Genomic DNA, 57,508 nt, shown 5'->3' with positions numbered 1-57,508 from the left:
GGCCCATGGCGGTTTCCAGGCCGGCGTCGTAGCGGCGCTGGGTCAGCGTCAGTGTGGTCTCGCGCAATTCCAGCGTGCTGCGGGTCAGCCGCTGCTGCTCGGCCAGCGAACGCTCGTTGAAATAGGCCGTGGCGGTTTCGGCCACCAGCGACAGCGCGGCGGCGCGGTGCGCCTCGGCGCTGGCCAGGTAGCGCTCCAGCGCCGCGTCGGTGAGGCTCTTGACCCGGCCGAAGAAGTCCAGCTCGAAGGCGGTGATGCCGACGCCGGCGCGGTACTGCTGGCTGATCGCATCGCGTGACGGGCCGGGATCGGACGCGCGGCTGCGGCTGTAGCCGGCCGTGCCGTCCACGGACGGCAGCCGGTCGGCGCGCTGCACGCCGTACAGCGCGCGCGCTTCCTCGATGCGCAGGGCCGCCACGCGCAGGTCGCGGTTGTTGGCCAGCGCGGCGGCGATCCAGGCCCGCAGCGCCGGGTCGTTGAAATAGTCCTTCCAGTCCTGCGGCATCTCGGCCTGGCCGGACTGGGCCGGGGTGTCATAGGCGGCCGGCACGGGCGCGGCGGGGCGCTCGTAGGTCGGCGCCATCGAGCAGCCCGTAAACGCCAGGGCCAACAGGGTCAGGGCCACGGGTTTCATGGCGTGTTCTCCAGCGGTTCGCGGTGCGGGGCCGGCTGCTTGCGGCGGGCGCCCATGCCCGTCAGCCTGCCCACGGCCAGGAAAAAGAGCGGCACCAGGAAAATGGCGAGCACGGTGGCGGTGATGATGCCGCCCAGCACGCCGGTGCCGATGGCGATCTGCGCGCCGGAGGCCGCGCCGCCGGCCAGAGCCAGGGGCAGCACGCCAACGCCGAAGGCCAGCGAGGTCATGATGATGGGGCGCAGCCGCAGCCGCGCCGCTTCCAGCGTGGCCGACATCAGGCCCTGGCCGTCGCGCACCAGGTCCTTGGCGACTTCCACGATCAGGATCGCGTTCTTGGCCGACAGGCCGATGGTGGCGATCAGGCCGACCTTGAAGTAGATGTCGTTGGGCATGCCGCGCAGCGTCACCCCCAGCAGCGCGCCGATCACGCCCAGCGGCACCACCAGGATCACCGCCAGCGGGATGGCCCAGCTTTCATACAGCGCGGCCAGCGCCAGGAACACCACCAGGATGGATAGCGCGAACAGCACGTTGGCCTGGTTGCCGGACAGCTTTTCCTCGTAGGACTGGCCGGACCAGGCGAAGCCGATGCCGCGCGGCAGTTCCGAAGCCAGCTGTTCCATGGCGCGCATGGCCTCGCCGCTGCTGTGGCCGGGCGCGGCCGAGCCGTTGATCTTGAACGCGGGGAAGCCGTTGTAGCGGTTCAGCTGCGGCGGCCCCATGGCCCAGTCCAGCGTGGCGAAGGCCGACATGGGCACCATCTGGCCTTGCGCGTTGCGCACGTGCAGGCGCGACACGTCCTCCACGTCGACGCGGTTCTTGCCGTCAGCCTGCACCGTCACGCGGCGCACCTGGCCGTTGTGCATGAAGTCGCCGATGTAGTCCGAGCCGAACATCACCGCCAGCGCGGTATTGATTTCCTCCATCGACACGCGCATGGCCTGGGCCTTGTCGCGGTCGATGCGCAGCTGCAGCTGGGGAGCTTCGCCCTGGCCGGCGTGGGTGACCTCGGCTAGCGCCGGATGCTCGGCGGCGGCCGCCAGCAGCTGCTGGCGGGCCTGCGTCAGGGCCTGGTAGCCCAGGCCGCCGCGGTCCTGCAGCCGGAAGTCGAAGCCCGAGGTCGAGCCCAGCTCCGGCAGCGGCGGCGCGTTCAGCGCCAGCACCATGACGTTCTTGTGGTCCGCGAAGGCTTTATTGATGCGCGCGACCACGGCATCCACGTGCATGTCCGCGCCGTGGCGTTCCTTCCAGTCCTTCAGCGTGACGAAGAACATGGCCGAGTTCGGGCCGCTGCCGTATTCGCTGAAGCCGCTGACGGAATAGACGAACTGCACGGGCTCGTGCTTCATCATGTAATTCTCGACTTCCAGCACCAGCTTGCGGGTGTCGGCCTGGGTCGCGCCCTGCGGCAGGATGACCATGGCGTTGAAGCTGCCCTGGTCTTCTTCCGGCAGGAAGGAAGAGGGCAGGCGCACGAACAGCAGCGCCACCGCCGCGATCACGGCGGCGTAGGCCAGGCTGAAGCGCACCGGGCGCGACAGCACGCCGGACACGCGCGCGGTGTAGCCGGCGGTCAGGCGGACGAAGGCGCGGTTGAACCAGCCGAAGAAGCCGCGCTTCTCGTGGTGGCCGGCCGGGACGGGCCGCAGCATGGTGGCGCACAGCGCCGGCGTGAGCGACAGCGCCAGGAAGGCCGAGAAGGCGATCGACACCGCCAGCGTGACCGAGAACTGGCGGTAGATATTGCCCACCGCGCCGTCGAAGAAGGCCATCGGCACGAACACCGACACCAGTACCACCGTGATGCCGATGATGGCGCCGCTGATCTGGCCCATGGCCTTGACCGTGGCGTCATGCGGCGACAGGCCTTCCTCGGCCATGATGCGCTCGACGTTCTCGACCACCACGATGGCGTCGTCCACCAGGATGCCGATGGCCAGCACCATGCCGAACATGGTCAGCACGTTGATCGAATAGCCCAGGCCCAGCATCACGCCCAGCGTGCCCAGCAGCGCCACCGGCACCACCAGCGTGGGGATCAGCGTGGCGCGGAAGTTCTGCATGAACAGGTACATCACGCAGAACACCAGGGCGATGGCTTCCAGCAGCGTGGTCACCACCTTCTTGATCGAGATCTCCACGAAGGTGGAGGTCTCGTAGGGGATGTCCCAGGTCACGCCCGCCGGGAAATACTGGGCCAGCTCCGTCATCGTCTGGCGGATCTTGCGGGTGGTATCCACGGCGTTCGAGCCGGGCGCCAGTTTGATGCCCAGGCCCGTGGCCGTCTGGCCGTTGACGCGCGACAGGTACATATAGTCGGTGCCGCCCAGCTCAACCCGCGCCACGTCCTTCAGGCGCAGCGTGGCGCCGTCAGGCTGCGCGCGCAGCGGAATGTTGGCGAACTGCTCGGGCGTCTGCAGCGTTTCGGTGGCGACGATGCTGGCGTTCAGCGGCGCGCTGGCCGGCACGGCCTGGCTGCCCAGGTCGCCGATGGTGACGCGGGCGTTGTGCGCGCGCAGCGCATTGGCGATGTCTCCGGGCGTGAGCGACAGCGCCGTCAGCTTGGCCGGGTCGGGCCAGATGCGCATGGCGGCTTCCGCGCCCCACAGCTGCACCTTGCCCACGCCGTCGACGCGGCGCAGGGCCTGCAGCACGTTGGACGCCGCCAGCTCGCCGAGCTGCATGTCGTCCAGGCGGCCGTCGGACTTCAGCGACACCACCAGCTGGATGTTGTCGGCGGCCTTCTCCACGCGCACGCCGTCGCGGCGCACGGCCTCGGGCAGGCGCGGTTCGACGGCCTTGAGCCGGTTCTGCACTTCGACGGCGGCCAGATCGGGGTTGGTGCCCTGCTTGAACACCAGGTTGATGCTGGCCCAGCCGGTGGAGTCGCTGCTGGCCGTGGTGTAGAGCAGGCCGGGAGCGCCGTTCATCTCGCGTTCGATGATGGCGGTGACGGCTTCCTCGACCACCTTGGCCGAAGCGCCGGGATAGCTGGCGCCCACGTTGACGACGGGCGGGGCGATGTCCGGATACTGCGCCACGGGCAGGGCCCGCAGGGACAGCACGCCGGCCAGCACGATGAGCAGCTAGATCACCCAGGCGAAGACGGGGCGATCGATGAAAAAACGCGCCATGGCGGTTTAACCTTTGTTGGAGTTTCCTTCGGCGGGAGCCTGCGCCTTGGGCGCGGCCCGCTCCACCGGTTTGATCTTCTGGCCGGGCGCCAGCTGCGAGACGTTCTCGACCACGACGCGCTCGCCGCCCTTCAGGCCATCGGTGACGACCCAGTTCGGCCCCTGTATGTTGCGTGCCGTCACGGCGACGGCCTGCAATTCACCGTCCTTGCCGGCCACAAGCACATGCGCGCCGGAGGCGTCGCGCAGCAGCGCGTCGCGCGGCACCAGGTAGGCGTCGCGGTTGATGGCCTGTTCCAGGCGCACGCGCACGTACATGCCGGGTAGCAGGTCGCGCCGCGGGTTGTCGAACAGGGCGCGCATGGTCACGTTGTCGGTGCCGGGGTCCACCGCCAGGTCGGCGAAGGACAGCGCGCCGGTGCGGGCGTACTCGGTGCCGTCGGGCAGCAGCAGGCGCACGCGCAGCTTGTCGGGTTCGATGCCCTGCAGCTGGCCGTCGCGGATCTGCTTCTGCAGGCGCAGCACCTCGGCGGCCGGCTGGGCGAAGTTGACGTAGATCGGATCGATCTGCTGCACCACGGTCAGCGGCGTGGCCTGGCCTTCGCCCACCAGCGCGCCCTCGGTCACCAGCGCGCGCCGGGCGCGGCCGTCGATGGGCGAGGTGACGCGCGCATAGTCCAGCTTCAGCTTGGCGCTTTGCAGGTTGGCGCGCGCCAGCGCCACCTGGGCGCGGGCCTGGCGTTCGTCGGCGGCGGCCTCGGCGTGGTCGCGTTCGCTGATGGCGCGGTCGCCGACCAGGTCGGCATAGCGGCGCAGCTTGTCGGCCGCGGCGGACAGGCTGGCCTGGGCGCGCGCCAGGTTGGCGGCCTCGGAATCGTAGGCGGCCTGCAGCGGCGCCGGGTCGATCTGGAACAGCGCGTCGCCGCGCTTGACGTCCTGGCCTTCCTCATAGAGGCGCGAGGTGACGATGCCGGCCACCCGCGCGCGCACTTCGGCTTCGCGGTAGGGCTCCATCCGGCCGGGCAGTTCGGTGGCGACGGCGGTGGGGGTGGCGCGGGCGATGACGATCCCGACCTCGGCGGGCGCCTTGGCTTCGTCCTGGGGCTCGGATTTGGAACAAGCCGTAATAAGAATTAATACTGACAAGGATGCGAGCGTGCGGCGGAGGACTCGTTGCTTCATTTTTTAGAAATTGTTGTAGGCGCCCGGGGCGGGCCAGATGAGGGAAAGTGCGCACTTTTCCCGGTGGGGATCGCAGTCTATCATTTAATCCGTCATGCTTGATTAAATGTTTTGTTCGAAAGTATGCTCCCGTTCGCACAATTGTTAACAGTGCGGATCGGCGGCGTTCGCATAGCGGGCGCCGCTTTTTTTTGAAGGGGCCCGCGCCGCGCAGGCGCCGCCCCGTGTCCCTTTTCCCTCAACCTTTCATTTCAAGGAGATATCCGAATGGCCCGCAAGACGAAAGAAGAATCCCAACGCACCCGCGACCGCATCCTGGATGCGGCCGAGCACGTGTTCATGTCCAAGGGGGTGGCCAACACCACCATGGGCGACATCGCCGACCACGCCGGCGTGTCCAGGGGTGCCGTCTACGGCCATTACAAGAACAAGATCGATGTCTGCGTCGCCATGAGCGACTGTGCGCTGGCCGCGGCCGTGGCGCTGACCCGGGTCCGCGCCGACGGCAAGGCGCTGGAGTCCCTGTACGCGTCGATGCTGCAATACGTGCGCATCTACTCGGAAGAGGGGTCGATGCAGCGTGTGCTGGAAATCCTCTACGACAAGTGCGAGCAGAGCGACGAGAATGCGCCGCTGCTGCGACGACGGGACATCTGGGAACGCCATGCCCTGCGCAATTCCGAAAAACTGCTGCGCGCCGCGGTGCGCAACGAAGACCTGCCCGGCGCGCTGGACGTGCGCCTGTCCAACGTCTACCTGCACTCCCTGATCGAGGGGGTGTTCGGCAGCATCTGTTGGTCCGATCGCCTGAAGGGCGATATCTGGCCGCGCGTCGAGCGCATGCTCCGCGCCGCCATCGACACATTGCGGTTCTCGCCGCACCTGCGCCTGGCGCAAGCGGCCTAGCAGCCGCCGTCAGGCCCGGCCCGAGCCTACAATCCGGCCATGACGCTCAAGCAACTCGAAGCCTTCTACTGGGCGGCCACCTGCGCCAGTTTCGCCGTGGCCGCCGAGCGCCTGCACCTGTCGGTATCGTCGCTGTCCAAGCGCATCGCCGAACTGGAGGAGGCGCTGGGCCAGCCGCTGTTCGACCGCAGCGGGCACAAGGCCGCGCTGACGGAGGCCGGCCAGCGCCTGTTGCCCCAGGCCGGCGACATGCTGGCGTCGGCCGAGCGGATCCGTGCGTCCGTGGCGCAAAGCGCCGGCCTCGTCGGGCGCTGCCGCTTCGGCGTGGGTGAACTGACCGCGCTGACCTGGCTGCCGCGCCTGATCGGCGTGGTGCGCGCCGCCCATCCCGGACTGGTGCTGGAACCTTATGTCGACATCGGCCAGGTGCTGGAGCAGCGCGTGGCCGACGGTGAACTGGATTTCGCCGTGATCGCGGGCCGTTCGTCGCGCGTCGGCATCGCGTCCGCGCCCATCGGGCAGGCGGCCTTTTCCTGGGTCGCGGCGCCTGCGGCGCTGCAAGGCGAAACCCGCATGAGTCCCGCGCTGCTGGCCCGGCTGCCGCTGGTGACGCTGCCGGAGGGCGCGGGCACCACCCGCATCATCGACGACTGGCTGGCCGGGCGCGAGGCGCCGGGCGAGCGGCTTTGCTGCAATAACTGGGGCGCCATCGCCGGCTTGCTGATCGAGGGCACCGGCGTGGGCCTGCTGCCCAGCCACTGGGCCGCCGCGCTCGAGGCCGAGGGCAGCCTGCGCGTGCTTGAAGGCGAGCCGGCCCTGGCCGCGCTGCCGTATTCCTTCCAATTCCGCCGCGATGACGCTCGCGCGCTGATCACGCAGATGCGCGATGCCGTCCTGCGCGCGGCGGACTTCTCCGCGCCCTGCCGCCTGCCCTGAGCCCGGCGCGCGGCAGTGTCCGCGCCCAGGCCATTCGCGCTCGCCACGCTATACAAGCCCCGCGCCCATGGCGCAGAATCCGCCATGCGCGTGCGCGACGGGGGGATGGGCCTGGCGTCGCGGCGTCGCTTCGGGCTGCCTGCACAGGCTGGACCGGAATGCCGGAACCCGCCGGCGGGTGGCCCGTATAAGAAACAACGGAGATTCTTGATGCGTAAACTTTGCTTCGTGGCGGCCCTGGCGGCCATGATGTCCACCGGATTGGCGCAAGCCCAGTCCACCCTTCGTATCGGCCTGCAGGACGATCCCGATGTGCTCGACCCGGTGCGCGCGCGCACTTTCGTCGGCCGCATCGTCTTCGCGTCGCTGTGCGACAAGCTGGTCGACATCACCCCGGACCTGAAGATCGTGCCGCAGCTGGCGCAATCGTGGACCACCAGCGACGACAACAAGACGCTGACCTTCAAGCTGCGCAAGGACGCGGTGTTCCATGACGGCGCGCCGGTGGACGCGGCCGCGGTCAAGGCCAATCTGGAACGCGCGCGCACGCTGCCCGACAGCAACCGCAAGAGCGAGCTGGCCACGGTCGCCAGCGTCGAGGCGCCGGATGCCGAGACCGTGGTGCTGCGCCTGTCCGAGCCCGATGCCTCGCTGCTGTCGCAGCTGTCCGACCGCGCCGGCATGATGATGTCGCCGGCCGCCTTCGACAAGGATCCCGGCGGCAAGCCTGTGTGCTCGGGTCCCTACCAGTTCAAGGAGCGGGTGCAGAACGATCGCATCGTGCTCGAGAAATTTCCCAAGTATTGGGACGCAGCCAGCTACCACTTCGATCGCCTGGTCTTCATCCCGATTCCCGACAACACGGTGCGCCTGAACAATCTGCGCGCCGGCGACCTGGACATCATCGAGCGCGTGGCGCCGAGCGACGCCAAGGCGGTCAAGGATGACGCCAGCCTGCGGCTGGCGCCGGTGACGGGCCTGGGCTTCCAGGCCATCTCGGTCAATCTGGCCAACGGCGCGCGCGCAGACAACCCGCTGGCCAAGGACAAGCGCGTGCGTCAGGCGCTGGACCTGGCCATCGACCGCGACGTGCTGAACCAGGTGATCGGCGAAGGCATGTTCCAGCCCGCCCACCAGCCGTTCCCGCCCGCCAGCTTCGCCTTCAACAAGGCGGTCGAACACACCGGGCGCGATCCCAAGAAAGCGCAGGCGCTGCTGAAGGAAGCCGGGCTGGATCGCGTCAGGTTCGAGATCACCTTCGGCAACAACACCACCATGCAGCAGGTGTTCGAGCTGATCCAGGCGATGGGCGCCGAGGCCGGCTTCGACATCACGCTGCGGCCGGTGGAGTTCGCCTCGTTGCAGTCGTCGCTGGCGCGCGGCGACTTCGTGGTCGGCCAGAGCGGCTGGTCGGGCCGAGTCGATCCCAGCGGCAACATCCACCAGTACCTGAGCTGCAAGGGCAACCTGAACGACGGCAAGTTCTGCGACCCCGCCGTCGACAAGCTGCTGAACGACGCCCGGGCCGAGGCCGATCCGGTCAAGCGCCGCGCCATGTACGACCAGGTGCTGGCCGTGCTGGAAGAGCAGCGCCCCATCATCTATCTCTTCTACCTGCCCTGGACCTTCGGCGTGCAGAAGAAGGTGGAAGGCTTCGTGCCCTATCCTGACGGGCTGATCCGCCTGAAGGGCGTGTCCGTCGCCGGCAAATAAGCGCAGCCGCCACGGCGGAACCCGGATCCGGGTTCCGCCTTTTTTCTTTCTTCGATGCCATCATGATGTTCACGACTCGTCCTGAAATCCTCGGCACCTTCGGTGTCGTGACCTCGACCCACTGGCTGGCCAGCGCCGCCGGCATGTCCCTGCTGGAGCGCGGCGGCAACGCCTTCGACGCCTGCGTCGCCAGCGCCTTCGTGCTGCAGGTGGTCGAGCCCCACCTGGTCGGTCCCGCCGGCGAGACGCCGGCCGTGTTCTATTCGGCCCGCACGGGCAAGGTGGAAGTGCTGTGCGGCCAGGGTTGCACGCCCGCCGGCGCCACGCTGGAACGCTACCGCGCCGAAGGCCTGTCGCTGATTCCCGGCAACGGCCTGCTGGCCACGGTGATCCCGGGCGCGTTCGACGCCTGGATGCTGTTGCTGCGCGACCATGGCACCATGCGATTGCGCGACGTGCTGGAGCCCGCCATCTACTACGCGGAGCACGGCCATGCGCTGATGCCGCGCATCTCCAACACCATCGCGGGGCTCAAGGATTTCTTCCAGACCCATTGGCCGTCCACCGCCGAGATCTACCTGCCCGGCGGCGCGGTGCCCGAGGCGCGCAAGCTGTTCCGCAATCCGGCGCTGGCGCGCACCTGGACGCGGCTGCTGACGGAAGCGGAAAGCGCGGGCGCGGACCGCGAGCGCCAGATCGAAGCCGCGCGCGACGTGTTCTACCGGGGCTTCGTGGCCGAGGCCATCGACGCCTTTGCCCGGGGCACCGAGGTCATGGACGAAAGCGGTGCGCGCCATCGCGGCGTGCTGACGGCGGACGACCTGGCCGGCTGGTCGGCCAGCTACGACGCGCCGGCCACATACGACTATCACGGCTACACCGTGGCCAAGGCCGGCGCCTGGAGCCAGGGGCCGGTGTTTCTGCAGACGCTGGCGCTGCTCAAGGACATGGACCTGACCGGCGCCGGTCCGGCCAGCGCCGAGTTCATCCACCGCGTCACCGAGGCGATGAAGCTGGCCTTCGCTGACCGCGAGGCCTATTACGGCGATCCAGCGTTCGTCGATGTGCCGCTGGAGCGCCTGCTGTCGGAGGACTACAACGCGGCGCGCCGACGGCTGATCGGCGAGCAGGCGTCGCATGAGCTGTCGCCCGGCCGCCTGGCGGGTTTCGAGGCCCAGGTGGACCGCGTGTTGGATACCTTGCGGCGCCTGTCCAAGGTCACGGAGCCGGGCGCGGCGCCGGCCGTCGTCGCGCCGGCGGGAGCGGCCGCGTCGGCGCGGCGCGGCGACACCACCCACGTGGACGTGATCGACCGCTGGGGCAACATGATCTCGGCCACGCCTTCGGGCGGCTGGTTCCAGTCCTCGCCCGTCATTCCCGCCCTGGGTTTCGGGCTGAACACGCGGGCGCAGATGTTCTGGCTGGAGGAAGGGCTGCCGGGCACGCTGGCGCCGGGCAAGCGGCCGCGCACCACGCTGACCCCGACGCTGGCGCTGCGCGACGGCGCGCCCTACATGGCCTTCGGCACGCCCGGCGGCGACCAGCAGGAGCAATGGCAACTGCTGTTCTTCCTGCGTCACGTCCATCACGGCCTGAATCTGCAGGAGTCCATCGACCTGCCCATGTCGCATACCTCGCATTTCCCCAGCTCGTTCTATCCGCGCGACCGCAAGCCCGGCCATCTGGCGATCGAGGCCAGCATCGGCGCGGCGGTGATCGAACAGTTGCGCCAGCGCGGCCATGTCGTGGAAGAGGCGGCGGAATGGTCGGTGGGCCGCCTGACCGCGGCCTCGCGCGATTCGGACGGCCTGCTGCATGCGGCGGCCACGCCGCGCCTGATGCAGGCCTACGCCATCGGTCGCTGAGCGGAGGCGTCGCGGGCCGGCGCGCGCGGCGTGCTTGCCGCGCGTGTCGCCACGCGCGTCCGGCGCGTATCCGGCGGGGGCGCCCGGAGGCGAGTTGCGGTGGTTCGCCGCCATACGCTATCTTTGCCGCATGACGCCTCCCCCAGAGAGCCCGACCGCAGGGGCTCAGTCCCTGACGGGACAAGAACCGCTATTCATCGTCCTTAATACCGGCTCGGGACGCGGCGACGCGCAGGTCTTGCAAGAGACCATCCGCCGCGTGCTGGACGAAGCCGGCCGGCGGCATGAACTCATGCCGGTGGACGACCCGTCGCGCCTGGCCGACACGGCGCGCGCAGCAGTCCGGCGCGCCCGCGCCGAAAACGGCATTGTCGTGGGCGCGGGCGGCGACGGCACGCTCAACACGGTGGCCGCCGCGGTGTTGGGGCAGGGCGTGCCGTTCGGCATCCTGCCGCAGGGCACCTTCAATTATTTCGGCCGGCGCTACGGCATTTCCCAGGAAACCGAGGTCGCCCTGCGCGGGCTGCTGCGAGGGCAGGTCCGGCCGGTGCAGGTCGGGCTGCTCAATGACAGGCCGTTCCTGGTCAATGCCAGCCTGGGCCTGTACCCGCAGTTGCTCGAGGACCGCGAGGCCTTCAAGCAGAAGTTCGGCCGCAGCCGGCTGGTGGCATTGTGGTCCGGGCTGGTCACGCTGATGCGCGCGCCGCGCCAGCTGGGTCTGCAGCTCGAGCACGAAGGCCGCGTCCGCGATCTGCGCACGCCGACGCTGGTCGTGGGCAACAACAAGCTGCAACTCGAGCACGTGGGGATCCCGGCCGACGAGCTGGACCGGCAACGCCTGATCGCCATGGCGGCGCATCCGGTGGGCACGCTGGCCTTGTATGGGTTGTTGTTGCGCGGCCTGTTCAGCCGGCTGGGCGAGGCCGAACAGGTCGTCAATTTCGCATTCGACCGCCTGGTCGTGCGCATCCGCGGCCGTCGCCGCGTGAAGGTCGCGATGGACGGCGAAATCTCCTGGATGAACACCCCGCTGGAGTTCAAGGTGGCCGAGGACGCGTTGCCGCTGGTGACGCCTGGCGAGCAAGACTCCGACACCGTATCTACATGACCCGTATCCTGCATTTTTCCGACACGCATTTCGGCACCGAGCGCAAGGCCGTGGTCGAGGCCGCGCTGGACCTGGCCGCCGCCCAGGCGCCCGACCTGGTCGTGCTGAGCGGCGACATCACCCAGCGCGCGCGCCGGCGCCAGTTCGCCGTGGCGCGCGCCTTCATCGAGCGCCTGTCGCTGCCGGTGCTGGCGGTGCCCGGCAACCACGACATTCCCCTGTTCAATGTGTTTGCCCGCGCGCTCAATCCGTATGGCAACTACAAGCGGGCGCTGGGCGCGGTGCTTGAGCCCGTGTTCGAGAACCCCGGCCTGCTGGCCATCGGCGTGAACACCACCCGGCCGCGGCGTCGCAAGGACGGAGAAATCTCCGAGGCCCAGATCGCGCGCGTCGCGCAGCGGCTGCGGCAGGCCCGGCCCGGGCAGCTGCGGGTGGTGGTGGCGCATCATCCGGTGCGGGCCAAGGTCGAGTCCGACGTGCACAACCTGCTGTTCGGGCGCGAGCGCGCGCTGGCGGCCTGGACCCAGGCCGGCGTGGACCTGATCCTGGGCGGCCATATCCATCTGCCCTATGTCATGCCCATCCTGGCGGACCGGCCGACGGCCGGCTGGGTGGCGCAGGCGGGCACCACATGTTCCTGGCGCGTGCGGGGCAAGGTGCCCAATTCGGTGAACCTCATCGTCCGCGACGAGGTCGACGGGGTATCCGCATGTCATGTCGAGCGTTGGGACTACTCCGCCGGCACCCATGCTTTCGAGCCGGTAGACAAGACGCGGGTGGATCTGTAGCGTTTCGGGCAGGCGCGCCGGCCGTCCGCCGGCTTGCCGGGCCTGCCTGGCTCCAGGCCCGGGATTTCCTGTTTAGCCGTTTTCCGACATGATCGACGCCAGCGCGGCCTGGGCCGCCGAGCACGCCTTGCTGCTGTTCCTTCTGCTGCCTTGCCTGGCGGCGCTGCTCGCCCTGGGCGCGGCGCGCGCCTGGCTGGCGGTCGAGGCGCGCGGCCGCACTGTGCTGGGCGCGGGCGGCGCCGGACTGGCGTTGCTGGTCTTCCTGGCGCTGGCCGTGGCGGTGCGCCGGCCCGGCGCCGTGGTCGCGTTCGACGGCGCCCTGGCGAATGCCTTGGGCCGCGCCATGCCGGACGCCTTTCTCTGGCTGCTGTCCTGGTTCACGTTCCTGGGCGACCGCGACTTGCTGGCGCTGTCCTGCGTGCTGGCAGTGCTGTGGCTGCTGTGGCGCGGATACAAGGGGCTGGCCTTGTTCTGCGCCGTCGCGACCGGACTGGGCGGCGCGTTGAACTGGCTGCTCAAGCATGGTTTCCAACGCTTGCGGCCGGATTTCAACCATGACTACACCGCGGTCGTCGGCTGGAGTTTTCCCAGCGGCCATGCCTCGGCCGCGATGGCGGTCTACGGCACGGCCTGTTATCTGATCTGGAGATTGGCGCCGGCGCCCTGGCGCAGGCCCAGCCTGGCCCTGGCGGCGGCGCTGGTGACCGCCATCGGCCTGAGCCGCGTCTTGCTGCAGGTGCATTTCGCGAGCGACGTGGCGGCCGGCTGGGCCATCAGCCTGGCCTGGATGATCCTGTGCGTGGGACTGGCCGAGGGCCTGCGCGCCTCAGGCCGCGACGCGGGCCAGCGCGTCCACTAGCCGCGCCTCGGCCGGACTCAGGCCCGCCTGGGCGAGCAGGGCCGGGCAGGCGTACCGGCCGCCCGCATTCCTGATTGCCTGCCCGAGGATGCGCGCGCGTCCCGCTTCCGGCGGTTCCAGGTCGACGATGAGCTTGCCGCGTACCGGGGCGGTCACTTCGCCGTCGCTGAAGCGTTCCAGCGTACGGTCGATCTCGCGCTCGCGCGGCAGCGCCAGCACCACGGTGTCGGATTCGGCCAGCGCCTCGCGAGCGGAGGTCGCCAGGGTGGCGGTGCCTCGGAACTCCTCGCAGCGCGACGGTTCGATGTCGTAGACCGTAAGCGCCAGATCGGGGTCGGCTTCGAGCAGCTGCCGGGCGGCGCGGGTGCCGGTCGATCCCAGGCCGACGATGCTGATGCGGGGGCTGTTCATGGTTTGGGCACCGACCAAGTGCTGACGATGTGCGCCAGCGGTTCATCGGAATGCTCGGAGGTCAGGATGACTTCGCCCGCCGACAGACGGCCGACCTTGAGCAGGCGGGCATCGGCCACGATGGCGCCGGCCGGACTCTTGCGCAGGAAATTGATGGTGAGGCTGGCGGTCACCGCATGGGCCTGCCCGGTCGCGCCAACCACGGCGGCGTACATCGCCAGGTCGGCCAGCCCCATCAGCATGGGGCCGGCGACGATGCCGCCCAATCGTTGGTGGGAGTCGCGAGCCGGCAGCACCGCGCGCGCGGTGCCGTAACCGATTTGCGTCATCTCTATGCCCAGCAGCAGGGAGAAGGGGTGCTGCTCGGTCAGCAGCGCATGGAAGTCAGCCAGGCTGATGCGCGGCGCGTCGGCGCGGGCGGGGGGAACGGCGAGGTCGGTCATCGTTGCTCCAGGACGAGGCAATATTGGTCCAGCAGCGCGTCGGCCTGCTGGCCCAGGGACTTCAGCCTGTGGGTGTGCAACAGCAGCAGCAGGCCCATCAGATAGGTGAAGGTGTTCATCTGCTCGGTCGCGATCGTCGCCGCGTCCCAGGGCTTGGTGCGGGCCAGCGCCTGTCCGAGCAGGTCGATGCTGTCCCGCAGCCGGCCGTTGAGCTGCTCGTCCATTTCGCGCCCCAGCCCGCGCGGCCCCGGGCCGCGGAACAGGTACAGGCCCAGCGAGAAGTCGGTGGGCCGGTCTGCGTAATAGCCGAAGAAGGCGCGGATAGCGTCGCGCGCGGCCGAGCCGGGGAGGCTGCGTGCCGCGGTGTCGATCAGGTGCGCATGCAGCCGTTGCAGCGATTCATCCAGCAAGGCGCCATAGATCGCCTCCTTGCCGGCGAACCACGGATAGACCGCGCCGGTGGTGCAGCCCGCCTCGCTGGCGATGGCGCGGATGGTGGTTTTTTCCAGGCCGTCGCGCTCGAACACCCGCTGGGCGGCGTCCATGATCAGTTGGCGACGCAGCGCGTTCAACTGTTCATTACGGTCGGGGCGCGCTGGCGCGGCGGGCGGGGTGCTCATGGTCGGCTTTCGAAGTCGGGTTTGTGCATCAGATGATATCGATGATTTTTGTAGATAACAATGTTATTGAGTGTGAGTTGAAGGCATGAGGAAAGCGAGTACGTGGCGGCGGCCGGCAAGGCGATAAAGTCCCCGATATTGGTCCGCCGGACCCGCGCGGGAGGCTCGTCGACATCCGAAAGCGATCCGAAAGAACGCCTCGGCAGCGCCGATAAATATTAGGGCCAGGGCTGAGGGTCGCATGAATACGTGCTCGCCCTGACGACCAAGGGTAAGCCCTAGCAGTTGCGCCGCCGTCTTGTTGTGATGTTGCAAGATCCCAACAAGCCTGTCGCAAACCTGCACTTTTCTGGCCTTCACCATAGCCAGCCCCCCCGATTTTTGATGCAATAGCACCAACTTCCCTTCGCGGAGTTAGGGGGGCGGCAGGCTGGTTTGCTGGATTGCTGCTCTTGTCACTCAAATCAACGGAGATTTCTTAAATGAAAAAGACTCTGCTCGCTGCCGCCCTGCTCGCCGGTTTCGCCGGTGTTGCCCAGGCAGAAACGTCTGTCACCCTGTACGGCATCATCGATACCGGTATCGGCTACAACAAGATCAGCGGCGCCAAGGACGGTGCTGCTGTGGCGAACGGCAGCCGCTTCGGCATGATCAACGGCGTGCAGAACGGCTCGCGTTGGGGCCTGCGTGGTTCGGAAGATCTGGGTGACGGCCTGCGCGCTGTGTTCACTCTGGAGTCGGGCTTTGATTCGGGCAACGGCAAGTCGGGCCAAAGCTCGCGCCTGTTCGGCCGTCAAGCCACCGTCGGTCTGGCCAGCGACAGCTGGGGTCAACTGGACTTCGGTCGTCAAACCAACATCGCCTCGAAGTACTTCGGCTCGATCGATCCGTTCGGCGCTGGTTTCGGTCAAGCCAACATCGGTACCGCCTTCAGCGCTGCCAACACGCAACGCTACGACAACATGGTGATGTACCAAACCCCGTCGTTCAGCGGCTTCCAGTTCGGCCTGGGCTACTCGTTCAACGCCAACGACAACAAGGCCTCTGAAACCGGCTTCCGTACCGCTGATAACACCCGCGCCATCACCACCGGTGTGCGTTACGTCAACGGTCCGCTGAACGTCGCGTTCTCGTACGATCAGCTGAACCGTTCGAACGTTGGCAAGACCGGCGACGCCGATACGACCCCGCGCCAGTACATCCTGGGCGCTTCGTACGACTTCGAAGTGGTCAAGCTGGCTCTGGCTGCTAGCCGCACCCAAAACGGCTGGTTCGCTGGCCCGAGCGTGAACGGCAACTCGCTGCTGAGCAGCGTTGCTGACAATCTGACGAACTCCTTCCAGCGTGACTTCAAGGCCAATTCGTACCTGGTTGGTCTGTCGGCTCCGATCGGTGGCGCCAGCAACGTGTTCGGTTCGTGGCAAATGGTTGACCCCAAGGGCAACTTCGCCAATGACAACGATCTGAAGAAGATGCACGTCTTCTCGCTGGGCTACACCTACGACCTGTCCAAGCGTACCAACCTGTACGCCTACGGTTCGTATGCCAAGAACTACGCCCTGATCGAAGACCTGAAGTCGACCGCCATCGGCGTCGGCCTGCGTCACCGCTTCTAATCCTAAGCGGGACGCAAGTCCTGCCTGGATTTAAAGCTCGCGAACGGGCTGCGGCCCGTTCGCCTAAAACCACCCTTCGGGGTGGTTTTTTTTATGCGAGTTCGTGCTCGCATGTCTTGATTGCGAAGCATCTTCGCCGGTGTGTGAATGATGTGGTGTATCCTGCGATTTCACTCGTGAAAACTGCGATTGTTCCAAATAAGGAACGCAGTCTTTCACCCGCTGTTCAGGCTACAGAGTTCAGCCAGAAGTAACCGCGCGAATGCTACAATCCTAAGGTTTGCGCATTTGACGGACGCCTGAATGAACCTGCAACAGTATTTCCCCGTCCTGCTGTTTATCGGAGTGGCCACCCTTATCGGGTTTGCGCTTCTGACGGCCGGCTCCCTGCTTGGCCCGCGCCGGCCTTACGCTGAAAAGCTCTCCCCCTACGAGTGCGGCTTCGAAGCCTTCGAAGACGCGCGCATGAAGTTCGACGTGCGCTATTACCTCGTGGCGATCCTGTTCATCCTCTTCGACCTGGAAATCGCGTTCCTGTTCCCGTGGGCCATCGCCCAGGGCACGGTCGGAATCGTCGGCTTCTGGACGGTCATGGTTTTCCTCGCCGTGTTGACCGTCGGCTTCATCTACGAATGGAAAAAGGGCGCGCTGGACTGGGAATAATTTCCGGGCACGCTATCAGAGACGAATATGGCTATAGACGGCATTCTCAAGCAAGGGTTCATCACCACCAGCGCCGACAAGTTCCTGAACTGGGCGAAAACTGGCTCGATGTGGCCCATGACATTCGGCCTGGCCTGTTGCGCGGTCGAAATGATGCACGCGGGCGCGGCCCGCTACGACCTGGACCAGTTCGGCATCATCTTCCGCCCCAGCCCGCGCCAGTCCGATCTGATGATCGTGGCCGGCACGCTGTGCAACAAGATGGGCCCGGCGCTGCGCAAGGTCTACGACCAGATGCCCGAGCCCCGCTGGGTGGTGTCGATGGGCTCCTGTGCCAATGGCGGCGGTTACTACCATTACTCGTATTCGGTGGTCCGCGGCTGCGACCGCATCGTACCGGTAGACGTCTACGTGCCGGGCTGCCCGCCCACGGCCGAGGCGCTGGTGTACGGCTTGCTGCAGATGCAGAACAAGATCCGTCTGACCAACACGATTGCGCGCTGAGCTTTCGCGCAGGGCGGCAGGCCTAGCCGCCAGCCCCGCGAAGCAGCGTAACGGTTCACCTAAGCGTACAAGATGATGACCAGGCTCGAAACCCTGAAGACCAATTTGCAGACCACCCTCGGCGCGGATATCGCGCTGACCGAGGCGCTGGGCGAGCTGACGCTCGAAGTGCCTGCGGAACAATGGTTCTCCGTCTGCACCAAGCTGCGCACCGAAGCCGGCCTGCGCTTTGAAACCTGTGTCGACCTCTGTGGCGTCGACTACCTGACCTGGGGCAACGGCACGCGCCAGCTGCCCGAGGAAACCAACGCCCGCGTCCACCGCTCGCGCTTCGCCGTGGTGGTGCACCTGCTGTCGATCGAGCACAACTGGCGCCTGCGCGTGCGTACCTGGGCGCCCGACGACGAGTTCCCGATGGTCGCCTCGCTGATGGAATGCTGGCCCGGCGTGGGCTGGTTCGAGCGCGAGGCGTTCGACCTGTACGGCATCGTCTTCGAAGGCCATCCCGACCTGCGCCGCATCCTCACCGACTACGGCTTCATCGGCCACCCGTTCCGCAAGGACTTCCCGCTGTCGGGCACCGTCGAAATGCGCTACGACCCCGAACAGCGCCGCGTCATCTACCAGCCGGTCACGATCGATCCGCGCGAAATCACGCCGCGCGTGGTCCGCGAAGACAACTACGGCTTGGGGCATTAAGTCATGGCAGAAATCAAGAACTACACGCTCAACTTCGGCCCGCAGCACCCGGCTGCGCACGGCGTGCTGCGCCTGGTGCTGGAACTGGACGGCGAAGTCATCCAGCGCGCCGACCCGCACATCGGCCTGCTGCACCGCGCGACCGAAAAGCTGGCCGAGCACAAGACCTACATCCAGGCGCTGCCCTACATGGATCGCCTGGACTACGTGTCCATGATGTGCAACGAACATGCCTACGTCATGGCCATCGAGAAGCTGCTGGGCGTGGAAGCGCCGCTGCGCGCCCAGTACATCCGCGTGATGTTCGACGAAATCACGCGTCTGCTGAACCACCTGATGTCGCTGGGTTCGCACGCGCTGGACGTGGGCGCCATGGCGGTGTTCCTGTACGCCTTCCGTGAACGCGAAGACCTGATGGACTGCTACGAAGCGGTCTCGGGCGCGCGCATGCACGCGGCCTACTACCGTCCGGGCGGCGTCTATCGCGACCTGCCGGATTCGATGCCGCAGTACGGTGACACCAGCAAGTACCGTGGCGACAAGGAAGTGCGCGCCATGAACGATGCGCGCTCCGGTTCGCTGCTGGACTTCATCGAGGACTTCACCAACCGCTTCCCCGGTTGCGTCGACGAGTACGAAACCCTGCTCACCGACAACCGCATCTGGAAGCAGCGCCTGGTGGGCATCGGCGTGGTCGATCCCGATCGCGCCAAGGCGCTGGGCTTCACCGGCCCGATGCTGCGTGGTTCCGGCGTGGCCTGGGACCTGCGCAAGACGCAGCCCTACGAAGTCTACGATCTGCTCGATTTCGACATCCCCGTGGGCGTGAACGGCGACTGCTACGACCGCTACCTGGTCCGCGTGGCCGAAATGCGCCAGAGCAACCGCATCATCCGCCAGTGCGTGGAATGGCTGCGCAACAACCCGGGCCCGGTCATGATCGAGAATCACAAGATCGCCCCGCCCAAGCGCACCGCCATGAAGACCAACATGGAAGAGCTGATCCATCACTTCAAGCTCTTCACCGAAGGCTTCCACGTGCCGCCCGGCGAGTCCTACGCCTCGGTCGAGCACCCGAAGGGCGAGTTCGGCATCTATCTGGTGTCCGACGGCGCCAACAAGCCGTACCGCCTGAAGATTCGCGCGCCCGGCTTCGCCCATCTGCAGTCGCTGGATGAAATGTCGCGCGGTCACATGATCGCCGACGCCGTCACCATCATCGGTACGCAGGACATCGTTTTCGGCGAGATCGACCGCTGATCCGCCCAGAGACCGTCACGAGCACGACCGCATAACCCGGATTCAAACTATGCTGCTTTCCGAACAGGCCTACCAGAAAATCGACCGAGAACTCGCGAAGTTCCCGGCCGACCAGCGGCAGTCCGCCATCATGGCCTCGCTTGCCATCGCGCAAGAAGAAAAGGGCTGGTTGGCGACCGACATCATCGAGGATGTGGCCAACTACATCGGCGTTCCGCCCATCGCGGTCCAGGAAGTCGCCACTTTCTACAACATGTTCGACGTCAAGCCCGTCGGCAAGAACAAGATCTCGGTCTGCACGAACTTGCCCTGTGCCTTGCGCGACGGCGAACGCGTCGGCGATTACCTCAAGCGCAAGCTGGGCGTCGACTGGAAGGAAACCACCGCCGACGGCCAGTTCACGCTGGTGGAAGGCGAGTGCATGGGCGCCTGCGGCGATTCCCCCGTGCTGCTGGTCAACAACAAGCACATGTGCGTGCGCATGACGGAAGAAAAGCTGGACGCGCTGGTCGCGGCCCTGAAGGCGCAAGGAGAGTCGGCATGAACGCGCCCGACATCTACAAGCAGTTCTCGCAAGGTCTGGATCCCAATCCGCTGAACGACCTGGCCAATTCCATGTGCCTGCACGGCCGGCACATCAAGCCGCAGATCATGGCCGACGTCGACGGCGCCAACTGGCGCCTGGCCGACTACGTCAAACGTGGCGGCTACGAAGCCCTGAAGAAGATCCTGACCACCGGCATGAAGCCGGAGGACGTGATCGCCGAGGTCAAGGCCTCGGGTCTGCGCGGCCGTGGCGGCGCGGGCTTCCCGACCGGCCTGAAGTGGAGCTTCATGCCGCGCGCGTTCCCGGGCCAGAAGTACCTCGTCTGCAACTCCGACGAAGGCGAGCCGGGCACGTTCAAGGACCGCGACATCCTGCGCTTCAACCCGCACATCGTGATCGAAGGCATGGCCATCGCCGCCTACGCGATGGGCATCAGCGTGGGCTACAACTACATCCACGGCGAAATCTTCGAGGTCTACCAACGCTTCGAAGAGGCGCTGGAAGAGGCGCGCGCCGCCGGCTTCCTGGGCGACAAGATCCTGGGCTCGGAATTCAACTTCCAGCTGCACGCGTTCCATGGCTACGGCGCCTACATCTGCGGCGAAGAAACCGCGCTGCTCGAATCGCTGGAAGGCAAGAAGGGCCAGCCGCGCTTCAAGCCGCCGTTCCCGGCCAGCTTCGGCCTGTACGGCAAGCCCACCACCATCAACAACACCGAGACCTTCGCGGCGGTGCCCTGGATCATCCGCAACGGCGGCCAGGCCTACCTCGAGGTCGGCAAGCCCAACAACGGCGGCACCAAGCTGTTCTCGATCTCCGGCGACGTCGAGCGTCCCGGCAACTACGAGATCCCGCTGGGCACCCCGTTCTCGACGCTGCTCGAGCTGGCCGGCGGCATGCGCGGCGGCAAGAAGCTCAAGGCCGTGATCCCCGGCGGTTCCAGCGCTCCGGTGCTGCCCGCCGACATCATGATGGACACCACCATGGACTACGACGCCATCGCCAAGGCGGGCTCCATGCTGGGTTCGGGCGCCGTGATCGTCATGGACGAGACGCGCTGCATGGTCAAGTCGCTCATGCGCCTGTCGTACTTCTATTTCGAGGAAAGCTGCGGCCAGTGCACGCCGTGCCGTGAAGGCACCGGCTGGCTGTACCGCATGGTGCACCGCATTGAAACCGGCCACGGCCGTCCGGAAGATCTGGACATGCTGGACAACGTGGCGGGCAACATCATGGGCCGCACCATCTGCGCCCTGGGCGACGCCGCGGCCATGCCCGTGCGTGGCTTCCTCAAGCATTTTCGCGACGAATTCGCGCACCACATCGAGCACAAGTCTTGTGTGGTCCCGCAATATCTGTAGGTCTCAGGAACAGCAATGGTTGAACTAACCGTCGACGGCAATAAGGTCGAAGTGCCCGAAGGCAGCATGGTGATGCATGCGGCCCAGAAGATCGGGCTTTACGTGCCGCATTTCTGCTACCACAAGAAACTGTCCATCGCGGCCAACTGCCGCATGTGCCTGGTTGAAGTGGAAAAGGCGCCCAAGGCGCTGCCCGCCTGCGCCACCCCCGTTACCAACGGCATGGTCGTGCACACCTGCTCCGAGAAGGCTCGCGCCGCTCAGCAGTCGGTGATGGAATTCCTGCTGATCAATCACCCGCTGGATTGCCCGATCTGCGATCAGGGCGGCGAGTGCCAGCTGCAGGATCTGGCCGTGGGCTATGGCGGCTCTTCCTCGCGTTACCAGGAAGAGAAGCGCGTGGTGTTCCACAAGGACCTGGGCCCGCTGGTGTCGGCCGAGGAAATGAGCCGCTGCATCCACTGCACCCGCTGCGTGCGCTTCGGCCAGGAAATCGCCGGCGTCATGGAACTGGGCATGCTCGGCCGTGGCGAACACTCCGAGATCACGTCCTTCGTGGGCCGCTCGATCGAGTCCGAACTGTCGGGCAACATGATCGACATCTGTCCGGTGGGCGCGCTGACCTCCAAGCCCTTCCGCTACAGCGCGCGCACCTGGGAGCTGGCCCGCCGCCGCTCGGTCAGCCCGCACGACAGCCTGGGCGCCAACCTGGTCATCCAGGTCAAGGGCGACCGCGTCATGCGCGTGGTGCCGTTCGAGGACGAAGCCGTCAACGAATGCTGGATCAGCGACCGCGACCGCTTCTCGTATGAAGGCCTGAACAGCGAAGACCGCCTGTCCGCGCCCATGATCAAGGGCGCCGACGGCAAGTGGCAGGAAGCCTCCTGGGCCGACGCGCTCCAGGCCGTGGCCCAAGGTCTGTCGCGCGTGCGCGACAGCTTCGGCGCCGGCCAGATCGGCGCGCTGGCCTCCGAGTACGCCACGCTTGAAGAGTACGCGCTGCTGGGCCGCCTGGTCCGCGCGCTGGGTTCCGAGAACATCGACTTCCGCCTGCGCCAGACCGACGCGTCCTTCGACGCCGCCCTGTCGGGCGCGCCGTGGCTGGGCATGCCCATCGCCGAGCTGGACAACCTGGACCGCGTGCTGGTGGTCGGTTCGTTCCTGCGCAAGGACCACCCGCTGATGGCCCAGCGCCTGCGCCAGGCCGCCAAGCGCGGCACGCAGATCCTGCTGGTCGACAGCGCCGCCGACGATCCGCTGATGCCGGTCGCCGGGCGCATCACCGTGGCGCCCTCCGAGTTGGCGCGCGCGCTGGCCGAAGTGGCCGTCGCGCTGGCCCAGGCCAAGGAACAGGCCGTGCCGGCCGAGTTCGCTTCGGTCACGCCGGGTGAACAAGCCAAGATCATCGCCGCCAGCCTGGCCTCGGGTTCCAACAGCGCCGTGCTGATGGGCAACCTGGCCGTGGCCAGCGCCCAGGCCTCGACCCTGGCCGCCAATGGCCAGGCCGTGGCCGCGCTGGCCGGCGGCAAGTTCGGCTTCCTCACCTCTGGCGGCAACACCGTCGGCGGTTATCTGGCTGGCGCCGTGCCGGGGCAGGGCGGCAAGAACGCCGCCGCCATGCTGGCCGAGCCGCTGAAGGCCTACGTCGTGCTGCACGCCGAGCCGTTGCTGGACGCCGACAACGGCGGCCAGGCCGTGGCCGCGCTGCGCGGCGCGCAGTTCGCCGTGGCGCTGACCCCGTACCGCTCGGCTGCCGCCGACTGGGCCGATGTCATGCTGCCCGTGTCGCCGTTCACCGAAACCTCGGGCACCTACGTCAACGCCCAGGGCCTGCCGCAAAGCTTCAAGGGCACGGTCGCGCCGTTCGGCCAGACCCGTCCGGGCTGGAAGGTCCTGCGCGTGCTGGGCAACGTCCTGCATCTGGCCGGCTTCGACGACGAGACCTCCGAGTCCGTGCGCGACACCGTGCTGGCCGGCGGCGTGGAAAATCGCCTGTCCAACGCCATCAAGGCCCAACCGGGCCTGGGCCAGGTCCTGGGCGGCCTGGAGCGGGTGGCCGACGTGCCGATCTATCGCAGCGACGCCATGGTGCGCCGTTCCGAGCCGCTGCAGGCCGCGCCGGCCTCGAAGCAGCCCGCCGCGCGCATGAACGGCCGCACGCTCACCAGCCTCGGCCTGACGGCCGGCGTCAAGGTGCGCGTGACGGGCGGGCAGGGCGCCGTCGAACTCGAAACCGTGCAGGATGATGCCGTGGCCGATCGCGCCCTGCGCATCTCCGCAGCCTTTGAAAGCACCGTGGCCCTGGGTGGCGCATTCGGTCAAATCAGCGTGGAGCGTGCCTGATGGAATGGCTTAATGTTCTCCAGAGCCACGGCCAGGCGTTGCTCGGCCCGACGGTCTGGCTGGTTCTGTGGACGATCATCAAGATCGTCGTGATCGCAGTGCCCATCATCCTGTGCGTCGCGTACCTGACGTACTGGGAACGCAAGATGATCGGCGCCATGCACGTCCGCATGGGACCGAACCGCGTGGGCTTCAAGGGGCTGCTGCAGCCCTTCGCCGACGTGTTCAAGCTGCTGACCAAGGAAGTCGTGGTCCCCAGCGAAGCCAACAAGGTGCTGTTCGTGGTGGCGCCGGTCGTCACCCTGATGCCCGCGCTGGCGGCCTGGGCCGTGGTGCCCTTCGGCCCCGACGTGGTGCTGGCCAACGTCAACGCCGGCCTGCTGTACGTCATGGCCATCACGTCCATCGGCGTGTACGGCGTGATCGTGGCCGGCTGGGCCTCGAACTCCAAGTACGCCTTCCTGGGCGCGCTGCGCGCCTCGGCGCAGATGGTGTCGTACGAACTGGCCATCGGTTTCGTGCTGGTCACCGTGTTGCTGGTGTCGGGCAGCCTGAACATGTCCGAGATCGTGATGGGCCAGACCCGCGGCTGGTTCGCCGACAAGGGCCTGAACTTCCTGTCCTGGAACTGGCTGCCGCTGCTGCCGCTGTTCGTGATCTACGTGATCTCGGCCGTGGCCGAAACCAACCGTCACCCGTTCGACGTGGTCGAAGGCGAATCGGAAATCGTGGCCGGCCACATGGTCGAATACTCGGGCATGGCCTTCGCGCTGTTCTTCCTGGGCGAATACGCCAACATGATCCTGCTGTCCTGCATGGCCTCGATCATGTTCCTGGGCGGCTGGACCGCTCCGATCGAAATCGCCCCGCTGACCTGGGTTCCGGGTTGGATCTGGCTTGGCCTGAAGACGTTCGTGGTGGTCTCGTTGTTCGTCTGGTTCCGCGCGTCGTTCCCGCGTTACCGCTACGACCAGATCATGCGTTTGGGTTGGAAGATCTTCATCCCGCTGACCGGCGTGTGGCTGGTCGTTGTGGCGATCTGGATGCAGACGCCCTGGAATATTTGGCGCTAAGCCGCCAGGCAGAGGCACGATATGGAAGCGATCAAGGATTTCTTCGGCAGCCTGATGCTGACCGAATTGCTCAAGGGCATGCGCCTGACGGGCAAGTATTTCTTCAAGCGCAAGGTTACCTTGCGCTACCCCCAGGAAAAGACGCCGATGTCGGCGCGTTTCCGTGGCCTGCACGCGCTGCGCCGTTATCCCAACGGCGAAGAGCGCTGCATTGCCTGCAAACTGTGCGAAGCGGTGTGCCCGGCGATGGCCATCACCATCGAATCGGACCAGCGCGAGGACGGCACCCGCCGCACCACGCGCTACGACATCGACCTGACGAAGTGCATTTTCTGCGGCTTCTGTGAGGAAAGCTGCCCCGTGGACTCGATCGTGGAAACGCACATCCACGAATACCACGGTGAAAAGCGCGGCGACCTGTACTTCACCAAAGACATGCTGCTCGCCGTGGGCGACCGCTACGAAGCCGACATCGCCCGCCGCCGGGCCGAAGACGCTCCCTACCGTTGAGCCCAGGGTCCTGATCCATGACTTTTACCACTGTCCTTTTCTACCTGCTGGCCGCCGTGCTGGTGATCGCGGCGTTCCGCGTGATCACCGCGCGCAGCCCGGTCACCGCCGTCATGCACCTGATCCTGGCCTTCGCCAACGCGGCGATGCTGTGGATGCTGCTGGGCGCCGAGTTCCTGGCGCTGCTGCTGGTGCTGGTGTATGTGGGCGCCGTGATGGTGCTCTTCCTCTTCGTGGTCATGATGCTGGACATCCGCATCGACGCCCTGCGCGGCGGCCTGAAGACCTACCTGCCGCTGGGCCTGGTCATCGGCCTGGTCATGGTCGTCGAGATGGCCTTCGTGCTGGGTTCGACCTGGTATGGCGCGGGCCCGCAGGCGCCTGTCGCCGGCGACTACAACAACGCCCGCGCGCTGGGCGAGCTGATGTATACGCAGTACGTCTACGCCATTGAAGTCGGCGCCGCGCTGCTGCTGGTCGGCATGGTCGCCGCCATCGCGCTGACCCTGCGTCGCCGCCGCGACGTCAAGTACAACGACCCCGTCGCCGCCGTCCGGGTGCGCGCCAAGGACCGCTTCCGCCTGGTGAGCATGCCCGCCCAGAGCGAGCGCGCCCTGGCCAAGCAGAACGGCACGCAAGCCGACGCTGCCGCGCCGCAAGGAGAAAAACAATGACGCTGACGCTGGCCCACTACCTGATCCTCGGGGCGATCCTGTTCGCCATCGGCATCTTCGGCATCTTCCTGAACCGCCGCAACCTCATCATCCTGCTGATGTCCATCGAGCTGGTGCTCCTGGCCGTCAACATGAACTTCGTGGCGTTTTCCAGCTGGTTCGGCGACGCCGCCGGCCAGGTGTTCGTGTTCTTCATCCTGACCGTGGCCGCCGCCGAGGCGGCGATCGGCCTGGCCATCCTGGTGCTGCTGTTCCGCAACCTGAACACGATCAACGTTGACGAACTCGATCGCCTGAAGGGCTGACGGGGTATTGGAAGAATATGTCTAGCTCACCCAATCTCTACCTGCTCATCGCGCTGGCGCCGCTGGCCGGGGCAATCCTCGCGGGCCTGTTCGGCACCGGCTTTCTCGGCCGGCCGATCGGACGCCGCGCCTCGCACGTCATCACCATCCTGGGCGTGCTCATCTCCGCCATCGGTTCGGTGGTGGTGCTGGGCGACGTCCTCAACGGCCTGCGCTTCGACGGCGCGGTCTACACCTGGAGCCTGATCGGCCAGACCAAGCTGGAAATCGGCTTCCTGATCGATCCGCTGTCGGCCATGATGATGGTCGTGGTGACCTCGGTCTCGCTGATGGTGCACATCTACACCATCGGCTACATGGCCGACGATCCCGGCTACCAGCGCTTCTTCTCGTACATCTCGCTGTTCACGTTCTCCATGCTGATGCTGGTGATGTCGAACAACATGGTGCAGCTGTTCTTCGGCTGGGAAGCGGTGGGCCTGGTGTCGTACCTGCTGATCGGTTTCTGGTACACCCGTCCCACGGCGATCTTCGCCAACATGAAGGCGTTCCTGATCAACCGCGTCGGCGACTTCGGCTTCGTGCTGGGCATCGGCCTGCTGTTCGCCTACGCCGGTACCATGCACTACGGCGAAGTCTTCGCCCAGGCCGACAAGCTGGCCAAGCTGACGCTGCCCGGCTCGGACTGGATGCTGCTGACCGTGGCCTGCATCTGCCTGTTCATCGGCGCCATGGGCAAGTCGGCCCAGGTTCCGCTGCACGCCTGGCTGCCCGACTCGATGGAAGGCCCGACCCCGATCTCCGCGCTGATCCACGCCGCCACCATGGTGACGGCCGGCATCTTCATGGTCGCGCGCTTCTCGCCGCTGTTCGAGCTGTCCGACGTCGCGCTGTCCTTCATCATCGTGATCGGCGCCATCGGCGCGCTGTTCCTGGGCATCCTGGGCATCATCCAGAACGACATCAAGCGCGTGGTCGCGTACTCCACGCTGTCGCAGCTGGGCTACATGACCGTGGCGCTCGGCGCCTCGGCCTACTCGGTGGCGATCTTCCACCTGATGACCCACGCCTTCTTCAAGGCGCTGCTGTTCCTGGGCGCGGGCTCGGTCATCATCGGCATGCACCACGACCAGGACATCCGCAACATGGGCGGCCTGCGCAAGTACATGCCCATCACCTGGATCACCTTCCTCCTGGGCACGCTGGCCCTGGTCGGCACGCCGTTCTTCTCGGGCTTCTACTCGAAGGAACACATCATCGAAGCGGCAGGCGCCGCCAAGGTGTGGGGCGCGAGCTTCGCCTACTACGCGACGCTGATCGGCGTGTTCGTGACCTCGCTGTACTCGTTCCGCGTGTACTTCCTGGTCTTCCACGGCAAGGAACGCTTCGACACCAGCGGTCACGGTCATGGCCACGGCCACGACGATCATGGCCACGACGACCACGGCCATCATGGCGGCACGCCGCATGAGTCGCCCTGGGTTGTGACCCTGCCGCTGCTGCTGCTGGCGATCCCCTCGGTGCTGATCGGCGCCTGGGTCGTGGATCCCATGCTGTTCGGCAAGTTCTTCGACGGCGTGATCAAGGTCCTGCCGCAGCATCCGGCCATGCACGAGCTGCACGAAGAGTGGCACGGCTGGGTCGCCTTCGGCATGCACGCCTTCCAGACCCTGCCGTTCTGGCTGGTCGTGGCTGGCGCCGTCATCGCCTGGTACTGCTACCTGATCAACCCGAAGGTTCCGGCCGCGATCAAGTCCAGCCTGTCGGGCGTGAACAGGATCCTCGAGAACAAGTACTTCGTGGATTGGATCAACGAGCAGATCATCGCGCGCGGCGCGCGCTGCCTGGGCCGTGGCCTGTGGCAGACCGGTGACCGCGGCCTGATCGACGGCCTGCTGGTCAACGGCAGCGCCCGCGTCGTGGGCTGGGTCTCCGCGATCAGCCGCCACCTGCAGTCCGGCTTCATCTATCACTACGCGTTCGCGATGATCATCGGCATCATGGCGCTGGTGACTTTCTTTGTGCTGATTCCCCAATGATGGCAAGCGAGATGGCATCCAACACTTTCCCCTGGCTCACGCTTGCGATCTTCGTACCGATCGTATTCGGCCTGCTGGTGCTGGCGGTGGGCCGTGACGACCGTCCCGGGCTCACCCGCGGGCTGTCGCTGATCGGTTCGATCGCGGGCTTCCTCGTCACCATTCCGCTGTACACCGGCTTCAACACCAAGACGGCCGCGATGCAGTTCGTCGAGAAGACGTCCTGGATCGAAGCCTTCAACGTCAACTACCACCTGGGCGTGGACGGCATTTCGCTGTGGTTCGTGCTGCTGACGGCCTTCATCACCATCATCGTGGTGCTGGCGGGCTGGGAAGTCATCACCAGCCGCGTGGCGCAGTACATGGCCGCCTTCCTGATCCTGTCGGGCCTGATGGTGGGCGTGTTCGCGGCGCTGGACGGCATGCTGTTCTACGTGTTCTTCGAAGCCACGCTGATCCCGATGTACATCATCGTGGGCGTGTGGGGCGGACCGAACCGGGTCTACGCGGCCTTCAAGTTCTTCCTCTACACGCTGATGGGCTCGCTGCTGACGCTGGTGGCCTTCATCTACCTGTGGAACGCCTCGGGCGGCTCGTTCGATATCCTGTCCTGGCACCAGCTCAAGCTTGGCCAGACGCCGCAGATCCTGATCTTCGTGGCGCTGCTGGCGGCCTTCGCCGTCAAGGTGCCGATGTGGCCGGTGCACACCTGGCTGCCGGACGCCCACGTCGAGGCGCCCACGGGCGGCTCCATCGTGCTGGCCGCGATCATGCTGAAGCTGGGCGCCTACGGCTTCCTGCGCTTCTCGCTGCCGATCGCCCCTGACGCCTCGCACAGCCTGGCCGGCCTGATGATCGCGCTGTCGCTGATCGCCGTGATCTACATCGGCCTGGTCGCCATCGTCCAGGACGACATGAAGAAGCTGGTGGCCTATTCGTCGGTGGCCCACATGGGCTTCGTGACGCTGGGCTTCTTCATCTTCAACACGGCCGGCATCGAAGGCGCCATCGTGCAGATGATCTCGCACGGCTTCGTCTCGGGCGCCATGTTCATGTGTATCGGCGTGCTGTATGACCGCATGCACTCGCGCCGCATCGCCGACTACGGCGGCGTGGTCAACGTGATGCCGCGCTTCGCCACGTTCTTCATCCTGTTCTCGATGGCCAACAGCGGCCTGCCGGCCACCAGCGGTTTCGTCGGCGAGTTCATGGTGATCATGGGCGCGGTCGAGCACAACTTCTGGATCGGCCTGCTGGCGGCCACCGCCCTGATCCTGGGCGCTTCGTACTCGTTGTGGATGGTCAAGCGCGTGGTGCTGGGCGACGTCGCCAACGATCACGTGCGCGAGCTGACCGATATCAACCGTCGCGAATTCCTGATTCTTGGCGTGATGGCGATCGCCGTGTTGTACATGGGGATCTATCCCAAGCCCTTTACCGACGTGATGCACGTGTCGGTCGAGGCCCTGCTGCAACACGTTGGCGTCTCGAAACTGTAAGACAAGACAATGATGCAATCCCAAATCGATTTCGCCCTGGCGACACCGGAAATCCTGCTGCTGGTTTTCGGCCTGGCCATCCTGCTCGTCGACGCGGTGAGCAATCACCCCGAGCGCAAGCCGACGTTCTGGCTGACCATGCTGGCGCTGGGCGTGTTGACCGTCGTGTCCGCCATGCAATGGAGCGCCGGCGTCAAGGGCAAGACCTTCAATGGCCTGTACGTCACCGACGAACTGTCGCATCTGCTGAAGATCGCGTCCTATGTGGCCGTGGCCGTCACGCTGGTCTATGGCCGCGTCTACGCCCAGGTCCGCGACATGCTCAAGGGCGGTGAACTCTACGTCCTGACGCTGTTTGCGCTGCTGGGCCAGATGGTCATGATTTCCTCCGGGAACCTGATCTCCATCTACCTCGGCCTGGAACTGATGTCGCTGGCCCTGTACGCGCTGATCGCGCTGCGCCGCGACAACGTCGTCGCCACCGAAGCCGCCATGAAGTACTTCGTGCTGGGCGCGCTGGCCTCGGGCTTCCTGCTGTACGGTATGTCCATGGTCTACGGCGCCACCGGCCACCTGGACCTGGCCGAAGTCGCCAAGGTCGTCGCCGCCGGCAAGGCCGAGAAGATGGCGCTGGTGTTCGGCATCGTGTTCCTGGTGTCGGGCCTGGCGTTCAAGCTGGGCGCCGTGCCGTTCCACATGTGGGTGCCGGACGTGTACCAGGGTTCGCCCACGGCCGTCACGCTGATCCTGGGCGGCGCGCCCAAGCTGGCCGCCTTCGCGATCACGCTGCGCCTGCTGGTCGACGGCCTGCACGGCCTGGCCGCCGACTGGCAGCCGATGCTGATGATCCTGGCGGTGCTGTCGCTGGCCATCGGCAACCTGACCGCCATCGCGCAGACCAACTTCAAGCGCATGCTGGCCTACTCGACCATCTCGCACATGGGCTTCGTGCTGCTGGGCCTGATGTCGGGCACGGTCGCCGGCAAGCCGGACGCGTCGGCCGCCGCCTACGGCGCCTCGCTGTTCTACATGCTGACCTACGTGCTGACCACGCTGGCCAGCTTCGGCATCGTGCTGCTGCTGTCGCGCCAGGGTTTCGAGTGCGAGCACATCGACGACCTGAAGGGCCTGAACCGCCGCAGCCCGTGGCATGCCGCCATCGTGCTGCTGCTGATGTTCTCGCTGGCCGGCATCCCGCCGCTGGTGGGCTTCTATGCCAAGCTGGCCGTGCTGCAGGCGCTGGTGGGCGCGGGCCACGTCACGCTGGCCGTGATCGCCGTGGTGTTCTCGCTGATCGGCGCGTTCTACTACCTGCGCGTGGTCAAGGTCGTGTACTTCGACGAGCCGGCGGCTGACGCCGCCCCGATGGTCGCTTCCGCCGGCCAACGCGCGGTGCTGTCGGTGAACGGCCTGTTGATCCTGGTGCTGGGCATCCTGCCCGGCGGCCTGATGGCGCTGAGCGTCCAGGCCATCCGCAGCTCGTTGAACCTGCTGTAAGCGGACGGACCGGATGAACCAGACCCTGGCGGTATGGCTCCTGATCGCGCTGGCCCTGGTCAGCGCGAACCTGCCTTTCCTGACGGAGCGCGTGTTCGCCGTGCTGCCCTGGAAGCAGGCGGGGCAGGCCGCAGTCAAGCCGTTCTGGCTGCGTCTGGTGGAAGTGCTGGTGTTCTACCTGGTCGTGGGCGCGCTGGGTTTCGCCTTCGAGTCCACGCTGGGCAACCGTTTCTCCCAGACCTGGGAGTTCTACGCCATCACGCTGAGCCTGTTCCTGGTGCTGGCTTATCCGGGGTTTGTGTACCGGTATCTGTTCAAGCGGCATCCCAGGCTGCGCAGCTAGTGAATCCCCTTGCCTAGCGGTTCCCGCCGACGAAAGACGCCCTACGGGGCGTTTTTTGTTATGGGCGGTGTGATGGGCTGCCCGCCTTCGCGAAGCCGCCTGCGGCAGCCGTGGCGGCATTTCTGATCATTCAATCTTCAGTCAGGAACGGATGGCTCCGAGAGGATGAGCGAGGGTGTGTCATAAGCCTCTATATATGACGAAGAGACGCCGATTCTTGTTGTTTTTTCGTCCTGTGAGCCGGTAAATATTCAATTTTCAGCGAACGTTCAGCTTTGAAGTTCACAATCGCAACCCATCGAAAAACAAGAATCGTTGTTATTCATATTCTGGAGAAGCCTTGTGAAGCCCGAAGACTCCTTTGCCGTCACGTCGCTCAGCGGCTCGCTGGCGGCAGTGCTGGCGACCCCCGCGCTGTTCCTGACGGCCGGCGCGCACGCGCAGTCGTCGGGCCAGGGCGCGACGCAGCTGGCGCCTGTCCAGGTGCAAGGCGAAGCCTATACGCCCTATGACGTCAAGGAATCGGGTTCCAAGAAGTTCACCGCGCCGCTGCTGGACACGCCCAAGTCGGTGCAGGTGATTCCCCAGGAAGTCATCCAGAACCAGGCGGCGTCCTCGCTGACCGATGTGCTGCGCAATTCGCCCGGCATCACCTTCGGCGCGGGCGAGGGCGGCAATCCGCTGGGCGACCGGCCGATCATCCGAGGCTATGACGCCCAGGCCAGCACCTATGTGGACGGCATGCGCGACATCGGCGCGACGTCGCGCGAAGTCTTCAACCTGGAGCAGGTCGAAGTGGTCAAGGGCTCGGACGGCGCCTTCGGCGGCCGTGGCGGCGCCGGCGGCAGCGTCAACCTGATCAGCAAGACGGCCAAGGCGGAAGACTTCACCGCCGCCAGCCTGGGCATCGGCACTGACAGCTACTATCGCGGCACCATAGACAGCAACTGGCAGCTGGGCGAGAAGACGGCGTTCCGCCTGAACGCCATGTACCACGATGCCGATGTGGCCGGCCGCGACATGGTCAACAACAGCCGCTGGGGCGTGGCGCCCACGATCACGTTCGGCCTGAACTCGCCGACCCGCGTGACCCTGAGCTACTACCATATGCAGACGGACGACCTGCCGGACAGCGGCATTCCGTATGCCTATCCGAGCACCAAGGTCAAGCGCGACGGCAGCTACATGGGCGTGAGCCGGACGGGCCCCGCCGATGTCAACCGCAAGAACTTCTACGGCCTGGCCAGCGACTACCGCAAGACCACGTCCGACATGGGCACGATCGGCATCGAGCACGATTTCTCGGATCGCCTGACGCTGCGCAACATGACGCGCTACACCTACTCCACGCAGAAATACGTGTGGACCCAGCCGGACGACAGCCAGGGCAACGTGCTGAACGGCCGCGTCTGGCGTCGCGCCAACACCCGTGACAGCCGCGTCGACAGCCTTGCCAACCAGACCGAGCTGGTGGGCAAGTTCGACACCGGCTCGTTCAAGCATAGCTTCAACGTCGGCCTGGAAGTGTCGAAGGAAGAGGGCAAGAAGGATTCGATCGCCGTGAATCGGGGCACGGGCTCCGGCAAGGACAATGCCTGCAACTTCCTTGGCGCCGCGTCCAAGTACAACTGCACCAGCCTGTACGATCCCGATCCGCATGATCCCTGGGTCAATACCCTGGACGGTGAACGCGTAGGCCAGCCGACTCGTTCGCGCACGATTTCGAAGTCGCTCTACGCCTTCGACACGGTGGAACTGTCGCCGCAGTGGCTCGTGAACGGCGGCCTGCGCCTGGATCGCTACGAGACCAAGTTCACCAACACGCCCGCCAACAACTACACCGTGATCAAGCGCAATGACACGCTGTGGAACTACCAGCTGGGCCTGGTGTACAAGCCGGCGGATAATGGCAGCATCTATGTGTCGTATGCCACCTCGTCCACGCCGTCGAACAGCGACTCGGGCGAAGGCGCGGGCAATGGCCTGGCTCCTGGACGCGGCGGCGCCGGCGCGAATGCGGCCGACATGGCTCCCGAAAAGAACAAGACCTACGAACTCGGCACCAAGTGGGAAGTGCTGGATCGCCGCATGACGCTGACGGCCGCGGTGTTTCGCACCGAGACCACCAACGCGCGCCTGACCCTGCCGGACAACACCTACGCGATGGCCGGCAAGAAGCAGGTCGACGGCTTCGAACTCGGCTTCTCGGGCAGCATTACGCCGGCCTGGCAGGTCTTCGGCGGCTACACCTTCCTGAAGAGCAAGATCAAGGACGACGGCGTCGCCACGGACAAGGGCAACGACTTCCCCAACACGCCGCGCAACGCCTTCAACATCTGGAGCACCTACGCGGTGACGCCGGACTTCACGGTCGGCGGCGGCGCCTATTACGTGGACAAGCAGTACGGCAACACGGCCAACACGGCCTACATCCCGTCGTACTGGCGCTTCGACGCGATGGCCGGCTACCGCTTCAACAAGAACTGGAACATGCAGCTGAACGTGTTCAACCTGTTCGACAAGACGTACTACGACAAGGCTTACGCCGCACACTACGTCAGCGTCGCGCCGGGCCGCTCGGCAATCCTGAGCGTGAACATGCGCTACTGATCCGGGTCTGTCCCGGCAAGCAAAAAGCCACCGTAAGGTGGCTTTTTGCTTTGCGGCGTTGGGAACAGGCCGCGAGCGCGGATGGCTGTTTCCGTGCTCAGCTCTCGAACCAGTTCAGCACGCCATCCAGCCCCGACACGTTCAGCGCATAGCGCGTCTGCTCGCGCACCAGCGGCTTGGCGTGATAGGCCACCGGGAAGCCGGCCGCGCCCAGCATCTTCAGGTCATTGGCGCCGTCGCCCATGGCGATGGTCTGTTCCTTGGTGGCGTCGTGCTGGCGCGCGAACTCGCGCAGGTAGACGGCCTTGGCGTCGGCGTCCAGGATGTCGCCCAGCACGCGGCCGGTCAGCACGCCATTGTCGATCTCCAGCGTGTTGGCGTGCGCGCTGTCCAGCTTCAGGCGCTCGCGCAGCCGGTCGGTGAAGAAGGTGAAGCCGCCCGACACCAGCAGCACCTTGATGCCGGCGGCCTGCGCGGTGCCGATCAGCCGTTCGGCGCCCGGATTCAGCCGCAGCTTTTCCGCGTAGACCTGTTCCAGCGCCTCGGCCGGCACGCCCTTGAGCAGCGCGACGCGGCGGCGCAGGCTTTCGGAGAAGTCCTTGATCTCGCCGCGCATGGCGGCTTCGGTGATTTCCGACACCTTGTCCTTGACGCCCGCCACGCCGGCGATCTCGTCGATGCACTCGATGTTGATCAGCGTGGAGTCCATGTCCATGGCCAGCACCTTGCAGCTGGACAGTTTCAGGCCGGCGGGCAGGAAGGCGGCATCGATGCCCTTGCTTTCCCCCCAGGCGCGGACCTCGGCGCGGGTGGCGTCGTCGTGCTGCACGTCGAGCAGGCGGGCGGCGGTGGCGCTGATGCGGGCCACGCCCTGGGCCTGGGCCAGCGCGGCCAGCTGCTCCGCCTGGTCGACGGTCAGGGCAGGGGATTGGACGACGAGGTGATGAGTAGTCATAAGTTTGCGAATAAGGATCGGTGGCGTCTGCGCGCGGCGTAGCGGCAGCTTACTTCAGCGCGCGCAGCACCGCACGCACGGCGTCGGCGCGCGCCGGGATCTGCTGCGCCTTGATCTCGACGCGCAGCTTGTCCTGGCCCGCCAGCTTGATGTGGCGCTGGCGTTGGACCAGCTCGATGATGCGGGCGGGATCCACCGGCGTCTTGGGGCCGAACTGCAGCAGCGCCTGCGTCTCGCTGGCATCGATCTTGACGATGCCCAGCGGCTGCGCCGCCAGCCGCAGGCGGTGCGTGGTCAGCAGGGTCTGCGCCGCGTCCGGCAGCTTGCCGAAGCGGTCGATCAGCTCTTCCTGGATCTGGATCAGGTCGTCTTCGTCGGCCGCGTGCGCCAGGCGCTTGTAGATGGCCAGGCGCGCGTGCACGTCGGCGCAATAGTCCGAGGGCAGCAGGGCGGGCGCGTGCAGATTGACCTCGCAGGCCAGGTTGAAGGGCGCGTCCAGGTCCGGTTCCTCGCCCGCGCGCAGCGCGCGCACGGCCTCGTTGAGCATCTCGTTGTACATGGAGAAGCCCACTTCCTGGATGTTGCCGGACTGCGAATCGCCCAGCACCTCGCCGGTGCCGCGGATCTCCAGGTCGTGCATGGCCAGGTAGAAGCCCGAGCCCAGCTCTTCCATGGCCTGAATCGCTTCCAGGCGCTTCTTGGCATTGCTGGTGATGGCGTCCTCGCCGGGCGTCAACAGATAGGCGTAGGCCTGGTGGTGCGAACGGCCCACGCGGCCACGCAGCTGGTGCAGCTGGGCCAGGCCGAAGCGGTCGGCGCGGTGGATCACGATGGTGTTGGCGCTGGGCACGTCGATGCCGGTCTCGATGATGGTCGTGCACAGCAGCACGTTGTAGCGCTGCTGGTAGAAGCCCTTCATCACCTGCTCCAGCTCGCGCTCGGGCATCTGGCCATGGGCCACGGCGATGCGGGCCTCGGGCACCAGCTCTTCCAGCCGCGCGCGGCGGTTGTGGATGGTCTCGACCTCGTTGTGCAGGAAGTAGCACTGGCCGCCGCGCTTGAGTTCGCGCAAGAGCGCCTCGCGCAGCGTGCTGCCATCCTCGCGCCGCACGAAGGTCTTGATGGCCAGGCGCTTCTGCGGCGCGGTGGCGATCACGGAGAAATCGCGGATGCCTTCCAGCGACATGCCCAGCGTGCGCGGGATCGGCGTGGCGGTCAGCGTCAGCACGTCGACTTCGGCGCGCAGCGCCTTCAGCGCTTCCTTCTGGCGCACGCCGAAGCGGTGTTCCTCGTCGATGATGACCAGGCCCAGGCGCTTGAACTTCACGTCCTTGGACAGGATCTTGTGGGTGCCGATGACGATGTCCACGCGGCCGTCGTTGATGCCCTCGATGGCCGTGGCGACTTCCTTGGCCGAGCGGAAGCGCGACAGTTCCACCACGCGCACCGGCCAGTCGGCGAAGCGGTCCGAGAAGGTCTGGGCGTGCTGTTCGGCCAGCAGCGTGGTCGGGCACAGCAGGGCGACCTGCTTGCCGTTGGCCACGGCCAGGAAGGCGGCGCGCAGCGCCACTTCGGTCTTGCCGAAGCCCACGTCGCCGCAGACCAGCCGGTCCATGGGCCGGCCCGAGGTCATGTCGGCGATCACCGCCTGGATGGCGGCGGCCTGGTCGGCGGTTTCCTCGAAACCGAAGCCCTCGGCGAAGGCCTCATAGTCGTTGAGCGGCAGCTTGAAGGCATAGCCTTCGCGCGCGGCGCGCTGCGCGTACAGGGCCAGCAGCTCGGCGGCGGTGTCGCGCACCTGCCTGGCGGCCTTGCGGCGGGCCTTGTCCCACTGGCCGGAGCCCAGCTGGTGCAGCGGCGCGGCCTCGGGATCGGCGCCGCTGTAGCGGGCGATCACGTGCAGCTGCGACACCGGCACGTACAGCGTGCTGCCGTTGGCGTACTCGAGATGCAGGAACTCCATCTCGCCTTCGCCCATGTCCATGTTGACCAGGCCGTGATAGCGGCCGATGCCGTGCTGGGCGTGCACCACCGGATCGCCGGCGCGCAGCTCGGACAGGTCGCGCACCATGGCTTCGACGTTGCTGGCGCGCTCCTGGTCGCGCTTGCCGCGCCGTCCCGTCGTGGCCAGCCCGGGGTACAGATCGTTCTCGGTCAGGAAGGCCAGGCCGGCGCCGGGCAGGCCGAAGCCCGCGGACAGCGGCGCGGCGGCGATGCCGAAGTGCGCGTCCGAGGACAGGAAGGCCTCGATGCTGTCGGGCTGGGCGTCGGGCGTGACGCCGAACTCGTTGAGCATCTGCACCAGCGTCTCGCGGCGGCCGGCGGAATCGGCGCACAGCAGCAGGCGGCTCTGGCGTCCCTGGACCAGCGCGCGCAGCTTGGCGACCGGATCCTCGGCGCGGCGCGCCACGCTGACGTCGGGCGCGGCGCGGAAATCGGGATGCGGCTGGCCGGCGGTGAGCGCCAGGCGGCGGAAATCCTTCAGCTTGCCGTGCAGCGTTTCAGGGTCCAGGAACAGCGCCGACGGCGGCAGCACCGGGCGCTCGCGGTCGCTCTTGAGAAAGCCGTACCGGCTGGCCGTATCCTGGCCGAAGCGCTGCATGGCGTCGTCGATGTCGCCCACGGTGACGGTGACCGTGTCGTCGGCCAGATAGTCGAACAGCGTCGCGGTCTCGTCGAAGAACAGCGGCAGGTAGTATTCGACGCCGGCGAAGGGAATGCCGTTGCCGATGTCCTTGTAGGGCAGGGCGCGCGAGGGATCGCCTTCGAACACCTCGCGAAAGCGCGCGCGGAAGCGGTTGCGGGCGTCCTCATCCATGGGGAACTCGCGGCCCGGCAACAGGCGCACCTCGCCCACCGGATACAGGCTGCGCTGGGTATCGACGTCGAAGCTGCGGATGGTCTCGATCTCGTCGTCGAACAGGTCCAGCCGGTACGGCAGGACCGAGCCCATCGGAAACAGGTCGATCAGCCCGCCGCGCAGGCAGAACTCGCCGGGCGCGGTGACCTGGGTGACGTGGTTGTAGTTCGCCAGCGTCAGCTGCGCGCGCAGCGCGGCCTCGTCCAGCCGGTCCTTCTGCTTGAACGAGAAGGTGTAGGCGGCCAGGAAGGAGGGCGGCGCGAGCCGGTACAGGGCGGTGGTGACCGGCACCGTCAGCACGTCCACGGACTTCGTCATCAGCGCGTGCAGCGTGTGCAGGCGCTCGGAGATCAGGTCCTGGTGCGGCGAGAAGGCGTCATACGGCAACGTTTCCCAGTCGGGCAGCTGGCGCACCGACAGGTTGGGCGCGAACAGCTGGATTTCCTCCGCCAGACGCTGCGCCTCCAGCGGCTCGGCCGTCAGGATGACCAGCGGGCCGCCGGCCTGGCGCGCCAGGTCGGCCAGCAGCCAGGCGTCGCCCGAGCCGGGCGGGCGCGGCTGCGCATAGCGTGCGCCGGTCTTCAGTGCGGATAGCGTAGTGGCGGTCGCGGGCACGGGCGGCGCCGCCGTGGCGGAGGTAGGGGAGGCGGGCATCTGGCTGGAAGCGGACATCAGGCGGAAGATTATAAAATCTTCGCACCATGTCTGACTCAATCATCGCCATCGTGCCCGCCGCGGGCGTCGGCGCCCGCGCCAGCCGGCCCGGGCAGGACGCCGTGCCCAAGCAATACCGGCCGCTGGGCGGCCAGCCCATGCTGCGGCTGGCGGTCAGCGCCCTGCTCGCCGACGCGCGCATCGCCCAGGTGCGCGTGGCGGTGACGCCCGGCGACGGCTGGGTCGACGACGCGCTGACGGGGCTGCCACGCACCGTGTGGCGCGCCTGCGGCGGCGCCACGCGTGCCGATACGGTGGCCGGCGCGCTGGCCGACAGCGGCGCGGCCGACGATACCTGGGTGCTGGTGCATGACGCGGCACGGCCTGGTCTGCCGGCCGAGGCGCTGGCGCGACTGATCGATGCCTGCCTGGAAGATCCGGTGGGCGGCCTGCTGGCCCTGCCGGTGGCGGACACGGTCAAGGGCGGCCACGAGCGCGTCGAGCGCACGCTGGACCGCAGCGGCCTGTGGCTGGCCCAGACGCCGCAGATGTTCCGCGCCGGCGCGCTGCGCGACGCCCTGACGGCGGCGGCGGTGGCGGGCGTGGCGGTGACCGACGAGGCGGCGGCCATCGAGGCCGCGGGCTATGCGCCCAGGCTGGTGCCGGGTTCCCTGCGCAATTTCAAGGTGACCTGGCCGGACGATTTCGAACTGATGGAAAAATGGTTATGAGCATTCCTTTCCGCGTCGGCCAGGGCTTCGACGTGCATGCGCTGGTCGAAGGCAGGCCCCTCATCATCGGCGGCGTGACGATCCCGCACACGCACGGCCTGCTGGGGCATTCCGACGCCGACGTGCTGCTGCACGCCGTGACCGATGCGCTGCTGGGCGCGGCCGGGCTGGGCGACATCGGCCGGCACTTCCCGGACACCGATCCGGCTTTCAAGGGCGCCGACAGCCGCAAGCTGCTGCGCGAGGCCATGGCGCGCGTGCGCCAGGCCGGCTGGACGCCGGTGAACATCGACGCCACCGTGCACGCGCAGGCGCCGAAGATCGGCCCGCACGCCGCGGCCATGGTGGCGAACATCGCGGCCGATACGGGCCTGGCCGTTACCGAGGTCAACATCAAGGCCAAGACCAACGAGGGCCTGGGCTATCTGGGCCGCAAGGAAGGCATCGCGGCGACGGTCGTGGCGCTGCTGGCGCGCGCGGATTCCCCGGCATAGCGGCACACGCGACAAGCGACATTCGCAACGGTTCCCGCGCTTCGTTGGTTTTGATACATCTTTAACAAATGAATAAGCGGGTCGCATCAATCTGGAATATTCTGCGCTACTCAAATTTGACTACTTAGAGACTCCGGATGCGTCTACGCGGCATCGCTCTGCTTTCCATCGTGGGCGCTTTCAGCACGCCCGCCCTTGCCCAATACCAGCAGCAGCTCGGCCCGTTGGCCGGCGCGGTCCAGCAGCAGATGCTGCAAGGCTGGACCGCTGGCGTGGAGGATGGCTGGTTCACGCTGCGCAACACTTCGACGCCGGGCAGCGAACAGACGCTGTACATGAACGTCGGGCCGGCGCCGGAGTCTGGCCGAGTGACCGACGTGAATGTGGTGGTCAAGTCGCCGAATCCCAAGGCTTCGATCGGCGTGGTGCTGAACAACCGCGCCAACAAGAGCCTGTGCCTGCTTGAACTGACGGCCGACAAGAACACGCTCCTGTTCTGCCTGCAGGGCGACAAGCGCCGCGACATCGCCTCTGTGCCGAATGTGGCCAAGCTGGATGGCTCCGACCGCATCCGCGTGGTCGAGCTGCCCGGCGCGGCGCGCTTCATCGTCAACGGCCAGAAGATCGGCGACGTCAGGGATGAACCCGCGACCGGTTCGCAGATCGGCATCATGGCCTATGACGTCGGCACCTTCGGCATCGCCGACTTCGCCGTCACGGAAGGACAAGCCGACGCCAAGCCGGCGCCGGCCGCGGGCGGCCTGCCCGCGCGCGGTGGTGGCGGTGGGAGCGGCGGCAGCGGCGGTGGCGGCGCGGCGGGCAACCCGCCCAGGCAGCAAGGCGGCGCCGATTCGCCCTTGCGGGGCGAGGGCCCGTATCCGCGCTTCGGCGGCGACAACATGCGCATCGTGTCGGTGTACGTCGGCATCATGCGCAGCATCTTCCTGCACGAGTTCGGTCACGCGCTGATCGGCGAACTGGAGCTGCCCTCGACCGGCGCCGAAGAGGACGCGGTCGACATCTATGCTGCGCTGAAGATCGTCGAGCCGACCATGTACCCGTCGGACAATCAGGAAGTGAACACCATGGTCAAGGAGGGCGCGATCTACGCCGCCTTGCAGTGGTACTACAGCGGCAAGCTGGCCGAGAACCGCGGCGCATCGTCCGGTTCGGCCTGGCAGGATGAGCACACGGGCGACCTGAAGCGCTTTCGCAACATGCTGTGCATCATGTACGGCGGCAACCCCGGCGTGTTCGAGTCCGTGACCAAGAGCGTCGGCCTGGAGGATCGCACCAAGGCGCGTTGCGCGGACGAGTTCAACAAGCAGAACCGCGCCTGGCACAAGATCCTGGCGCCGCATACCCGCGTGGGCACCTGGTCGCCCGAGGGCCTGCAGCCGGCCAACGCGCCGGGCGCGCCCGTGAACGTGGTGTTCGAGCCGTCGCGTCGCAAGATCGGCAACCTGTTCGCCGAGGCGCTGTCCCAGCCGATCGGCGACAACATCAAGTCGCTGGGTCAGACCTATGTGCTGCCGCGGCCGGTGAATGTGGTCTTCAAGGACTGCGGCAAGCTGAACGCCTGGTACAGCCCGCGCGAAGGCTCGATCACGATGTGCTACGAGCTGATCGAGAACATCGCGGTGATGATTTCCGACATCGAGATGGGCACCGTCAACGGCGAGGTCGTGCCCAACAAGGGCGGCTCGGCGCCGGGCGCGCCGCAGCGGCAGCCGGGGCAGGGGCAGGGCCAAGGTCAAGGCCAAGGTCAAGGTCAGGTTCAGGGCCAGCCGCCGGGTTCCATCGATGAACTCAAGGACATGGGCGTGCCGCCCACGACCATGCTGTTCACGGCGCCCTACAAGGGACCGACGCCCAACAAGATCTACCGCGCGCAGATCATCACCACCGGGGATCTGGTGTCGCTCTTGAAGAAGGACAAGAACCTCATCCTCGTCGACACCAGTGGCTTGAAGGACACCTTGCCCATCGGCTATTCGCTGCCCGACGCCGGTTCGGACGGCAGCGTGACGGACGGCCTGCAAGCCGATCTGGATGCCTGGCTGATGAAGAAGACCGGCGGCAAGCGCGACCAGCCCATCGTGTTCCTGGGCGCGGGCATGAATGACCGCTCGTCCTACAACGCGGCGCTGCGCGCCGGCACGCTGGGCTGGACCGCCTACTGGTATCGCGGCGGCGTCGAGACCTGGGTGGCCTACGGCCTGCCGACCACCTCGACCATGCCGCCCAAGAACCAGTGATCCGTCGACGGCGCCGTGCAGCATCGGCGCACGCGCAACAAAAAACCCGCCAGCACAATGCAGGCGGGTTTTTTCTTGGCGGCAGCCCGGGCGCCGGCCAGCGCATGCCGGCGGGCGCTACGGCTTACTTGCCCTGAGCGGTCAGCGCCAGCGCGGCGGCGTTCACCACGGCGGCGATGCGGCCGGCGTCGCGCAGCTGCTCGGTCGACAGGCCGTCGTTCTTCAGGTTCTCGTAGTGCGACTGCACGCAGAAATGGCACTTGCCGATGATCGAGGCCACCAGCGCGAACAGCTCGAAGCGTTTTTTCTCCACGCCGCCGTGCGTGGCGTAGGCGTTCATGCGCAGTTGGGCCGGCAGGCTCTTGAGCTGGGCGTCGCCGCTCATTTCCACGTAGGGATACCAGGTGTTGTTCATGCCCATCAGCGCGGAAGCGGTCAGCGCCGCGTTGGCGTCGGTCTCGGACAGGCCGCTCTTGAAGGCTTCGACCAGCAGCGGGCTGCGCGCGGCATAGGCGGCCGACAGGGCGGCGCCCACGGCGTCTTCGGCCGGCAGGGTCGAACGGGCGATCACGGCGTCCAGATTCAGGCGGATGTCCTTGGCCCAATCCGGCAACTGTTCTTTGATGGTGGAGAGGAATTCCATAGTTTTTACCTATAATCTAGCGCAGTTAAAGCCCGGCAGGAGCTTGCGCGAGCAAACCCCTGGCCGGGCTGGAAATTACAGCGTGGCGCCGCCAACCGTACGGTTGCACGGGCACAGCTCGTCGGTTTGCAGACCGTCGAGCAGACGCAGAACTTCTTCCGGGTTACGGCCGACGTTCAGGTTGTTCACCGAAACGTGCTGGATCGTGTTGTCCGGGTCGACGATGAAGGTGGCGCGCAGGGCAACGCCAGCACCCTTTTCACGCACGCCCAGCTGGTCGATCAGGGCGCCGGTGGTGTCGCCGAACTGGTAGTGACCCAGCTTGTTCAGGTCCGGGTGCTCACGGCGCCAGGCCAGCTTGACGAATTCGTTGTCGCTCGAACCGCCCAGCAGGACGGCGTCGCGGTCTTCGAAATCCTTGGCCAGCTTGTTGAAGCCGACGATTTCGGTCGGGCACACGAACGTGAAGTCCTTCGGGTAGAAGTAAATCACCTTCCACTTGCCGGGGAAGGAGCTTTCGGTGATGTCTTCGAACGCGGACACGCCGTTTTCTTCATGCTGGTTGAAGCCGGGCTTGACGCCGGTAACCTTGAAGGGCTCGAGTTTGTCGCCAACAGTTTTCATGTTTACTCCTGGTGTTGTCGGTGGAATGAAGCCTGTGCCTCAAACCATGAATTCTACGCTATTGATTTTCACTGTCTAATTGATAATTCCTAAATTTGGCTTTGGGCAGCTCTATCCGCGCGGTCAAACCGCCCCCCTCGCGGGGGAGCATGCGCAGGGATCCACCCACATGCTTGAGCAGCCGCTCGACAATGGCCAAACCCAGGCCGGCGCCGCTGACGCCGGTGCGCGCCGCTTCGCCGCGCGAGAAGGGACGCAGCAGGCGCTCCACGTCCTCGGGCGCGATGCCCGGTCCGCGGTCGCATACCTCGATGGCGATGATGCCGCCCTCAGCTTGCAGTGTCATGACCAGATGCGCCATGCCGTCTTCTGAACGGCCGTAGCGACGGGCGTTCTCGATCAGGTTGCTGACGATGCGCTTGAGGTCCAGCGCGGTGATGCGCGCGCGCAGGCCGGGTTCCAGCGAGGCATCCAGTTCGCCGCCCAGCGAGGCGGTATGGCTGCGCTCGCGCTCGTAGAGTTCGGCCAGCACGGCGGAAATGTCCGTCGCCAGTTGGGGCAGGGTGCCCGCCGGGCGGGCGTATTCCATGAGCTGGCCGATGCTGTGGTCGATCTGGCCCAGGTCTTCGTCGATGGCCTGGCGCGCGTCTTCCGACACGCCGCTCAGCTCGATCTCCAGGCGCATGCGCGCCAGCGGAGTGCGCAGGTCATGGGAAATCCCCGCCAGCATCAGCTCTCGGTCGGCCTCGGCTTGGCGCAGGTCCTTGGCCATGCGGTTGAACGAGGCGTTCAGGTCGCGGATCTCGAGCGGCCCCTGCTCGGGCAGCGGCGCGGGCGTCTCGCCGCGCGACAGCACCTGGGCGGCGCGCGCCAGCCGCGACAGCGGCCGGTTCACGAAGCCCACGCTGACGGCCGCGCCCACCAGCGACAGCAGCAATGCGGTCGCGCCCCAGCCCAGCCATTCGATGCCGCCGGTCAGCCCGATCTGCTCGCGCTCGAACACCAGCCAGTACAGCTCTTTCTCGATCTGGAAGCTGACCCAGAAGCCCGGCACCTGGTTCACGCCCCAGGCGATCTGGGTCTCGGGACCGAAGCGCGTGCGGATGTGCTGCGCCACGCGCTGCCAGTAGTCGTCGTCGGGCAGGGCCTCGGCGTAGTCGGTGACCTCGCGCGGATAGACCTGGATGCCTTCATTGGTGGCCAGGTCGAGCAGGAGCTTGCTGCGTTCGCCGTCGTGGGAGTAGATCAGCGCGGTGCGCGTGATGTTGACGGCCGTGATCACCCGCTGCGCCATCTGGTTGGCGCGCGGGCCCAGCTCCATGCTGAAGAAGACTTGTAGCCACGCACCCAGGCTGACGAGCATCAGCGCGGCGAGCAACAGGAACGTGCGGCCGAATAGTCCCAGCCGCAGACGCGAGGTCAGGTTCCTGAAGGTTTTGCGCAAGCGGGGCACGAGGCTGCGCTCCTGCCCGGGGCGGGCTTGTCGATCAACTGCCACCGTCCGGAACGAACACGTATCCCAGGCCCCAGACGGTCTGGATGAATACGGGCTTGGACGGGTTCGGCTCGATCAGCTTGCGCAGGCGGGAAATCTGCACGTCCAGGCTGCGGTCGAAGGCTTCGTACTCGCGGCCGCGGGCCAGTTCCATCAGCTTGTCGCGCGACAGCGGAATCTTGGGATGGCGCGCGAACACCTTCAGCACGGAGAATTCGCCCGTGGTGATGGGCACCTGTTCCCCGTTGCGCGTCAGCGTGCGGGTGGACAGGTTCAGCACGTAGGGGCCGAAGGCGATGGATTCGTTTTCCTGGCTGGGGGCGCCGGGATGCTCCTCGGTGCCGCGGCGGCGCAGGATCGCGTTGATCCGGGCCAGCAGCTCGCGAGGATTGAACGGCTTGGACAGGTAGTCGTCCGCGCCCATCTCCAGGCCGACGATGCGGTCGATTTCTTCCGCCTTGGCCGTCAGCATGATGATGGGCGTGTTGTCATGGCCACCGCGCAGCCGGCGGCAGATGGACAGGCCATCTTCGCCGGGCAGCATCAGATCCAGCACGAGCAGGTCGAAATGCTCGCGTTGCCAGAGTTTGCCCATCTCTTTGGCGTCTTCGGCGACGAAGACGTTGAATCCCTGCTCGGACAAGTACCGGCGCAGCAGATCGCGCAAGCGCGGATCGTCGTCGACGACGAGGATTTTGCGGGTGGGGGTGGTGTTTTGAGTGTTCATGGCCGGAAATGTAACAGTGACAAGAACCAGCGGCTAGAGGGCGTTCACAAGATATTACACATTGCGAGCCCTGGTTGAAATCCCCCTTCTCGACGGGTCAAAGCCGTCTAATTTCGTACAATCTGCACCTATGGAACTAAACCTGCTGGCTCTGGAAACCTCGTCGTCGCGCTGCGGCGTCGCCCTGTTGCGCGCGGCCGACGGCCGGCTGGACGTCACCGTCCGTGAGCACGAAGGATCCCAGGAGCACGCCGAGCGGCTGCTGCCCATGGCCGGCGAACTGCTGGCCGAGGCGGGACTGGCCCCGGGCGCGCTGCACGCGGTGGCGTTCGGCCAGGGGCCGGGCGGGTTCACCGGCTTGCGGGTGGCCTGCGGCGTGGCCCAGGGCATGGCCCTGGGACTGGATATCCCGGTGCTGCCGGTGGTTTCGCATTTGGCGGTGGCCGCGCAGACCGGAGCCGCGCCGGGCCAGGCCGTGCTGGTGGCGCTGGACGCCCGCATGAATGAAGTCTATCTGGCCGTCTACCGGCGGGCAGGAACGGAAGGCGACGAGCCGGCTTCCTGGGAGACGCTCCAGGAGCCCATGCTGATCGCCGCCGCCGAAGTCGTGCCCTGGGCGCAACATCATCAGTCTGGCTGGCGCCTGGGCGCGCCGCTGTTGATCGCCGGTGATGCCTGGGACGCCTACGCGGCCGACATGGCGCCGCCGCCTGCCTGGCAGCGGGTCGACGTCCTGCGTCCGGAAGCCGCCAGCGTGGCCAGGCTGGCGCGGCAGGACTGGCTGCGCGGGCAGTCGGTGCCGGCCGAGCTGGCCGCGCCGCTCTATGTAAGAGACAAGGTCGCCTTCACCACCGCCGAGCGCATGCGCGGCGAAGGCGGCAACCCCAAGGCGCGCCGGGCCATCCCGGCGACGCCGCAACCGCTGACCGACGCCGATCTGGACGAGGTGGTCGCGCTGGAAGCCAACGTGCAGTCCTTCCCCTGGACGCGTGGCAATTTCTCCGATGCGCTGGCGGCCGGCTATGGCGCCTGGACCTTGCGCCAGGAAGGCAGGCTGGCGGGTTTCTGTATCCTCATGTTCGCGCCGGATGTCGCCCATCTGCTGGTGATCGCCGTGGCCAGGGACCTGCATCGGCAGGGGCTGGGCGGCGAGCTGATGCACTGGTGCGAGCAGCGCGCGCGCGAGCGCGGCCTGGAGGGCGTGCTGCTGGAAGTGCGGCCATCCAACGTCTCGGCCATCGCGTTCTATAAGAAGCATGGCTATCTGCAGATCGGCGTGCGCCGTGGCTATTACCCGGCGGACAAGGGCGGACGCGAGGACGCCCTGGTCATGCAAAAGCGTTTCGACGCGAACGGAGCCTGAGCATGAATGCCGTCCGGTCGCCCGAAGACATCATGCCCGCCATCCCGCCGGCCGGCGCCGCCGCGCCGCGCGTGAACCCGTTGCAGCGCATCTGGCTGCGCGAGATCGGCATGGAGAAGTTGTGGCTCAAGCCCGCGCCTGTCGCCCGCCAGGTTGATACACAAGTCATTGATTTTAAAAAGGAAGCGTCCATCCGTCCGGCTCAGGTCGAACGTTCGGACCCGGCCTCGCCGGTCGCGCTGCCCGTTGCAGCGGCGCCGCAGGCGCAGGCCGCGCCCGGGCCGGACGCGCCGGCACGCGTCGCCCCGGCCGTGCGCAGCGGCCCGCCGCCCAAGCCGGTCGCCAGGCAGGAGCCGGAAGTCGCCGAGGCCCCGGTCATTCCCGTCGCCGAGCGCGTGCGCAACGCCACCCTGGACGAACTGCGCGAGCAGGTCGTGTCCTGCACCGCCTGCGGCCTGTGCCAGGGACGCCGCCACGCGGTCTTCGGCCATGGCGGCCAGCCGGCGCGCTGGCTGGTGGTGGGCGAGGCGCCGGGCGAACAGGAAGACCGCCAGGGCCAGCCCTTCGTCGGCCGTTCGGGCCAGCTGCTCGACGCCATGCTGTCGGCCGTGGGCATGAGCCGCGAGCGCGACGTGTTCATCGCCAACGTGATCAAGTGCCGCCCGCCCGGCAACCGCAATCCCAAGCCCGAGGAAATCGCCGCCTGCAGCCCCTACCTGATGCGCCAGATCGAGCTGCTCAAGCCCGAGCGCATCCTGGTGCTGGGCCGCTTCGCCGCCCAGACGCTGCTGGGCACCGAGGCCACCATCGGCAGCCTGCGCGGCCGTGTGCACCAGCTCAAGACCGACGCCGGCCCGCAAATCCCCGTGATCGTCAGCTACCACCCCGCCTACCTGCTGCGCAGCCCGGTGGAAAAGTCCCGCGCCTGGCAAGACCTGAAGCTGGCCGCCAGCCTGAACTGATGCGCGCATCCACGCGCCGTCTGATTTCTGCGATTGAGTCTGAGCGCACGGCGCGCCGCCATCATGCGCGCCCAATGGGCGCTGCCGCGCTGAAGCGCCAGAGCTGGCCAGTATGCGTGACAGGGCCGCCCGAAAGACACGCACGGCCATCCGACACTGCCGCCCCAATCAAGGCCGCGCGGAGCCGGCTCTGCCGGTCCGCAGCGGCGCCCCCTTGAGGGGGAAGCGCCAGAGGCGCTTCGGGGGTGGGTTACTCCCCCAGGGCCCGGCCGTGACCTTCCTGGCCGATCTGTTCCTGCAGCTCAGGATTGGCCTGCAGGTTGCGCTTGCACCAGCGCATGAAGACCACCATCAGCACGGCGACCACGGTGCCGAACATCACGATGATGATGTTGATCGGCAGTTGCAGCCACAGCAGCAGCGTGTACATGGCGACCATGAGCAGGATGTTGAGCTGCTCGTTGAAGTTCTGCACGGCGATGGAATGGCCGGCGGACAGCAGCACGTGGCCGCGGTGCTGCAGCAGGGCGTTCATGGGCACGACGAAGAAGCCGGCCAGGCCGCCGGTGACCAGCAGCAGCAGGTAGACGCTCCAGGGGGCATAGACCAGCGGCATCAGCAGCACCACCAGGCCCATGGCCGCGCCCACCGGCAGCACCGACAGCGCGCGGCGCAGCGGAATGCGGCCGGCCAGGATCGAGCCCACCACGGTGCCCAGCGCCGCCACGCCCATCAGGATGGAGGCCTTGTCCAGCTGGTAGCCCAGGTGGCTGCGGCCCCATTCGATGACGATCAGCTGCAGCGTGGCGCCGGCGCCCCAGAACAGGGTCGTGACGGCCAGCGAGATCTGGCCCAGCTTGTCGCGCCACAGCACGCAGACATAGCCCCAGAAGGTGCCCATGAGCCTGATCGGGTTCTTCTGCTGCGGCGGGTAGCGCACGTGCGTCTGCGGAATCATCAGGTTGCACAGGGCCGCCAGCAGGTAGACGAAGGCGATCACCAGGATGGCCGCCTCGGCTGGCGAATGCACCAGCTTGCCGATGAAGGAATGGTGCAGCAAGGCGTTGGACACGTGCGACGAGATCAGCAGGCCGCCCAGCACGGTGCCCAGGATGATGGACAACACCGTCAGGCCCTCGATCCAGCTGTTGCCCTTGACCAGCATGGACGGCGGCAGCATTTCGGTGACGATGCCGTACTTGGCCGGCGAGTAGGCGGCGGCGCCGATGCCGACCACGCCATAGGCCGCGCACACCAGATACGTCTGGTATTCCGGGGCGATGCCCAGGCTGGCGTACGAGAACATCAGCAGACAGCCGGCGACCTTCAGGGCATTGGTGCTGAACATCACCCGGCCCTTGGGGAAGGAGTCCGCGAAGGCGCCGACGAAGGCGGCCAGCACCACGTAGGCCAGGGCGAAGGTCCATTTCATCATGGGCGCCAGCCAGTCAGGCCCGTGCAGTTCCTGTATCAGGGCGATCGCCGCGATGAACAGCGCGTTGTCCGCCAATGACGAGAAGGCCTGCGCGGCCATGACCAGATAGAAACCACGTTTCAAGAATGTCCCCGATGCCTGGCCCGAGCCGGCCAGCCTGCTAGTTGAATAGTGTGCCGTTCCAAAAAGTGTCAGGGAGTATAGCCGGTGGCACAGTCCTGCCCGGCTCGGCGTTTGCCCGTGGTTTGACCGGATCGGGATGGCGCGCGCGTCACGCCTCTTGACGCTTGTTCACGTTCGGGGACAGACCGCCTGCGGTATCATACGGGCGATATGCGCGCCGGCCCTCCTGGGCCGGTTTGCAATCTGCGCGGCAGGTCCCGGTCTGTTAACGCCTTTCGTTCAACCCACCACCCGGTCCGTCATCGTACTGTGCGTCTTACTCAGCTAAAACTCGCCGGCTTCAAGTCCTTCGTCGATCCCACCGTGATCCCCGTGCCCAGCCAACTGGTGGGCGTGGTGGGCCCCAACGGTTGCGGCAAGTCGAACATCATCGACGCCGTGCGCTGGGTGCTGGGCGAGGCCAAGGCCTCGGAACTGCGTGGCGAGTCCATGCAGGACGTCATTTTCAACGGCTCGGGCAATCGTAAGCCGGCCGCGCGCGCGTCCGTGGAAATGGTGTTCGACAACAGCGAAGGGCGCGCCGCCGGCCAGTGGAGCACCTACGCCGAGATCGCGGTGCGCCGGGTGCTGACCCGCGACGGCACCAGCAGCTATTTCGTCAACAACCAGCAGGTCCGCCGCCGCGACATCCACGACATCTTCCTGGGCACCGGCCTGGGCGCTCGCGGCTACGCCATCATCGGCCAGGGCATGATCAACCGCCTGATCGAGGCGCGCCCCGAAGAACTGCGGGTGTTCCTGGAAGAGGCTGCCGGCGTGTCTCGCTATAAAGAGCGCCGCCGCGAAACCGAAAACCGCCTGTCCGACACGCGCGAGAACCTGACCCGGGTCGAGGACATCCTGCGCGAGCTGAACAGCCAGCTCGAAAAGCTGGAGGCGCAGGCCGAAGTCGCCACGCGCTACCGCGAGCTGCAGGCCGACGGCGAAAAAAAGCAGCATTCGCTGTGGTTCCTGAAGGAAACCGGCGCGCGCGAAGAACGCGCCCGCAAGGCCCAGGAAATGCTGCAGGCGCAGAACGAGCTGGAAGCCGCCATCGCCGGCCTGCGCGCCGGCGAGGCCGAGCTGGAATCGCGCCGCCAGGCGCACTATGCCGCCAGCGACGCGGTCCACTCCGCCCAGGGCCAGCTCTACGAAGCCAACGCCCAGGTCAGCCGCCTGGAGGCCGAGATCCGCCACGTGGTGGATTCGCGCAACCGCCTGCAGGCGCGCCGCGAGCAATTGCAGCAGCAGATCGCCGAGTGGAACACCCAGCGCGAGCACTGCACCGAACAGATCGCCCAGGCCGAGGATGACCTGGCCACCGGCGCTGCCCGCACCGAAGAGGCGCGCGCCGCCGCCGAGGACGCCCAGGCGTCGCTGCCCGACGTCGAGCAGCGCGTGCGCGAAGCCGCCGGCGGCCGAGACGAGATGCGCGCCGCGCTGGCGCGCGTCGAGCAGAACCTGGCCCTGGTGGCGCAGTCGCAGCGCGACGCCGACCGCCAGATGCAGGCGCTGGAACAGCGCCGTGAGCGCTTGCAGCAGGAATTGCGCGAGCTGCATAGTCCGGATCCGGCGCGCCTGGAACAGCTGGCCGGCGACCGCGCGGCAGGCGAGGACCAGCTCGAGGAAGCCCAGGGCCAGCTGGCCGAGCTGGAAGCCCGCGTGCCCGAGGCCGACGCCGAGCGCAGCCGCGCCCAGGGCGACGCGCAGACCGAAGTGCAGAGCCTGGCGCGCCTGGAGGCCCGCCTGTCCGCCCTGGTCAAGCTGCAGGAAGACGTGCAGAAGCAGGGCGCGCTGGAACCCTGGCTGGCCAAGCACGAGCTGGCCGGCTTGCAGCGCCTGTGGCAGAAGCTGCACGTCGAACCGGGCTGGGAAACCGCGCTGGAATCGGCCATGCGCGAACGCATGGCCTCGATGGAAGTGCGCAGCCTGGACTGGGCCCGCGCCTTCGCCGAAGACGCGCCGCCCGCGCGCCTGGCCTTCTATCAATTGCCGGTCGCGGCCCCCGCGCCGGCAGCGCCCGCCGGGCTGACGCCGCTGGCCAGCCTGCTGCGCATCACCGATCCCGACCTGCGCACGCTGCTCAACGAGTGGCTGGCAGGGGTCTATACCGCGCCAGATCTGGCCCAGGCGCTGACCATGCGCGCCACGCTGCCGGCCGGCGCCGCCTGCGTGGTCAAGGCCGGCCATCTGGTCGACGCGCACAGCGTGCGCTTCTACGCGCCCGACTCCGAACAGGCCGGCCTGCTGGCCCGCCAGCAGGAGATCGAGAACCTGCAGCGCGAAATCAAGGCGCAGCAGCTGATCGCCGACCAGGCCCGCGCCGCCGTGGCCCGCGCCGAGGTCGCCTGGCAGCAGGTGTCCCAATCGATCGCGCCGGCGCGCCAGCGCGTGGCCGAAGTCACGCGCCGCGTGCACGACATCCAGCTCGAGCATTCGCGCCTGCAGCAGCAGGCCGAGCAGTCCGGCGAGCGCGCCTCGCGCCTGCGCCAGGACCTGGAGGAAATCGCGGCCAACGAGGAAGACCTGCGCGCCACGCGCGAGGAAGCCGAGGCCCGCTTCGAAGCGCTGGACGAGGAACTGGCCGAGCATCAGTCGCGTTTCGCCGACGCCGAGATCGAAGGCGAGACCCTGGCCGCCCAGGCCGAGGCCGCTCGCGCCCGGCTGCGCGAACTGGAGCGCGCCGCGCAGGAGGCGGAATTCGCCGAACGCGGCATCCAGGTCCGCATCACCGACCTGCAGCGCAACCGCCAGCTGGCCGCCGATCAAAGCCAGCGCGCCAATGTCGAACTCGAACAGCTCCAGGCCGACCTGGCCGAGCTGGACGCCTCGGCCTCGCAGGCCGGCCTGCAAGACGCGCTGGAACTGCGCGCCGAGCGAGAGGACGCGCTGTCGCGCGCGCGCCAGGAAATGGACAATCTGGCGGCCCTGCTGCGCGGGGCCGACGAGGATCGCCTGACGCAGGAACGCCTGCTGGAGCCGCGCCGCGCCCGCATCACCGAACTGCAGCTGCAGGAGCAGGCCGCCCGCCTGGCCGAGGAACAATTCACCGAGCAGCTCAACGCCCGCGAGGTCGACCGCGAGGCGCTGGCTCAGGAGCTGGCCAACCAGCCCGACGAATGGCGCCGCGCCAGCTGGCTGCAATCGGAAGTCTCGCGCATCTCGCGCCAGATCGAGTCGCTGGGCTCGGTCAACCTGGCCGCGCTGGACGAGCTGAACGCCTCGCGCGAACGCAAGGGCTTCCTCGATTCGCAGCACCAGGACCTGATGACCGCCATCGAAACCCTGGAAGACGCGATCCGCAAGATCGACCGCGAAACCCGCGAACTGCTGCAAGAGACCTTCAATACCGTCAACGGCCATTTCGGCGAGCTGTTTCCCAAGCTCTTCGGCGGCGGCGAGGCCAAGCTCACCATGACCGGCGAGGAAATCCTGGACGCCGGCGTGCAGGTGATGGCGCAGCCCCCGGGCAAGCGCAACAGCACCATCCACCTGCTGTCGGGCGGCGAAAAGGCGCTGACGGCGACCGCGCTGGTGTTCGCGCTGTTCAAGCTCAACCCCGCGCCGTTCTGCCTGCTGGACGAGGTGGACGCGCCGCTGGACGACGCCAATACCGAACGCTACGCCAACCTGGTCAGCAACATGAGCGAGCAGACGCAGTTCCTGTTCATCTCGCACAACAAGATCGCAATGCAGATGGCCAAGCAATTGGTCGGCGTGACCATGCAAGAGCAGGGGGTTTCGCGTATTGTTGCGGTAGATATAGATTCGGCCGTGCAAATGGCCTCCGAAGCGGCATAAACCCAATATTCAGAAGGGCGCCGGCTGACGGCGCGGGATTTACACATGAGTGATTTGCAGATCGGGCTGATTGCCCTGGGCGTCTTGCTGATACTGCTGGTGCTGGGCTTCAACTGGTGGCAGGACCGCCGGGTCCGGCGCAAGATGCAAAGCCATTTCCCGACCAGCGAGCAGGATCCCCTGCTGGGCGCCGGGGCGGCTCCGGCTGTCGGCGCGCCGCGTCGCGAGCCGGGCATGGGCGGCGACGCGCCGCGCGCGCATCCCGAACAGCCCGTGCCGGTGGACGCCGGCAGCGACGCCGACGATGCCGAGGAGCCGGATCCCGCCTGCGAAGTCGTCATCGAGGTTCATTTCGCCGAACCGGCCCGTGGCGCCGATGTGCTGCCCTACCTGCAAAGCCTGCGCCATGTCGGCCGCAAGCCGATGCGTGTGTTCGCCACCACCGACCAGGGCCGCCACCGCGCCCGCATCCACGCAGGCGAGAGCTATGCCGCGATGTCGCTGGCCGTGCTGCTGGCCAACCGCAGCGGTCCGCTGACGGCCATTGAATGGTCGCAAGCCTGGGCGCGCGCCCAGGACCTGGCCGAGCGTTTCGAAGCCACCATCGAGGGTCCGGACCAGCAAGCCGTGCTGGAGCAGGCCGCCCGCCTGGACGACACTTGCGCCGCGCTGGACACCCAGGTCGGCCTGACGCTGCTGCTGGGCGGCGCGCAGCCCGCCGCCGAAGTGCTCAATGTGGCCCGCGACACTGGTTTCGTCGCCGACGGCAGCCGCCTGGCCTGGCCGTCGGACAACGGCGTGGCCCATTTCACGCTGTCGCGCGCCGACGGCGCCGCGTTCGACGCCGGCATGGGCGGCATCGAACGCCTGTACCTGCTGCTGGACGTGCCCTGCAGCCCGGCCGACAGCCGCGCCTTCGGCCGCATGGTCGAGGTCGGCCGCGAGCTGGCCGCGCGCCTGCGCGCCGAACTGGTCGATGACCAGGGCAAGCCGCTGGCCGATGGCTCCGAAACCGTGATCGACGAGCGCCTGCAGGTGCTGTTCGGCCAGTTGGAGCAGGCTGGCCTGCCCGCCGGCAGCGCGCGCGCGCAACGGGTCTTTGCATAATGAGCAGCCCCTCTGGCGGTGAAACCGCGGCACAGGCCGCGGCGCGTCTGCGCGCCGAGATCGAGCAGCACAACGTCCGGTACTACGTCTACGACGACCCTTCCATCTCGGACGCGGCATACGATGAACTGATGCGGGAGCTGCAGGCCCTGGAGGCCGCGCATCCCGATCTGGTCACGCCCGAGTCGCCGACCCAGCGTGTCGGCGCGGCGCCGGTCTCGGCCTTTGGCAGCGTCAGCCACGCCGTGCCCATGCTGTCGCTGGGCAATGCCTTCGAGGCCGAGGACGTGGAAGCCTTCGACCGCCGCGTGACCGATACGCTGCGCGGCGCGGGCCTCCTGGGCCCAGCCGAAGAAGCCGACTACTTCTGTGAACTCAAGCTCGACGGCCTGGCGATCAGCCTGCGCTACGAAGACGGCCGCCTGGTGCAGGCCGCCACGCGCGGCGACGGCCAGACCGGCGAGGACGTCACCTCCAATATCCGCACGATCAAGGCCATTCCGCTGCAGCTCAGCGGCCCCGCGCCCAAGGTGCTGGAAGTGCGCGGCGAAGTGCTGATGAACCGCGCCGATTTCGAAAAACTGAACCAGGCGCAGGCCAAGCGAGACGAAAAGATCTTCGTCAATCCGCGCAACGCCGCCGCCGGCAGCCTGCGCCAGCTCGACCCCCGCATCACCGCCAAGCGGCCGTTGCGCTTCTTCGCCTACAGCTGGGGCGAATTGCGCGGCATCCCGCAGGAGCAGGCCGGGCTGTTTGACGAGGAGGCTTCCGGCGCCGAGGCGCTGCCCGGCGATACCGGCAAGCTGCATGGCGCCATGCTGGACTGGCTGGGCTCGCTGGGCTTGCCCGTCAACGTGAAGTTCAATCAGCGCGTCCGCGGCGCACAGGGGCTGCTGGACTATTACGCCAAGGTGGGGGCGCTGCGTCCGTCGCTGCCCTATGACATCGACGGCGTGGTCTACAAGGTCGATTCGCTGGTGGCGCAAAAGCTGCTGGGTTTCGTGGCGCGTGCGCCGCGCTTCGCGCTGGCGCACAAGTTCCCGGCCGAAGAGGCCACCACGACCCTGCTTGACATCGAGGTGCAGGTGGGGCGCACCGGCGCCATCACGCCCGTCGCGCGGCTCAAGCCGGTGTTCGTGGGCGGCGTCACCGTCACCAACGCGACGCTGCACAACGAAGACGAAATCCGGCGCAAGGATGTACGCATCGGCGACACGGTGATCGTGCGCCGCGCCGGCGACGTGATTCCCGAGGTGGTCGGCGCGGTGCTGGAAAAACGCCCCGCCGACGCGCGTGAGTTCGTCATGCCCACCGCCTGTCCGGTCTGCGGCTCGGCCATCGAGCGGCTGGAGGACGAGACCATCGCCCGTTGCACCGGCGGCCTGTTCTGCGGCGCGCAGCGCAAGCAGACGCTGTGGCACGCCGCCAGCCGCAAGGCGCTGGATATCGAAGGGCTGGGCGAAAAACTGGTGGACCAGCTGGTCGACAGTGGCCGCGTGAAGTCGCTGGCCGATCTGTACAGCCTGCGGCCGCTCGAACTGGTGGGCCTGGACCGCATGGGCCAGAAGTCGGCCGACAACCTGGTCGAGGCCATCGACAAGGCCCGCGCGCCGGCGCTGGGACGCCTGCTGTTCGCGCTGGGCATCCGCCATGTCGGCGAGACCACCGCGCGCGACGTGGCGCGCCACTTCGGCAGCATCGAGGCCATCATGGACGCCGACGAGGACGCGCTGTCGTCCGTGCCGGACGTGGGGCCGGTGGTGGCGGGCTCCATCCGCCGCTTCTTCGCCGAACAGCACAACCGCGACGTCATCGAACAGCTCAAGGCGCAGGGCGTGCATCCGGTGGCCGAGGCCGTGCCCGAAGACACCACGCTGGCCGGCAAGACCTTCGTGCTGACCGGCACGCTGCCCAACTGGACGCGCGAGGAAGCCTCGATGCGCATCCAGGCGGCGGGCGGCAAGGTCAGCGGCTCGGTTTCCAAGAAGACCGCCTATCTGGTGGCGGGCGAAGAGGCCGGCAGCAAGCTGGCCAAGGCGCAGGAACTGGGCGTCACCGTGCTGGACGAGGATGCGCTGAAGGCGCTGCTGGGCCTGGACGGCTGAGCACGCCGGCGGGGTCAGATGCTGCTGCGCGGCATCGAGTCGAGTATCGTTGCCGCCGCGCGTTGCAGCGCGGGCAGGTGCTGGCGCCGCAGCTCATCGGGCGAGCGGGCGCCCAGCACCATGCTGACGCTCAGGCCCGCCACCACCTTGCCTTCATGGTTGCGCAGCGGCACGGCCACGCCGGCAAAACCATCCACCAGCTCGCTGACCGAAATGCTGTAGCCGTCGCTGCGCACCTGGCGGATCAGCTTGCGCAGCGCCGTCTTCGAGACCGTGGTGTAGGGCGTGAGGCGCTTGAGTTCGGCGTTCTCCAGATACTGGTCAAGCGCCTCGTCGTCCAGCGTCGACAGCAGCGCACGTCCCAGCGAGTGGGCGTAGGCGGGCAGGCGGCTGCCGATCGTCAGGTCCAGCTTGAGCAGCTTGGGCGCTTCCTCGCGCGCCAGGAACACAACGTGCTCGCGGTCCAGCACGCCCAGCGAACAGGTTTCACCCAAGGCGCGCGCCACATCCTGCATCACCGGCCGCACCAGCCTGGGCAGGCTCAGCGACGCGAAATAGGCATATCCCAGGTCCATGACCTTGGGGGTGGGCGAGAACTGCCTGCCGTCCTGCCGTACATATCCCAGCTTTTCCAGCGTCAGCAGGATGCGGCGCGAAGCCGCGCGCGTGACGTCCAGCTGCTCGGCGGCTTCCTGCACCGTCACGCTGGCCACGCCTGTGGCGTAGATGCGCAACAGCTGCAGGCCATTGGCCAGGCTGTCGAGAAACTCTTCTTTCTTTTCGCTGGTTTCCGGCAAGGTCGAATCCATGGGTTCACGATGGTGTTCTGCAATGCCTGCGATTGTAGTTTGACATCCGGCGCTTTCTCCATAAAATGATGTTTAGCGAACAAATGTTCGCCAAAAGATGTCCGGTCTCAACCATGACACGGACACGCATCCAAGGAGGAAGGCCATGTGCAGCAGATTCATCCGCGCCCCCGGCGCG

The 57,508-nt window shown here is 66.8% G+C and carries 46 protein-coding genes (1 of these 46 cut by a window edge); 32 read left to right on the top strand and 14 right to left on the bottom strand.

The genetic code is table 11. The annotated features are described in order from the left end of the window. The 3 genes in view from oprZ to AC6LJ5_RS13965 are tightly spaced (at most 54 nt apart) and all read right to left on the bottom strand, a layout consistent with a single transcriptional unit that may run on beyond the window. Window positions 1-634, bottom strand: partial view of a multidrug efflux RND transporter outer membrane subunit OprZ gene (gene oprZ, locus AC6LJ5_RS13975; protein WP_498140764.1) — the 5' end (the start) only. 755 nt of this gene lie to the left of the window's left edge; only the first 634 of its 1,389 coding nucleotides appear in the window; it begins with the start codon at window positions 632-634; its stop codon lies beyond the left edge, outside the window. After that, entirely contained in the window at window positions 631-3,723 is a 3,093-nt protein-coding gene (locus tag AC6LJ5_RS13970; protein ID WP_498140767.1) for a multidrug efflux RND transporter permease subunit, read from the bottom strand. Before AC6LJ5_RS13970 ends, oprZ begins: the two co-directional genes overlap by 4 nt. A gap of 54 nt (window positions 3,724-3,777) precedes the next feature. Then, entirely contained in the window at window positions 3,778-4,953 is a 1,176-nt protein-coding gene (locus AC6LJ5_RS13965; protein WP_498140763.1) for a MexX/AxyX family multidrug efflux RND transporter periplasmic adaptor subunit, read from the bottom strand. Window positions 4,954-5,220: 267 nt separating this feature from the next. Here AC6LJ5_RS13965 and axyZ point away from each other — a divergent pair, with 267 nt between their 5' ends. The 7 genes from axyZ (at window position 5,221) to AC6LJ5_RS13930 (ending at window position 13,128) form a co-directional block, all read left to right on the top strand. Further along, entirely contained in the window at window positions 5,221-5,859 is a 639-nt protein-coding gene (gene axyZ / locus AC6LJ5_RS13960) for a multidrug efflux transcriptional repressor AxyZ (RefSeq protein ID WP_498140762.1), read from the top strand. A 39-nt stretch (window positions 5,860-5,898) separates the two neighbouring features. Then, window positions 5,899-6,795 (top strand): LysR family transcriptional regulator, encoded by an 897-nt coding sequence (locus AC6LJ5_RS13955; RefSeq protein ID WP_103273050.1) that lies wholly within the window; start codon window positions 5,899-5,901, stop codon window positions 6,793-6,795. A gap of 210 nt (window positions 6,796-7,005) precedes the next feature. Further along, complete coding sequence (locus AC6LJ5_RS13950) at window positions 7,006-8,508, top strand: ABC transporter substrate-binding protein (RefSeq protein WP_498140761.1); 1,503 nt, start codon at window positions 7,006-7,008, stop codon at window positions 8,506-8,508. Window positions 8,509-8,573: 65 nt separating this feature from the next. Further along, window positions 8,574-10,373 (top strand): gamma-glutamyltransferase family protein, encoded by a 1,800-nt coding sequence (locus AC6LJ5_RS13945; protein WP_498140766.1) that lies wholly within the window; start codon window positions 8,574-8,576, stop codon window positions 10,371-10,373. Between the two features lie 130 nt (window positions 10,374-10,503). Further along, window positions 10,504-11,481 carry a diacylglycerol/lipid kinase family protein gene (locus AC6LJ5_RS13940; protein ID WP_103273052.1) on the top strand — a complete coding sequence of 326 codons (978 nt, stop codon included), beginning with the start codon at window positions 10,504-10,506 and terminating at the stop codon, window positions 11,479-11,481. Continuing rightward, window positions 11,478-12,269 carry a metallophosphoesterase family protein gene (locus tag AC6LJ5_RS13935; protein WP_498140760.1) on the top strand — a complete coding sequence of 264 codons (792 nt, stop codon included), beginning with the start codon at window positions 11,478-11,480 and terminating at the stop codon, window positions 12,267-12,269. Before AC6LJ5_RS13940 ends, AC6LJ5_RS13935 begins: the two co-directional genes overlap by 4 nt. A gap of 88 nt (window positions 12,270-12,357) precedes the next feature. Beyond that, the gene (locus AC6LJ5_RS13930) at window positions 12,358-13,128 is read left to right on the top strand and encodes a phosphatase PAP2 family protein (protein ID WP_103273054.1); all 771 of its coding nucleotides are present in this window, start codon (window positions 12,358-12,360) and stop codon (window positions 13,126-13,128) included. Here the strand turns inward: AC6LJ5_RS13930 and AC6LJ5_RS13925 are convergent. The 3 genes from AC6LJ5_RS13925 to AC6LJ5_RS13915 are packed head-to-tail and all read right to left on the bottom strand — an operon-like array spanning window position 13,096 to window position 14,602. After that, entirely contained in the window at window positions 13,096-13,539 is a 444-nt protein-coding gene (locus AC6LJ5_RS13925) for an NAD(P)-binding domain-containing protein (protein WP_103273055.1), read from the bottom strand. The genes AC6LJ5_RS13930 and AC6LJ5_RS13925 overlap by 33 nt on opposite strands. Beyond that, the gene (locus AC6LJ5_RS13920; protein ID WP_103273056.1) at window positions 13,536-13,982 is read right to left on the bottom strand and encodes a PaaI family thioesterase; all 447 of its coding nucleotides are present in this window, start codon (window positions 13,980-13,982) and stop codon (window positions 13,536-13,538) included. Before AC6LJ5_RS13920 ends, AC6LJ5_RS13925 begins: the two co-directional genes overlap by 4 nt. Then, window positions 13,979-14,602 carry a TetR/AcrR family transcriptional regulator gene (locus tag AC6LJ5_RS13915; protein ID WP_103273057.1) on the bottom strand — a complete coding sequence of 208 codons (624 nt, stop codon included), beginning with the start codon at window positions 14,600-14,602 and terminating at the stop codon, window positions 13,979-13,981. The genes AC6LJ5_RS13920 and AC6LJ5_RS13915 overlap by 4 nt, the downstream gene beginning before the upstream one ends. Window positions 14,603-15,084: 482 nt before the next feature. On the opposite strand from AC6LJ5_RS13915, the gene AC6LJ5_RS13910 reads away from it, so the two are divergent. The 17 genes from AC6LJ5_RS13910 (at window position 15,085) to AC6LJ5_RS13830 (ending at window position 34,145) form a co-directional block, all read left to right on the top strand. Beyond that, window positions 15,085-16,218: a porin gene (locus AC6LJ5_RS13910; RefSeq protein ID WP_498140759.1), complete on the top strand. Its 1,134-nt coding sequence runs from the start codon at window positions 15,085-15,087 to the stop codon at window positions 16,216-16,218. 303 nt (window positions 16,219-16,521) lie between these two features. Continuing rightward, window positions 16,522-16,881 (top strand): NADH-quinone oxidoreductase subunit A, encoded by a 360-nt coding sequence (locus tag AC6LJ5_RS13905; protein WP_212313950.1) that lies wholly within the window; start codon window positions 16,522-16,524, stop codon window positions 16,879-16,881. Window positions 16,882-16,908: 27 nt separating this feature from the next. Continuing rightward, the gene (locus AC6LJ5_RS13900) at window positions 16,909-17,385 is read left to right on the top strand and encodes a NuoB/complex I 20 kDa subunit family protein (protein WP_003813941.1); all 477 of its coding nucleotides are present in this window, start codon (window positions 16,909-16,911) and stop codon (window positions 17,383-17,385) included. 72 nt (window positions 17,386-17,457) lie between these two features. Next, entirely contained in the window at window positions 17,458-18,084 is a 627-nt protein-coding gene (locus AC6LJ5_RS13895) for an NADH-quinone oxidoreductase subunit C (protein WP_498140758.1), read from the top strand. Window positions 18,085-18,087: 3 nt separating this feature from the next. After that, window positions 18,088-19,344 carry an NADH-quinone oxidoreductase subunit D gene (locus AC6LJ5_RS13890; protein ID WP_103273061.1) on the top strand — a complete coding sequence of 419 codons (1,257 nt, stop codon included), beginning with the start codon at window positions 18,088-18,090 and terminating at the stop codon, window positions 19,342-19,344. Window positions 19,345-19,393: 49 nt separating this feature from the next. Beyond that, complete coding sequence (gene nuoE / locus AC6LJ5_RS13885) at window positions 19,394-19,888, top strand: NADH-quinone oxidoreductase subunit NuoE (protein WP_103273062.1); 495 nt, start codon at window positions 19,394-19,396, stop codon at window positions 19,886-19,888. Beyond that, entirely contained in the window at window positions 19,885-21,252 is a 1,368-nt protein-coding gene (gene nuoF, locus AC6LJ5_RS13880; protein ID WP_392409674.1) for an NADH-quinone oxidoreductase subunit NuoF, read from the top strand. The genes nuoE and nuoF overlap by 4 nt, the downstream gene beginning before the upstream one ends. A gap of 15 nt (window positions 21,253-21,267) precedes the next feature. Beyond that, window positions 21,268-23,595 (top strand): NADH-quinone oxidoreductase subunit NuoG, encoded by a 2,328-nt coding sequence (nuoG, locus tag AC6LJ5_RS13875; RefSeq protein ID WP_392409673.1) that lies wholly within the window; start codon window positions 21,268-21,270, stop codon window positions 23,593-23,595. Continuing rightward, the gene (gene nuoH, locus AC6LJ5_RS13870; RefSeq protein WP_103273065.1) at window positions 23,595-24,668 is read left to right on the top strand and encodes an NADH-quinone oxidoreductase subunit NuoH; all 1,074 of its coding nucleotides are present in this window, start codon (window positions 23,595-23,597) and stop codon (window positions 24,666-24,668) included. Before nuoG ends, nuoH begins: the two co-directional genes overlap by 1 nt. Before the next feature lie 21 nt (window positions 24,669-24,689). Beyond that, window positions 24,690-25,178, top strand: a complete 489-nt coding sequence (gene nuoI / locus AC6LJ5_RS13865) for an NADH-quinone oxidoreductase subunit NuoI (protein WP_103273066.1) — start codon at window positions 24,690-24,692, stop codon at window positions 25,176-25,178. A 17-nt stretch (window positions 25,179-25,195) separates the two neighbouring features. Beyond that, entirely contained in the window at window positions 25,196-25,852 is a 657-nt protein-coding gene (locus tag AC6LJ5_RS13860; RefSeq protein ID WP_103273067.1) for an NADH-quinone oxidoreductase subunit J, read from the top strand. Then, window positions 25,849-26,157, top strand: a complete 309-nt coding sequence (gene nuoK, locus AC6LJ5_RS13855; RefSeq protein ID WP_103273068.1) for an NADH-quinone oxidoreductase subunit NuoK — start codon at window positions 25,849-25,851, stop codon at window positions 26,155-26,157. Before AC6LJ5_RS13860 ends, nuoK begins: the two co-directional genes overlap by 4 nt. Before the next feature lie 17 nt (window positions 26,158-26,174). Next, complete coding sequence (gene nuoL, locus AC6LJ5_RS13850) at window positions 26,175-28,196, top strand: NADH-quinone oxidoreductase subunit L (protein WP_498140757.1); 2,022 nt, start codon at window positions 26,175-26,177, stop codon at window positions 28,194-28,196. After that, complete coding sequence (locus AC6LJ5_RS13845) at window positions 28,193-29,695, top strand: NADH-quinone oxidoreductase subunit M (RefSeq protein ID WP_103273070.1); 1,503 nt, start codon at window positions 28,193-28,195, stop codon at window positions 29,693-29,695. Before nuoL ends, AC6LJ5_RS13845 begins: the two co-directional genes overlap by 4 nt. Before the next feature lie 9 nt (window positions 29,696-29,704). After that, window positions 29,705-31,192 carry an NADH-quinone oxidoreductase subunit NuoN gene (gene nuoN, locus AC6LJ5_RS13840; RefSeq protein WP_103273071.1) on the top strand — a complete coding sequence of 496 codons (1,488 nt, stop codon included), beginning with the start codon at window positions 29,705-29,707 and terminating at the stop codon, window positions 31,190-31,192. A 13-nt stretch (window positions 31,193-31,205) separates the two neighbouring features. After that, a complete protein-coding gene (locus AC6LJ5_RS13835) occupies window positions 31,206-31,535 on the top strand; it encodes a DUF2818 family protein (RefSeq protein ID WP_498140756.1) in 330 nt (109 codons plus the stop codon). Window positions 31,536-31,877: 342 nt separating this feature from the next. Beyond that, complete coding sequence (locus tag AC6LJ5_RS13830; RefSeq protein WP_103273073.1) at window positions 31,878-34,145, top strand: TonB-dependent receptor; 2,268 nt, start codon at window positions 31,878-31,880, stop codon at window positions 34,143-34,145. 97 nt (window positions 34,146-34,242) lie between these two features. Here AC6LJ5_RS13830 and serB read toward each other — a convergent pair whose 3' ends face one another. Beyond that, entirely contained in the window at window positions 34,243-35,100 is an 858-nt protein-coding gene (serB, locus tag AC6LJ5_RS13825; RefSeq protein ID WP_498140755.1) for a phosphoserine phosphatase SerB, read from the bottom strand. Between the two features lie 49 nt (window positions 35,101-35,149). Next, window positions 35,150-38,632, bottom strand: coding sequence for a transcription-repair coupling factor (mfd, locus tag AC6LJ5_RS13820; RefSeq protein WP_498140754.1), 3,483 nt, complete (start codon window positions 38,630-38,632; stop codon window positions 35,150-35,152). 29 nt (window positions 38,633-38,661) lie between these two features. Here mfd and ispD point away from each other — a divergent pair, with 29 nt between their 5' ends. From ispD to AC6LJ5_RS13805, 3 genes are all read left to right on the top strand, one after another. Beyond that, complete coding sequence (gene ispD, locus AC6LJ5_RS13815) at window positions 38,662-39,345, top strand: 2-C-methyl-D-erythritol 4-phosphate cytidylyltransferase (protein WP_498140753.1); 684 nt, start codon at window positions 38,662-38,664, stop codon at window positions 39,343-39,345. Beyond that, entirely contained in the window at window positions 39,342-39,839 is a 498-nt protein-coding gene (gene ispF, locus AC6LJ5_RS13810) for a 2-C-methyl-D-erythritol 2,4-cyclodiphosphate synthase (RefSeq protein WP_103273076.1), read from the top strand. The genes ispD and ispF overlap by 4 nt, the downstream gene beginning before the upstream one ends. Window positions 39,840-39,976: 137 nt before the next feature. Next, the gene (locus tag AC6LJ5_RS13805; protein WP_498140752.1) at window positions 39,977-42,097 is read left to right on the top strand and encodes a DUF4344 domain-containing metallopeptidase; all 2,121 of its coding nucleotides are present in this window, start codon (window positions 39,977-39,979) and stop codon (window positions 42,095-42,097) included. Between the two features lie 124 nt (window positions 42,098-42,221). On the opposite strand, the gene AC6LJ5_RS13800 is transcribed toward AC6LJ5_RS13805, so the two are convergent. The 4 genes from AC6LJ5_RS13800 to risA form a co-directional block, all read right to left on the bottom strand. Next, the gene (locus AC6LJ5_RS13800) at window positions 42,222-42,740 is read right to left on the bottom strand and encodes a carboxymuconolactone decarboxylase family protein (protein WP_103273078.1); all 519 of its coding nucleotides are present in this window, start codon (window positions 42,738-42,740) and stop codon (window positions 42,222-42,224) included. Window positions 42,741-42,815: 75 nt separating this feature from the next. Then, on the bottom strand, window positions 42,816-43,364 hold the full coding sequence (locus tag AC6LJ5_RS13795) for a peroxiredoxin (protein WP_006389231.1): 549 nt from the start codon (window positions 43,362-43,364) through the stop codon (window positions 42,816-42,818). Window positions 43,365-43,422: 58 nt separating this feature from the next. Continuing rightward, window positions 43,423-44,817: a sensor histidine kinase RisS gene (gene risS / locus AC6LJ5_RS13790; RefSeq protein ID WP_199770991.1), complete on the bottom strand. Its 1,395-nt coding sequence runs from the start codon at window positions 44,815-44,817 to the stop codon at window positions 43,423-43,425. Between the two features lie 34 nt (window positions 44,818-44,851). Beyond that, window positions 44,852-45,586 carry a response regulator transcription factor RisA gene (risA, locus tag AC6LJ5_RS13785; RefSeq protein ID WP_003813882.1) on the bottom strand — a complete coding sequence of 245 codons (735 nt, stop codon included), beginning with the start codon at window positions 45,584-45,586 and terminating at the stop codon, window positions 44,852-44,854. 130 nt (window positions 45,587-45,716) lie between these two features. Here risA and tsaB point away from each other — a divergent pair, with 130 nt between their 5' ends. Then, window positions 45,717-46,949: a tRNA (adenosine(37)-N6)-threonylcarbamoyltransferase complex dimerization subunit type 1 TsaB gene (gene tsaB / locus AC6LJ5_RS13780; RefSeq protein WP_498140751.1), complete on the top strand. Its 1,233-nt coding sequence runs from the start codon at window positions 45,717-45,719 to the stop codon at window positions 46,947-46,949. Window positions 46,950-46,981: 32 nt separating this feature from the next. After that, window positions 46,982-47,911 carry a uracil-DNA glycosylase gene (locus tag AC6LJ5_RS13775; protein ID WP_498140765.1) on the top strand — a complete coding sequence of 310 codons (930 nt, stop codon included), beginning with the start codon at window positions 46,982-46,984 and terminating at the stop codon, window positions 47,909-47,911. Between the two features lie 250 nt (window positions 47,912-48,161). On the opposite strand, the gene lplT is transcribed toward AC6LJ5_RS13775, so the two are convergent. After that, window positions 48,162-49,469, bottom strand: coding sequence for a lysophospholipid transporter LplT (lplT, locus tag AC6LJ5_RS13770; RefSeq protein ID WP_103273081.1), 1,308 nt, complete (start codon window positions 49,467-49,469; stop codon window positions 48,162-48,164). A 309-nt stretch (window positions 49,470-49,778) separates the two neighbouring features. Between lplT and smc the strand changes: the two genes are divergently transcribed. Genes smc through ligA form a run of 3 tightly spaced genes read left to right on the top strand, consistent with a single transcriptional unit; the run spans window position 49,779 to window position 56,521 of the window. After that, a complete protein-coding gene (smc, locus tag AC6LJ5_RS13765; protein WP_103273082.1) occupies window positions 49,779-53,309 on the top strand; it encodes a chromosome segregation protein SMC in 3,531 nt (1,176 codons plus the stop codon). A 45-nt stretch (window positions 53,310-53,354) separates the two neighbouring features. Next, window positions 53,355-54,416: a cell division protein ZipA C-terminal FtsZ-binding domain-containing protein gene (locus tag AC6LJ5_RS13760; protein WP_103273083.1), complete on the top strand. Its 1,062-nt coding sequence runs from the start codon at window positions 53,355-53,357 to the stop codon at window positions 54,414-54,416. Further along, a complete protein-coding gene (gene ligA, locus AC6LJ5_RS13755) occupies window positions 54,416-56,521 on the top strand; it encodes an NAD-dependent DNA ligase LigA (protein ID WP_498140750.1) in 2,106 nt (701 codons plus the stop codon). Before AC6LJ5_RS13760 ends, ligA begins: the two co-directional genes overlap by 1 nt. A 14-nt stretch (window positions 56,522-56,535) precedes the next feature. Here ligA and AC6LJ5_RS13750 read toward each other — a convergent pair whose 3' ends face one another. After that, window positions 56,536-57,330 carry an IclR family transcriptional regulator domain-containing protein gene (locus tag AC6LJ5_RS13750; protein WP_103273085.1) on the bottom strand — a complete coding sequence of 265 codons (795 nt, stop codon included), beginning with the start codon at window positions 57,328-57,330 and terminating at the stop codon, window positions 56,536-56,538. Window positions 57,331-57,508: the final 178 nt, after the last annotated feature.

Source organism: Achromobacter sp. 1011791174 (assembly GCF_059760925.1).
The sequence above is the reverse complement of the archived record's forward strand: the minus strand, read 5'-3'. Positions and strand labels throughout refer to the sequence as shown.

What these genes read in the sequence shown, in the direction of transcription:
- tsaB (WP_498140751.1), top strand. Translation starts at nt 45,717, where the DNA reads ATGGAACTAAACCTGCTGGCTCTGGAAACCTCGTCGTCGCGCTGCGGC.
- AC6LJ5_RS13805 (WP_498140752.1), top strand. Translation starts at nt 39,977, where the DNA reads ATGCGTCTACGCGGCATCGCTCTGCTTTCCATCGTGGGCGCTTTCAGC.
- axyZ (WP_498140762.1), top strand. Translation starts at nt 5,221, where the DNA reads ATGGCCCGCAAGACGAAAGAAGAATCCCAACGCACCCGCGACCGCATC.
- AC6LJ5_RS13800 (WP_103273078.1), bottom strand. Translation starts at nt 42,740, where the DNA reads ATGGAATTCCTCTCCACCATCAAAGAACAGTTGCCGGATTGGGCCAAG.
- ispD (WP_498140753.1), top strand. Translation starts at nt 38,662, where the DNA reads ATGTCTGACTCAATCATCGCCATCGTGCCCGCCGCGGGCGTCGGCGCC.
- nuoG (WP_392409673.1), top strand. Translation starts at nt 21,268, where the DNA reads ATGGTTGAACTAACCGTCGACGGCAATAAGGTCGAAGTGCCCGAAGGC.
- AC6LJ5_RS13965 (WP_498140763.1), bottom strand. Translation starts at nt 4,953, where the DNA reads ATGAAGCAACGAGTCCTCCGCCGCACGCTCGCATCCTTGTCAGTATTA.
- AC6LJ5_RS13920 (WP_103273056.1), bottom strand. Translation starts at nt 13,982, where the DNA reads ATGACCGACCTCGCCGTTCCCCCCGCCCGCGCCGACGCGCCGCGCATC.
- AC6LJ5_RS13955 (WP_103273050.1), top strand. Translation starts at nt 5,899, where the DNA reads ATGACGCTCAAGCAACTCGAAGCCTTCTACTGGGCGGCCACCTGCGCC.
- AC6LJ5_RS13795 (WP_006389231.1), bottom strand. Translation starts at nt 43,364, where the DNA reads ATGAAAACTGTTGGCGACAAACTCGAGCCCTTCAAGGTTACCGGCGTC.
- AC6LJ5_RS13940 (WP_103273052.1), top strand. Translation starts at nt 10,504, where the DNA reads ATGACGCCTCCCCCAGAGAGCCCGACCGCAGGGGCTCAGTCCCTGACG.
- nuoL (WP_498140757.1), top strand. Translation starts at nt 26,175, where the DNA reads ATGTCTAGCTCACCCAATCTCTACCTGCTCATCGCGCTGGCGCCGCTG.
- AC6LJ5_RS13860 (WP_103273067.1), top strand. Translation starts at nt 25,196, where the DNA reads ATGACTTTTACCACTGTCCTTTTCTACCTGCTGGCCGCCGTGCTGGTG.
- AC6LJ5_RS13945 (WP_498140766.1), top strand. Translation starts at nt 8,574, where the DNA reads ATGTTCACGACTCGTCCTGAAATCCTCGGCACCTTCGGTGTCGTGACC.
- nuoN (WP_103273071.1), top strand. Translation starts at nt 29,705, where the DNA reads ATGATGCAATCCCAAATCGATTTCGCCCTGGCGACACCGGAAATCCTG.
- AC6LJ5_RS13905 (WP_212313950.1), top strand. Translation starts at nt 16,522, where the DNA reads ATGAACCTGCAACAGTATTTCCCCGTCCTGCTGTTTATCGGAGTGGCC.
- ligA (WP_498140750.1), top strand. Translation starts at nt 54,416, where the DNA reads ATGAGCAGCCCCTCTGGCGGTGAAACCGCGGCACAGGCCGCGGCGCGT.
- AC6LJ5_RS13900 (WP_003813941.1), top strand. Translation starts at nt 16,909, where the DNA reads ATGGCTATAGACGGCATTCTCAAGCAAGGGTTCATCACCACCAGCGCC.
- nuoF (WP_392409674.1), top strand. Translation starts at nt 19,885, where the DNA reads ATGAACGCGCCCGACATCTACAAGCAGTTCTCGCAAGGTCTGGATCCC.
- AC6LJ5_RS13930 (WP_103273054.1), top strand. Translation starts at nt 12,358, where the DNA reads ATGATCGACGCCAGCGCGGCCTGGGCCGCCGAGCACGCCTTGCTGCTG.
- nuoH (WP_103273065.1), top strand. Translation starts at nt 23,595, where the DNA reads ATGGAATGGCTTAATGTTCTCCAGAGCCACGGCCAGGCGTTGCTCGGC.
- ispF (WP_103273076.1), top strand. Translation starts at nt 39,342, where the DNA reads ATGAGCATTCCTTTCCGCGTCGGCCAGGGCTTCGACGTGCATGCGCTG.
- serB (WP_498140755.1), bottom strand. Translation starts at nt 35,100, where the DNA reads ATGACTACTCATCACCTCGTCGTCCAATCCCCTGCCCTGACCGTCGAC.
- mfd (WP_498140754.1), bottom strand. Translation starts at nt 38,632, where the DNA reads ATGTCCGCTTCCAGCCAGATGCCCGCCTCCCCTACCTCCGCCACGGCG.
- AC6LJ5_RS13775 (WP_498140765.1), top strand. Translation starts at nt 46,982, where the DNA reads ATGCCCGCCATCCCGCCGGCCGGCGCCGCCGCGCCGCGCGTGAACCCG.
- AC6LJ5_RS13915 (WP_103273057.1), bottom strand. Translation starts at nt 14,602, where the DNA reads ATGAGCACCCCGCCCGCCGCGCCAGCGCGCCCCGACCGTAATGAACAG.
- AC6LJ5_RS13760 (WP_103273083.1), top strand. Translation starts at nt 53,355, where the DNA reads ATGAGTGATTTGCAGATCGGGCTGATTGCCCTGGGCGTCTTGCTGATA.
- nuoK (WP_103273068.1), top strand. Translation starts at nt 25,849, where the DNA reads ATGACGCTGACGCTGGCCCACTACCTGATCCTCGGGGCGATCCTGTTC.
- AC6LJ5_RS13750 (WP_103273085.1), bottom strand. Translation starts at nt 57,330, where the DNA reads ATGGATTCGACCTTGCCGGAAACCAGCGAAAAGAAAGAAGAGTTTCTC.
- nuoE (WP_103273062.1), top strand. Translation starts at nt 19,394, where the DNA reads ATGCTGCTTTCCGAACAGGCCTACCAGAAAATCGACCGAGAACTCGCG.
- AC6LJ5_RS13890 (WP_103273061.1), top strand. Translation starts at nt 18,088, where the DNA reads ATGGCAGAAATCAAGAACTACACGCTCAACTTCGGCCCGCAGCACCCG.
- AC6LJ5_RS13835 (WP_498140756.1), top strand. Translation starts at nt 31,206, where the DNA reads ATGAACCAGACCCTGGCGGTATGGCTCCTGATCGCGCTGGCCCTGGTC.
- AC6LJ5_RS13935 (WP_498140760.1), top strand. Translation starts at nt 11,478, where the DNA reads ATGACCCGTATCCTGCATTTTTCCGACACGCATTTCGGCACCGAGCGC.
- nuoI (WP_103273066.1), top strand. Translation starts at nt 24,690, where the DNA reads ATGGAAGCGATCAAGGATTTCTTCGGCAGCCTGATGCTGACCGAATTG.
- risA (WP_003813882.1), bottom strand. Translation starts at nt 45,586, where the DNA reads ATGAACACTCAAAACACCACCCCCACCCGCAAAATCCTCGTCGTCGAC.
- AC6LJ5_RS13950 (WP_498140761.1), top strand. Translation starts at nt 7,006, where the DNA reads ATGCGTAAACTTTGCTTCGTGGCGGCCCTGGCGGCCATGATGTCCACC.
- AC6LJ5_RS13895 (WP_498140758.1), top strand. Translation starts at nt 17,458, where the DNA reads ATGATGACCAGGCTCGAAACCCTGAAGACCAATTTGCAGACCACCCTC.
- AC6LJ5_RS13925 (WP_103273055.1), bottom strand. Translation starts at nt 13,539, where the DNA reads ATGAACAGCCCCCGCATCAGCATCGTCGGCCTGGGATCGACCGGCACC.
- AC6LJ5_RS13845 (WP_103273070.1), top strand. Translation starts at nt 28,193, where the DNA reads ATGATGGCAAGCGAGATGGCATCCAACACTTTCCCCTGGCTCACGCTT.
- AC6LJ5_RS13910 (WP_498140759.1), top strand. Translation starts at nt 15,085, where the DNA reads ATGAAAAAGACTCTGCTCGCTGCCGCCCTGCTCGCCGGTTTCGCCGGT.